Here is a 52684-nt window from a genome sequence, read left to right on the forward strand (position 1 = left end):
TCGTGTCGGGCGCCCGGTCCGGCGCGGCCCACTCGTCCTTAAATTTTATCTTGTCTTTAAAACTTCCGCGGGGGGGGGCGGCGCCCCCCCCCACGGTGCCCCGGCTCGGACACCGCCCAGCTCACCGCATGGACCGGTCCACACGCACGGCCGGCTCGGCCCACGGATCACGGCCGGTGCGGACGGGCCACAGCCCCGGCGCCGCCGTGTAGGGCGCCAGGTCGGCGCGCAGCCGATGCCGTCCCGGCCCGGGCCGGATCGCGCGGTGCACGGCGAACGCGGTGAGCGCCCCGATCAGCACCAGCCCGGCCCAGACGAACCGGTCGGCGCCGGCCGCTCTGGCCGCACCGAAGACAGCTCCCGTCGCCAGGTTCCCCGCCAGGATCGCCACGCCGACGATCGTGTTGTAGAACCCGTAGTGCGTCGCGACGAGCTTGCCGTCGGCCATCGAGACGACGGTGTCCATCTCGAAGGGGAACACCGCGGCGGTCCCGACCGCCAGCACGGCGGCCGCGAGCAGCAGGGCTGTCGCGCCGAAGGCGCCGGGGCCCGGCACCAGCACCAGCGGAACGAACGCCGCCGCGAGCACACCGACCCCGTTCACCAGGCCGCGCCCGGTTCCCCAGCGCGCCCGGAACCGGGCGGTGATCCGCACCTGTCCGGCGACGGCGACGACGCCGGACACCACGAACACCAGCGCGGTCAGTGTCTGCGCGCCCGCCGCGGAGATGACCTCCGCCTGCAGCGGCAGCGCCAGGTACACCTGGAACGAGAGCACATACGACCCGCCCATCGCCACCGCGAACGCCACGAACCGCCGGTTTCCCGCGATGGCGCGCCAGTCGCCCAGCACCGACCCCGGCGCGGTGGCGCCTCGCCGTTGCGGCAACGCGCACAGCTGCGCGACCGACAGCACCGCGAACACCACGGCGGCCGCCGCCGCGACCCAGCGGAAGTCCACGCCCAGCAGGGCGATGCCGACCAGCGGCCCGGCCAGGATGCCCGCCTGGTAGAACACGTTGAACACCGCGAAGGCCTCGACCCGCCGCTGCTCACCCGCCTCCGCCGCCAGGTAGGCGCGCACAGCGGGATTGAACAGCGCACCGGCGAATCCCGTTGCCGCCGAAGCGATCACCAGCATCGGTAACGAGGTCGCGAAGATCAGCGCCGCGAATCCCGCGGTGCGCAGCAGGCATCCGGCGACGATGAGCGGCTTGTAGCCGAGCCGATCGGCCAGGGTGCCGCCGAGCAGGAACATCCCCTGCTGGGAGAAGTTGCGCACGCCGAGCACGAGGCCGACGGCCCACGCCGCCAGCCCGAGCGGCCCCGACAGGTAGCCCGCCAGATAGGGCATCAGCATGTAGAAGCCGAGATTGATGCCGAACTGGTTGATCATGAGCAGCCGGGCCGGGGTGTCGAAGCCGGCGAAGACCCGCAGTGTTTTCACACGATCACCGGCCCTGGTGCGACGGACGGCGCCGCCGGATCGACCACCGTCGCGCAGCGGGTCCACGACTCGACCACACGCTCGGCCGGGTGCGCGATGGTCGCGGGTTCGCCGGGCGGCGGACCGGTGAGGAGATCGTGTGCGCGGCAATAGGTGTCGTTGTAGACGGTGTCGAAGTAGCGGTGCGGTCCGTCCGGGAACACCGCCGCGACCGTCGTTCCCGGATCCGTGGTGCGCGCGACCCAACCCGCGACGAGCGCGACCGCGCCGACGCTCCAGCCACCGGTGGCGTAGTGCGTGGCCGCCAGCGCACGGCAGGCCCAGACCGCCTCCGCCGGGGCGACCCAGTGGACCTCGTCGAACGCGTCGTAGTCGACGTTGGCAGGCAGGATGTTCGAGCCGAGCCCCCGCATGAGGCGCGCACCCGCGGGTTGGCCGAAGATCGTCGAGGCCACGGTGTCGACCCCGATCAGGCGCAGTGCGGGATGGTGGCGCCGCAGGGCGCGGGCGACGCCCGCGGAATGCCCGCCGGTGCCGACCGCGCACACCAGCACGTCGACGCGGCCCAGCTGTTCGAGCAGTTCGTCGGCCAGCCCGGCGTAGCCGTCCGACGCGTCGGGATTGCTGTACTGATCCGGGCACCACGCGGTGGGTTCGGCGGCGAGCAGCGCGGCGACCCGATCACGGCGCGCCTGCTGCCAGCCACCGACCGGGTGCGGGCGGTCCACCAGGTCGACCCGCGCCCCGAACGCCGCCAGCATGCGGGCCACGATCGGCTCCAGCCCCGGATCGGTGACCACGGTCACCGGGTGTCCGTGTTCGAGCCCGGCCAGCGCGAGGCCCAGTCCGAAGGTGCCACTGCTGGATTCGACGATCGGAGCGCCGGGACGGAGGTCGCCTCGCTCCTGCGCGCGACGCACCATGTGCAGGGCGGGCCGGTCTTTCATCCCGCCCGGATTGAATCCTTCCAGTTTGGCCCAGAAACCCCGGTCGCCGGTGGCCAGCGGCGCACCCACCCACATCACCGGGGTGTTGCCGACCAGGGCGTGCGGCCGGGCGGCGAGCGCGGGAAGAGTCCTGTCGAGCGCGTATTCCTGCATGTCTGTCGCTTCCTGTGGGCTCCGCCGGGCACGGCGGAGCGGACGAGAACGGGCAGCGGACACCGGCCCACCCACGGCGGGCGGCCTGACGCTGACCGGTCAGCGCCGACAGACGCAGATCTGGCAGAGGATGTCGCGACCCCGGCGACAGGGCGGCGAGGAGCGCGGCGGCCCACGCGGCGCGAGTGCCGGATGACCGAGACTCGCGAACAGGACGAGCACCAGCCCGCCGAACAGACCGAGCGCGGGCAGGACGAGGCCGCTGTCGGACACCGGCGTCTCGGCGAGACAGTGATCGGGCAGCGGATGGTCGGGAACGACGTGATCGGCCGACGCGACGACCGTGCCGACGAGCCCGGCATCGTGGTGCTCGTCGTGATGCCCGGTGGTGCAATCGATCCCGAGCGCGCACAGGACGGCGACCACGAACAGCAGCGCGCGCAGGGCTGCCGCGGGCGCGACGGAACGGCCGGTCGACTGACCCACCGCACCTCCCTTCCGCGCGCCGACGACGAACTCCGCCGACCAAGCTACTACGTCGATGCGTAGACGCTGGTCAGCGCGCTGCCAGGGCGCGGGGAGCGCACCTCAGCCGTTCCGCCACCGCGCGATCGCCCGGCCGAGATCGGTGCGCGGCGGCTCGTCGTAGAGCCATTCTCGGGCCAGGTGATGCCAATTGGCACTGGCCCGGAGCTGGCCGAGGGTCGCGAAGGTGAACAGGTCGGCGCGACGGGAGAAGACGTGTTCGGGTGGAAGCAGCTGGCGGTGCATGCCCTGGAATTCCACCGCGCGGGGGTCGACGGCGAGCAGCACCGCGCTGGTGGCCAGTTCCGGGGTGATCATCACTTCCTCGTCGAGCAGGTGCCACCCGCAGGCGGCCCACACATAGGCCAGGCACTCCTCTACCGTGACGCCGGCGTCCGGGTCGATGATGCCGCGCCCGACCCACGCCGCGTAGAGGTCGTCGGGGCGGTTCTCGCCCGCCGCGCGCAGACAGGATCGCTCGAACTCGACGTGCTCGGGCGCCATCCGGTTGTAGAGCCCGAAGTCGACGAAGGCGAGCTTGCCGTCGTCGGCGAGCAGGACGTTGCCCGGATGTGGATCGCCGCAGAACTCGTTGTCGGTGAACAGGGCGCCGAGGTAGAAGCGGTAGATGAGCTCGCCGTAATGGTCACGCTCGGCGGCACCCAGTGCCTGCAGATGCGAGAAGGTCTGGCCGACGACGTATTCGGTCACCAGCACGTTGCGCGAGCAGTACTCCTCGACGGCATCGGGCACGGTGATGAAGGGATGCCCGCGGTAGCGTCGCGCGACCCGGTGCTGGGTCCGGGCTTCCCGCAGGTAGTCGAGTTCGCTGCGCAGATTGTCGGCGATCTCCTCCAGCACGCCGGTGTCGGCCATCGACGGCAACACGGATCTGGCCATCTTGCTGAGGAATTCGAGGTTGCCGATATCGGCGTTGATGGCGCGTTCCACGCCGGGATATTTGACCTTCACTGCCACGACCCGCCCGTCGCGCAGCCGCGCGCGGTGCACCTGGCCGATCGAGGCGGCCGCGATCGCGGTCTCGTCGAACTCGGCGAACACGCTCGACAGCGGACCCAGATCGTTCTCGATCACGCGCCGCATCATCGAGAACTCCACGGCCGGAGCGCGATCGCGCAGGGCGGCGAGCTGGCGTGCGAACTGTTCGCGATGCGATTCGGGCACGAAATCGAGGTCGAGCACCGACAGCATCTGCCCCAGCTTCATCGCCGAGCCCTTCATGCTGCCCAGCACCGCCACGATCTGCTGGGCGGTCTGCATCGCCGACCGTTCCGCCAGCACCTGCCGGGCTTCCTCGGTGCGCCCGAGCATCGACAGCCGCGTGCCGAGGCCGCGCACGGTCTGTTCCGCGGCCAGCTGCCCGAGTTTCGCGCCACGTACCGCGCGCCCCGCTGGCACTCCGCCGGCCGTCATCGCCACCCCCGTCGAGCCGTCCAGCGTCTATCGCGCGTCACCCTACCCCGGGAATCGATCAAGCGCCCAGTTGACGAACGAAGACCCCGGTGGATGCCGGGGTCTTCGTCGCTGTCGCGGTGGTTACACGCGTTCCTTCGAGCGGGTGCGCACCCGCAGGGCGATGGGCTTGGAGGTCTCGGCGAAGAAGTCGTTGCCCTTGTCGTCGACGACGATGAACGCCGGGAAGTCCTCGACGTCGATCTTCCAGACCGCTTCCATACCGAGCTCGGGGTACTCCAGGACCTCGACGTTCTTGATGCAGTCGAGCGCGAGGCGGGCGGCGGGGCCGCCGATGGAGCCCAGGTAGAAGCCGCCGTGCTCGTTGCACGCCTTGGTGACCTGCGCGGAGCGATTGCCCTTGGCCAGCATGACCATCGAGCCGCCCGCGGCCTGGAACTGGTCGACGTAGGAGTCCATCCGGCCCGCCGTGGTGGGACCGAACGAGCCGGAGGCGTAGCCCTCGGGGGTCTTGGCCGGACCGGCGTAGTAGACGGCCATGTCGCGCAGGTACTGCGGCATCGGCTCGCCCGCGTCGAGACGTTCCTTGATCTTGGCGTGCGCGATGTCGCGGGCCACGACCAGCGGGCCGGTCAGCGAAAGGCGGGTCTTCACCGGGTATTTCGACAGCTCGGCGCGGATCTCGTCCATCGGCCGGTTCAGGTCGATCTTCACCACGTCGCCACCGAGGATCTCCTCGGTCTGCTCCGGGAGGTACTGGGCCGGTTCGGTTTCCAGCTGCTCCAGGAAGATGCCGTCCTTGGTGATCTTGGCCAGCGCCTGGCGGTCGGCCGAGCAGGACACCGCGATGGCGACCGGGCAGGAGGCGCCGTGGCGGGGCAGCCGGACCACGCGCACGTCGTGGCAGAAGTACTTGCCGCCGAACTGCGCGCCGATGCCGAACTCGCGGGTGAGCTGGAAGACCTCTTCCTCGAGCTCCAGATCACGGAAGGCGTGGCCGGTGATCGAACCCTCGGTGGGCAGGTTGTCCAGGTAGTGCGCCGAGGCGTACTTGGCTGTCTTCAGGGCGAATTCGGCGCTGGTGCCGCCGATGACCACGGCGAGGTGGTACGGCGGGCAGGCCGCGGTGCCCAGCGACCGGATCTTCTCGTCGAGGAACTCGAGCATGCGCTCGGGGTTCAGGACGGCCTTGGTCTCCTGGTAGAGGAACGACTTGTTGGCCGAACCGCCGCCCTTGGCCATGAACAGGAACTTGTAGACCGGATTGTCGGCGTCACCCTCGGTCGAGTACAGCTCGATCTGGGCGGGCAGGTTGGAGCCGGTGTTCTTCTCGTCCCACATGGTGATCGGGGCGAGCTGGGAGTAGCGCAGGTTCAGCGTGGAGTACGCGTCGAACACCCCGCGGCTGATCCATTCCGCGTCGTCGACGCCGGTCAGCACGCCCTCGCTCTTCTTGCCCATCACGATCGCGGTGCCGGTGTCCTGACACATGGGCAGCACGCCGCCCGCGGAGATGTTGAGGTTCTTGAGCAGGTCCAGCGCCACGAAGCGGTCGTTACCCGAGGACTCCGGGTCGTCGATGATCTTGCGCAGCTGACGCAGGTGCGCGGGGCGCAGGTAGTGGCTGATGTCGTGGATCGCCGTCTCGGTGAGCAGCCGCAGCGCCTCGGGCTCGACCTGCAGGAAGGTGCGACCGTTGTGCTCGAAGGTGCTGACCCCCTCGGTGGTGAGCAAGCGGTACGGCGTGTCGTCGGCGCCGATCGGCAGCAGATCGGAATAGCGGAACTCCGGCGCGGTCACGAATCGCACTCCTCGGGTGGCTGGTCACAAAGCACTCGGAGCCTATCGAGCACCGCCGCCCACCCGCTGGTTAGGCAACCCTATGTGACGCGAACGACCACACCTGAACCAACATCGAGGTTGCACGTTCAACACAAACGGTGCTACCCATTCTCCGGACGGTGGCGGGGTGTGCACCGTTCCAATCCGAAGCCTGCACCTTCAGACTGGAGCTCGATCGTGACCGATCCACAGTGGCTCGATGATGTCGAAATGCGTGCCTGGCTGGGCTATGTCCGGACCCGCGACCTGATCGCCGCGGCGATCGGGCGCGACGCGGTCCGGGCCGCCGACCTCAGCTGGGTGGAGTACTCGGTCCTCGTGTACCTCGCCGACGCGCCGGGTCAACGACTGACCTTCGCCGATCTCGCCGGCGCGCTCGAATGGTCGCAGAGCAGGCTCTCGCACCAGATCACCCGCATGCAGAAGCGCGGACTGGTGACCAGGGAGACGATGCCGCACGACCAGCGCCGCACCGTGGCCAGGCTGACGCCGGCGGGCGGGCAGTTGCTCACCACGGCGGCGCCCGCGCACGTGCGCAGCGTGCGCAGGCACATGATCGACGTGCTCGATCGCGGCCAGCTCGCCGCGCTCGCCGAGATCTACGACGTGCTGATCAACCACCACCGCAGTGCGGCAGGAGGATTCGGGCCCACCGGGCGGGGTCAGGACGCGGCCGAGGCGGCGCAGGAGCCCGCCGCCGACATGGCGGGCGGCTAGCTCCCCGCGCTGCCACCTCCGCCGGTGCCGCCGCCCCCGCCGCCGCTGCTGTCCGGACGTTGACCGAGACCACCGCGCAGCACCTTGCCACCCGCGACGGGAACACCGCGGTCGTACACACCGCTGCCCGACGGACGGACGAAAGTGCCCGCGGCCAGCAGGACGGCGGCGCCGACGGCCGGGTACAGGAAGGTGTCGGTGTGCCGATACCAGAACGTCTTGTAGCGGTTGTCGGAGGTGTCGCACTTCTCGTCGGCCACCCGGGTGTTGGTGCTGGTGTCGACGCACACCCCCACCGCGGTCGGCTGCGCGGCGCCGCTGGTGGTCGTCGGCCCGGCCGTACCGGTGGTCCTGGTCGAGGTCACCGCGGGTTTGGTGGTCGTGGTCGCGCGGTGCGAGGTGGACTCGACCCCGCTGCCGCACCCGGTCGACACCAGCGCGACCGCCACCACGGCGGGCAGCGTGCAGGTGACGCTGCGCGACTTCATCATCCGGACGCGACGGTGCCCGCCGCTGGTTCCCCCACTCACGATTCCCCCTCGGACACTGCGATTTTCGATCGAACGCGATCGGTCACCGATGGTATCGGTATGCCCCGGCCCGCGGACACGAAAACACCCGCGGCTCCGGGAGGCCCGGGCCGCGGGTGTTCGTCGACATCGGCTAGCGCGCGAGATCCGCCGTGGTGAGCGGACGTTCGTAGCCCGCCGGGACGCCGAGCGCGCGCTCGAACCCGTCGGGCACGATGACGTCGCCCCGATCGAGATCGGCGATCGAGGTCTTACGCAGGCCGAGCAGCGCGGAATCGATGCCGCCACGCAGGATGTCGAGTACGTTCTCCACGCCCGCTTGGCCGTTGGCGGCCAGACCCCACAGGTAGGCGCGGCCGATGAGCACCGCGCGGGCGCCCAGCGCCACGGCCTTGACGACATCGCTACCGCGCCGGATGCCCCCGTCGAGGACCACCTCGATCTGGCCGCCGACCGCGTCGGCGAGCACCGGCAGGGCCCGGATCGCGGCGGGGGTGCCGTCGAGGTTGTTGCCGCCGTGATTGGACACCGAGATACCCGCCACGCCCGCGTCGACCGCGCGCAGCGCGTCGTCGACCCGCATCACGCCCTTGAGCAGCACCGGACCGTCCCACTGGGAGCAGATCCAGGCGACGTCGTCCCAATCGGGGGCCGGGGTCTGCATCCACTCGCCGTAGGCACCGAAGAAGCCGGGCGCCGCGCCGCCGCCGACCGCCATGTTCGGGGCGGTGAGGTCGGGGATGGAACCCGAGCGCAGGTAGGTGGCCAGCCAGCGCGGCCGGGCGAGGGTCTGCGGCGCGAACTTCATCATGGTGCGCAGGTTCAGCGATTCGGGGATGACCGGGCTGCCCCAGTCCCGGCCGTGCGAGAACGACCAGTCCAGGGTGAGGATGAGCCCGACCGCGCCCGCCGCCTTCGCCCGCGCCATCCGCTCCAGGATCTGGTCCCGGTCGCCGCACCAGTACAGCTGGAACAGTGTCGACGGATTGGCCGCGATCACCTCTTCGATCGACTTGCTCGCGAAGGAACTCAGGCCCATGGCGATCCCGCGCGCGGCCGCGGCCCTGGCGACGGCGACCTCGCCGTCGGGGTGCACGGCCTGCACGCCGGTGGGCGAGATCAGCACCGGCATCGAGACCTGCTGGCCGAGCACGGTGGTCGACTGGTCACGCTCGCCGATCGGGCCCGCGCAGTGCGGGGCGAAGCCGAGCTCGGTGAACGCGGCCTGGTTGTCCTCGATGGTCTGGCCGCGTTCCGAGCCCGCGATGAGCGCGCCGTACACCGACTTCGGCAGGCGCTTGCGGGCACGGCGCTGCGCCTCGGCGACGGTCTCGAACCAGGGGTTCATCGATGTGTTCCTTCCTCACGATCCTGCGGCCACCAGTGGCCCAGGTCTGTCAGTAACGCGGTGGTCGCCGCGCGCAGCAGCGCGGCGCCTTCGTCGGCATTCGCCCCGGTGGGGTCGCCGAGAATTCCATTGGGGCTGACCGCGCGCACGCCGCCGGCGCGCAGCAGCGGCAGCAGTTCGGTCAGCGGGCGACGGTCGCCTGGTTCGGCCAGGTCGGCGCGCACCCGGTCGGGGGTGAGCGCGAGCTGGATCGCGGTCTCGGTGCGGCCAGCGTGCGGATCGCCGCCGTAGCCAGGGGTGAACAACCGGACATCGCGCGATTCGGCGCGCAGCAGCGCCACCGCGCGCCGCAGCGCCTCGACATTGCCGCCGTGCCCGTTGACCAGCACGATCCGTGAGAACGTGTCGGTGGCCGAGCGGCACAGTTCCACGACGAGCAGTTCCAGCGCCGCCTGCCCGATCGACAGCGTGCCAGCGAACCCGGCGTGCTCGCCGCTGGCGCCGTAGGGCACCGGCGGTGCGACCAGCACGCCCGCGCGCTCAGCGGCCGCGCGCGCACACACCGCCGCGGCGATGTCGGTGTCGGTCGACAGCGGCAGATGCGGGCCGTGCTGCTCGGTGGCGCCGAGCGGGATGAGCAGGATCACTCCCGTGGCGGCACATGCGCCCGCCTCGGGCCATGTGAGATGAGCCACGAACATGGTCCGAGATTAACGTCAGTCACTGACATAATCAAGAGCTCGGCGCGCCCTACTCTGTATCCATGTCCGCCCCGACACCGCGCGCGCACCGCGGTCGCCCGCCGCGCACCACGCGCCGCGAACTCGAAGTCATCGCCATGAAGTTGTTCGCCGAGCACGGCTTCGACGAGGTCACCGTCGAACGGATCGCGGCCGCCGCCGGGGTCAGCGAACGGACCTTCTTCCGGTACTTCCCGAGCAAGACCGAGGTGCTGTGGCACCAGTTCGACAACGAGGTCGCCGACCTGCGGGCGGCCTTCGCCGCGGTGCCCGACGACGAGCCGATGATGGCCGCGGTGCGCCGGATCGTGGTGACGGCCAATCGTTATCGCGCCGAGGACATCCCCGAGCTGCGCACCAGGATGCGCCTGGTCTCCGGCGTTCCCGCGCTCTCGGCGGGCGCGGGCGCGCACTACGACGCCTGGGAACGGGCGGTCGGCGAGTTCGCCGCCCGCAGGCTCGGGACCAGCGCTGACGACCTCATCCCGCTCGCCGTCGGGCGCACCACCCTGGCCGCGGCGCGGGCCGCCTTCGACGCCTGGCTGGCCCGCGGCGACACCGACCTGACCGAGTACCTGGATCGCGCGCTGCGGGCACTCGAGCGCGGGTTCGCCCCCCGGTAGCGGGAGTGCGCTGGGTAACCCGCACGTTTGCGCGGCATCCGGGGTGGGGTATGAGTAGGCTCGAGTCGATGCGCGCCGCGCGTCAGAACCGATGTCCGTCGAAAGGGGCAGGAGTTTCCATGTCCGAGGTGTCCACGAGTCTTTCGACGGATTCGGTGCCAGCGCGCCCTGTCGACAACCTCCTGCCTCAGCTGGTCGAGCACCTCAGGCAGAACCGCACCGCGCTGCGCGAGGAATGGGCCCGCCGCATCACCGAGGCCCAGCTGCTCACCGCGATGACCCCGGAGGAGATCTTCTCCGAAGCGACCTCGATCTTCGACAACTACGTCGAGGTGCTCGAGACCGGTAGCGTCGAGGCCCTCCAGGCCTACGCCCGCGATCTGTCCGAGCGCATCATTCCGCGAGGCGTCGAGACCGACGAGGTCCTCGGCATCGTGCTGCTGCTGCGCGACGTGCTGGCCCGCTCGCTGTTCTCGAAGTACCAGTCGAACTTCGAGATGCTCAACCAGGTCCTCGACGCCTACGAGCCGGCCGCCAACCGCATCGCCAACACCGTGGGCGTTTCCTTCGTGCAGGAACGCGAGCGCGTGATCAGCCGCCAGCAGGAGGCCATCCGCGAGCTGTCCACCCCGGTGCTGCAGGTGCGCGAGCAGCTGCTCATCCTGCCGATCATCGGTGTGCTCGACTCCCAGCGCGCCCGCCAGCTCACCGAGCAGCTGCTGCGCGCCATCCGCGCCAACCGCGCCAAAGTCGTCGTCATCGACATCACCGGTGTGCCCGCGATCGACTCGGTCGTGGCCAACCACCTGGTGCAGACCGTCGACGCCTCCGGTCTGATGGGCGCCAATGTCATCATCACCGGCCTGTCCTCGGAGATCGCGCTCACCCTGGTGACCATCGGCCTCGACCTGTCGAAGATGAACGCCGTCGGTGACCTGCAGGGCGGCATCGAAGAGGCCGAGCGCCTGCTCGGGTACGAGGTCTCTCGGGTCACCGAGCGCCTGGTCGAGCGAGACGGGCGCTGATCAGGCCCACCATGCCGGTACCTATTCTCAAACAAGGCACGTTCCTGATCGCCTCGGTGCAGTCGGCGCTGACCGACGCCGACACCGAGCGATTGCAGGACGACCTGATGAAGCAGGTCAGTCGCTATCGCGCGACCGGCATCATCGTCGATGTCACCGCCATCGACGTCATGGACTCCTTCGCCGCGCGCTCGCTGCGCACGATCGCGCACATGACCCAGCTACGCGGGGCCGAGACCGTCATCGTCGGCTTGCAGCCCGAGGTCGCCTTCGCCATGGTGCAGCTCGGGCTGACCTTCGAGGACATGCACACCGCGCTGGATCTGGAGGAGGGCTTGGCCTGGCTCAACCGGCACCCGCGCAGCCGAAGAGACGGTCGTGACAGTGGCCGCTGAGCAGGTTGCGATCGCGGTCAAGGTGTCCGAGGACATCGTGACCGCACGTCAGGCTGGGCACGAACTGGGGGCACAACTCGGCTTCACCCTCACCGACCGCACCATGATCTCCACCGCCATCTCCGAAATCGCCCGCAACATCACCAGTTACGCGGGCAGCGGGGAGATCCGGCTGCTCGTCGACCTCAGGGAGGGCAGGCGGGCGCTCGTCGTCCAGGCCGAGGATCAGGGACCCGGTATCCGGGACATCCCGCGCGCCCTGGAGGACGGCTACTCCACCGGCCGTGGACTCGGTCTCGGTCTGCCCGGAGCGCGCCGGCTGATGGATGGGCTCACCATCGATTCCGCGCCGGGCCGTGGGACGTTGATCGAGATGTGGAAGTGGGTACCCGACGGTGCATGAAGACGGGATCATCGGCCGCACGGAATGGTCGACGGCCGGTCGGGCACTGCCCGGGCAGGACGTCTCCGGAGACCGTGCGGTCGTCCTCGACACCGGCGACGGCGGGGCGCTGTTCGGCGTGCTCGACGGCCTCGGGCACGGTGCGGCCGCGGCCGACGCCGCCGACCGCGCGATGGTCATCCTGTCGGACAACCGCGGCGAACCGCTGGACGTGCTGATGGTGCTCTGCCATCGCGCGATGGTCGAAACCCGCGGCGCCGCAGTCTCCTTGGCGCTGATCGGCCCCGGCGAGACGCTGCAGTGGCTCGGCGTCGGCAATGTCGAATCGCGCCTGCTCACCCGCGGACCGGCCGGTCCGGAACTGCGCGCGACGATGCTGCTCACCGGGGGCATCGTCGGCTACCGGCTCCCCTCGCACCTGCAACCGCAGACGCTGCCGATCCGGCCCGGCGATCTGCTGCTGATGGCCACCGACGGCATCGTCGCGGTCGGCCCCGAATCCATCGATCTGGCACGCCCCGCCGCCGCGATCGCGAGCGACCTGCTCGCGCGCGATGCCAAGGACACCGATGACGCCCTGGTGCTCGCGGCCCGCTACCGCGGAGCCTGCCCATGAGAGGTTGCCGATGAGCGCTGTCCTGGCCGCATTCCTCGACGACTATGCGGCGGCGTTACGCCGTCACGTCGCCGCGCCCGGCCAGGCGGGCCTCACCGAGGGGTACGACCTCGGCAGGCGAGCCCTCGTGGAGGACATCAGCCTGCTCGATCTCACCGAGCACCACTACCGGACCGTCGCCGATTTCGCCGGTCCGCCCGCCGACCCGCGCGGCGCGGAGGTGGCGCTGGAATTCCTGCTGCAGACGATGGCGGCGCTCGACATCGCCACCCGCGGCTACCTCGACGGGACCCGCCGCTACGAGCAGCAGCGCTCGCGCGCGGAGGATCTGGCCGGGCGCGACGCGTTCCGCACCGCGCTGGTCGAATCGCTGCAGGACGGCTTCTTCGTCGCCGACTCGCACGGCACCATCGTCGAGGTGAACTCCGCGTTCGGGGTGCTCACCGGCTACGACGCCGACCAGGTGCCCTACCCCCTGCCGCATCCGTGGACCCTCTCCGAGCGCGCCGGATATCCCCAGATCGGTACGGACGCTTCACGTTTCGTGATGCCCATCCGGCACCGCGACGGGCGCGAGCGCTGGCTGGCGGTGAGCGCGAGTTCGCTGGTGAAGCAGGAGAACAACGAGCAGATCTTCGTCGGCACCGTGCGCGACGTGACCGCCGAGCACGACGCGCAGGCCAGGGATCAGGCGGCCTCGCGGCTGGCCACCGCGGTGGGCGCGGCGACGAGCATGGTGGAGGTGCTCGCCGTCGGGCTCGACGAGCTGCGCCGCACCATGGGTGCGCGCACCGCGCTGGTGGCGGTGTGGCCGAGCCGCACCGGGCAGCCGGATGTGTACTCGTGCGGCGAGCCGCCTACGGGCGAACCCGAGATCGTCGAGAACTCCGAGGGCACAACGGCATTCACCGCTACCCCGGTGGCCGACCCGTCCGGCCGGGTCACCCTCGACGACGAGACGCGGGCGCTGCTCGACCGGGCGCGCAGGCAGCCCGCCCGCGGCCTGTCGGCCATCACCGGCGAGGACAGCGGGGTCGACGCGGTGGTGGCGCCGCTGGGTGAGACCGGTGACGCCGCACTGTGGGTGCGCTTCGGGGCGCCGCGCGTGATCAGCGCGGCCGACTGGGCGCTGTATTCGCTGCTGGTCGGCCATCTCAGTGTCGCGTTGCAGCGTGCCCGCAACTTCGACCAGGCCCGCGCCACCTCGCTGACGCTGCAGCGCGCGATGCTCGGCCCGATCGAACTGCCGCCCCGGTTCTCGGTGCACTACGAACCGGCGCTGCCGCCGCTCGAGATCGGTGGCGACTGGTACGACGTCGTGCCGCTGCGCGACGGCACCATCGGCGTCGTGGTGGGCGACTGCGTCGGCCGTGGCCTGTCGGCGGCCGTGGTGATGGGCCAATTGCGCACGGCGGCACGGGCTCTGCTGCTGCGCGGGGCCGGTCCGGCCCAGCTGCTCAGCGAGCTCGACGCCGTGGCCGCGCGGATTCCGGGGGCCATGTGCACCACCGTGTGCGCGGCCGTGCTCGATCCCGAACGCGGCATGGTGCGCTACTCCAACGCGGGCCACATGCCGCCGATCCTGGCACCACCCGGCGGACCGGGGCGCATCCTCGAGGGCGGCCGCGCGGTGCCGCTGGCCACGTTCGAGACGCCGCGCAGGCCGGAGGCCACCACGGCGCTGCCGCCGGGGGCCACCCTGGTGCTGTTCACCGACGGCCTCGTCGAACAGCGCGGCTACGACATCGACGAGGGTTTCGTGAAGATCGCGGGCGTGCTCAGCGAGACCGGCGGCGCGCTCCCCCGCGATGTCGCCGACGCGGTGCTCTCGCGCCTGTGCCCGCCGGCCGGTTACGACGACGACGTCGCCATGGTGGTCTACCGCCAGCCGCCCGAGCCGTTGCACCTCGACATCCCCGCCGCCGCGGCGGAACTGACCGGCCTGCGCCGGGACCTGTACCGCTGGTTCGCGACCGCCGCCGTCCCGCACGACCTGGCCGCCGACCTGGTCGCGGCCGCGAACGAGGCCTGCAGCAACAGCGTCGAGCACGCCTACCGGGACGCCGAGCCGGGCCGGGTCACCCTCACCGCGACGTGCGAGGGCGACCGGGTGGTCATCGAGGTCGCCGACTCCGGCCGCTGGATTCCCACGCCCACCGATCCCGGCTTCCGCGGCCGCGGGCTGGAGATGATGCGGGTGCTCACCGAGGATCTGGAGTTCGGCCACGACGAGAACGGCACCCGCGTCCGCATGTGGGTGACGTTGCCGTCGATCACCTTCCCGACCGCCAATCCCCTGCGCGGCTCCTCCCGCCCGTCAGCGCTGCACGCCCGCGCCTGAAGGCCGGTTCGGTCAGGAACCGGTCGTCTCGTAGGCGTCGAGGTCGAAGGTGCGGACCTGGCGGCGGTAGCGGAAGCTGAAGTCGGGCCACAGGGCCGAGTTGTGGCCGTGCTTGTCGATGAACCAGCTGTCGCAGCCGCCGGTGACCCACACGGTGCGGGCCATCTTCGGCTCCAGCTCGCGGTTGTACGCGCGCTGCACGTCGAGCTTCACCTCGAAGGTGCGCAGGTCGCGGGCGGCCATGGTGGTGATCGCGTCGAGGAGGTAGGCGATCTGCGACTCGATGATGTAGATCAGCGAGGTGTAGTTCAGGCCGGAGTTGGCGCCGAGCATCAGGAACATGTTGGGGAACCCGGCGACCGTGACGCCCTTGTAGAGCTGGTAGCCCTCCTCGTCGGCGGCCTCGGCCATGGTCCGGCCGTCGCGACCGGTGTAGAGGTTGTAGGTCGGGGAATCGGCCACGTGGAAACCGGTGGCCAGGACGATGGCGTCGACCTCGCGTTCGGTGCCGTCCTCGGCGACGATCGAACCGGCCCGCACCTCGGCGATGCCGTCGGTGACCAGGTCGACGTTGTCCCGATCGATCGCGCGGTAGAACTTGTTGGACACCAGCATCCGCTTGCAGCCGATCGGATGGCCGGGCACCACCTTCGCGCGCTTGGCCGGATCGCGGATCTCGAGCCACATCTTGGCCCGCCCGACCAGTTCCAGCGGCTTTCCGGTCCACGGCGCCTTCACCTGCGTGACGACGAAGATCTCGCGCATCAGGTAGATCAGCCCCCGGATCAGCCGCTGCAGCCCGGGCACCCGCCGGAACGCGAAGCGCTCCACCGCCAGGTACGGCCGGTTCAGCTGCGGCATCACCCAGGTGGCCGTGCGCTGGTACAGGTCGAGGCGGGCGACCTCAGGGGCGATCGAGGGGACGATCTGCACCGAGGAGGACCCGGTGCCGATGACGGCCACCTTCTTGCCCGCCAGGCTCGCCTCGTGATCCCAGCGCGCCGAATGGAAGATCTGGCCCTCGAAACTCGACAGCCCTTTGATATCGGGCAATTTCGGCTCGGCGAGCACGCCGGCGGCGGAGACCACGAAGTCGGCGGTGAACGCGCCACGCGAGGTGTCGACCTCCCAGTGCCCGGCGGCCTCGTTCCAGCGGGCCGCGGTCATGGCGCAGTCGAACAGGTGCTTGTCGCGCACGCCGTAGCGATCGGCCAGGCCGCGCAGATACTGTTCGATCTCGGCCTGCGGGGAGAACGAGCGCGACCAGTCCGGGTTCAGCGCGAACGAATACGAGTACAGGTGCGAGGGCACATCGCACCCCGCCCCGGGATAGGTGTTGTCACGCCAGGTCCCGCCCACGTCGGGGCCGCGTTCGACCACGACGTAGTCGGTCAGGCCGCGCTGACTCAGCCGGATCGCCGTGCCGAGGCCCGACAGTCCGCTGCCGACGATCAGCACGCGCACGTGCCGCCGGGTCGGCTCACCGGATGTGTTGCTACTGCTCATGGCGCGTCCTCAGCGGGCTTCGTAGATGCGTTTGTGGCCGGACACCGCGGCGAGCCGGAACGGGCGGCGGGTCTCCTCGGGCATGGCGTGGTAGGCGCCGTCGCTGGGCGAGCCGGCCTCGTGCAGCGCGCGATAGTGCTCGTAGCCGATCAGTTCGCGCGAATCGATGGCGGCCCGGTTGGCCTCGGTCCGCAGGTGTTCGCGATAGCCGGGAACGACCGTGCCACTGAAGAACTCGGCCACGCTGCCGGACCCGTAGCTGATCATGGCCAGCGCCCGATCGGTGAGGTCGCCGGCATGGTCGAGCAGGGCGGCCAAGCCGAGGTAGAGCGAGGCGGTGTAGCTGTTGCCGACCGTGCGGTTGTAGTGCGTGGTCGCGCCGATCGCGGCCTCGATCGCGGCGGAATCCGCGGTGTGGCCCTGGCTTTCGAGCAGATGCCGATGCGCCTTGTAGGCCATCTTGGTGAAGGGCTGGTGGTAGCAGAACGCGGCGAACTCCGCGAGGTCGCGCCCGCCCTGGCGCCGGTAGTCGCTCCAGGCCTCCTGGGCGGCCTTCTGGTAGGCGTTCACCGAGGTCTTGCCGTCGACGATGGCCTCGGAGCGGTAGTTGGGGCGCCAGAAGTCCATGATGTCGGCGCTGTAGAGCCCGGAGTGCGGATCCAGTGCCAGGATGGCGGGATTCGCGGTCACCAGCAGCGCGACCGCGGCGGCGCCCTGGGTGGGCTCGCCGGGGGTGTCGAGTTCGTACTTGGCGATGTCGGCGGCGATGACAAGGACCCGCTGGGCCGGGTCGCGCGCGATCAGGCCTGCGGCGAACTGCAGTCCCGCGGTGCCGCCGTAGCAGGCCTGCTTGAGCTCCACCACGCGCGCGGCGTTGGGCAGCCCGATCAGCGAATGCAGATACAGCGCGGCGGCTTTGGACTGGTCGACGCCGGTCTCGGTGGCCAGCAGCACGGTACGGATGTTCTCGGTGCCGTGCCGTTCGATGATCGGCGCCGCGGCCGCCGCGGCGATGGTGACGATGTCCTCGTCGGCCGCGGCGACGCTCATCTTCTCCTGGCCGATGCCGAGGTAGAACTTGTCGCGGTCCACCCCGAGTCGCTCGGCGAGGACGGCGTGATCGAGGGCGTAGTGGGTGGTGGCGAACGACAGGTCGTGGATGCCTACGGCGAGAGTGTTCATCGTTGTGTTCCGTTGCTCGTGGTTGACCGCTCGAACTGGGTGTGGGCGCGCATCAGTTCACCGCGGTTGGTCTGGGCGGCCATCAGCGACAGCTCGCCGCACAGCACGGTGGCCGCGGCGATGACGGCGAGACGGCGCGCGTTGGCGCCGGGCTCGCGGTCGGCGCGGCAGCCGAGGCGCTCGAGGTTCTCGTCCACGAAGCTGGCGTGCTTGCCGTTGCCGACGGTGCCGACGATGAGATTGGGCAGCGTGCACGAGAAGTACAGGTCACCGTCGCGGTCCTCGGCGTGGGTGACGCCCTGGGAGCCCTCGACGATATTGGCCGCGTCCTGCCCGGTGGCCAGGTAGAACGCGAGCAGCATGTTGGCGTAATGCGCGTTGGCGGAACGGATTCCGCCCGCGAGCAGGGTGCCGATCAGGTTCTTGCGGATATTGAGTTCCACCACCTGACGGGCGGTGGTGTGCAGGCGCTGCTCGACCACCTCGCGCGGCACCAGCAGTTCGGTGACGACGTTCTTGCCGCGTCCGAGGATGCCGTTGACGGCGGTGGCCTTCTTGTCGGTGCAGTAGTTGCCCGAGATGGAGCCGTAGCGCACGCCGGACACGGTGGTCAGGATGTGGTCCATCAGGTGGTCGCTGGCCAGGGTGGCCATGTTGTGGCCCGAGGCGTCGCCGGTGCTGAACTCGAAGCGCAGGAACAGCAGGTTGCCGTTGATCTGGTGGTGCAGGTCGATCAGACGGGCGAAGCGGCTGCTGCCCGCGACCACGTCCTGCAGCTCGGCGAAGCGGTCCTTCAGCTGCCGGACCGCGGTGAGCGCGGTGTAGGCGTCATCGGCTTCGAGCAGGATCGAGCGGGTCATCCGCTCGTCGATCAGCGTCGCGACGATGCCGCGCTCGGACAGCGTCGAGATCCGGGCGCCGCGGCCGACCGAGGGCCACAGCGGTGTCTCGTAGGTGGCGAGTGGGACGTCGACGGCGTCGTCGACGATCGTGCCCGTGATGCGTACCGGGCCCACCCACTGCAGCGGGACCGCCGCGTACGACATGTCATTCACCGATGACTCCTCCTCGGTCTCTCGATTCGCGCCACCAGGGACTCCGGTGGGCAAGGGCGGCCGCGTCGATGCCGCGCAGTGCGCAGAAACTCGCCACCTCCCCGGTGATCAGCAGGTCGCACCCGGCCAGCTCCGCGGGAGTGCGGGCGCCGAGCACGGTCAGGATCTGGCGCAACTGGTCGAGCCAGGTGCGGATCTGGGCGATCAGCGCGTCGGTGTCGGCGCGCACGACGGTGTCCAGGAAGGCGCCGGCGACACCGGTGGCGGTCGCGCCGAGGGCCAGCGCCCTGGCGACGTCGAGCGGCGAGCGGATGCCGCCCGAGGCCGCGATGTCGATGCCGTCCAGTCCGGCGCAGTCGAGCAGGCAGGTGGGGGTGGACTGGCCCCAGCTCTCGATGAACGCGAAGTCGCCCGCGGGGCGGCGCGAGTTCTCGATGCGGGCGAAGTTGGTGCCGCCCCGGCCGCCGACATCGGCCACCGACACCCCGGCATCGCGCAGCCACGCGACGGTCTGCCTGCTCAGGCCGAACCCGACCTCTTTGACGATCACCGGGATCGGGACGTGCGCGGCGAGGTGCTCGATCTGGCGGGGCCAGGAGCCGAAGGAACGGTCCCCCTCGGGCATCACCACTTCCTGCACCGCGTTGAGATGGATCTGCAGCGCGTCGGCCTCGAGCAGTTCGATCGCGCGCAGCACCTGCTCCAGCGAGGCGGTGGCGTTGACGTTGGCCATCACGAAGCCGTGCGGATTCTCCCGGCGCAGCACGCGATAGGTGTCGGCCACGGCGGGGTCGCGGAAGAACGCGCTCATCGATCCGGTGGCGATGGGGATGCCGGTTTCGCGGGCGGCCACGGCGAGCTTCCGGTTGATCTCGCCGGTCTTGGCGCTGCCGCCGGTCATCGCGTTGACGTAGAGCGGTGTGTCCCACTGCTTTCCAGCGACATCCACGGCGAGCGAGACGTCGCCGCTGTCGATCCCGGCCAGGGCGTGGTGCACGAAGGTGACGCAGTCGAAGTCGTTGGCGGCCGGGTCGGCGCGGCGCTGGTCCACGGCGTGGCGGACGTGGTCGTCCTTGCGGTCGGCGATCATGAGTCCTCCCCTTCGCGCGGGTGGGTCCGCAGTGGGAGCGGCCGGATCCCGGCCGCGACCCAGCGGTCGGTGAGCTCGGCGAGGGCGGTGGTGCGGGTGCGCTCGATGACGGCGATCCCACAGTCCCCACCGCCGGCGCCGGAGGGTTTGGCCGCCGCGCCCACGGCGGCGCCCGCCGCGCACAGGGCCCGCAGCCGAGGGGTCATGATGCCGAGCCGGGCGGTGTCGTCGAGGCCGAGCAGAAGCTCACGCGCACAGTCGATTTCCGCGCGGACGGCCGCGGCGTCGTCGGCCTCGATCGCGGTCGACAGGCGCCGCACGCAGTCGTTGCTGCGCGCGTGGAACACGGTCCGATCGCCGCGCGCCCAGGTGGCGGCACCGACGAGGGCCGGGGTGGACGCGGGGTTCCCGGTCCAGCCGACGCGAAGGGTGAGTCCGGCCGGCGTGGGCAGCGGGTGGACCGACAGGCCCGGCCACGGTGCGCGCAGCGCGGCATCGATCCCGTCCCGGGCGGCGATCTCGGCGACCGCCCCGCGATCCGGCGACCCGTAGGCCAGCCAGCCGCCCCAGGTGCTCGCCGCCACGTCACCGCCGGAGGCCCGCGGATTGACCGTGATCGTGGCGAGTACGGCCAGCCGGTAGCGTTGCATCGCGGTCAGCTCGAGGCCGTGGAACCGGCCCAGCGCCGCGACGGTCGCCACGGTGACCGCCGCGCTGGAGCCGAGACCGTACTTGCGGCCGTCGGCGTCACCGAGGTCCGTGGAGATCGCCACGTCACAAGGGCGAGCGGGGATCTCACGGGCGACCCGGAGTTGCTCGACCACCGACACAGCGGCGAACACGTACGCGAACGCGGCGGGGACCGCGCCGTCGGGTGTCGCCGGGACGAGCCGGTCGCCCGCGCGATCGCATGCCAGCGACACTCCGCCGTCGAGATCGGAGCGCAGCGTGATACCGGACGACGCGGCGACGCTGTCACCGCCGGTCGGCACCACCGCGTGGCGGGCGCCATCGGCGCGGGATGTGATCGCCGCGTGGCTGTCGTCGTCGCGGCCGGTCGATCGCGCCGCGTCGCGACGGCCGTCGCTGTCCGTCGTCGGCGCGGAGCCGCCGGTGCGGTGGCGCCACACGGTCGGGGCGGCATCGGCGGAGGTGTCGGTCACCGTGGCGGTCGCGTAGCGGTCCACGGCGGTGAGCACCGCGAGATTGCCCGGCTCGACGACGGCGTACTCGCCCGCGATGAAGAGCTTGCCCGGTGCGCGACAGGTGACCGACCGGCGTGACCCAGCGAACGCCGGATCCACCTGCCGCCCATCATGACCCGCGGACGTCGGCCGATCGAGAGCGCCCACCGGGCCGGTTGCCCCCGCGGACCCGCTCACCGGTCGCCGGTCGTCGCGGCGTGCCGGCGACGGCCGGTCGTGCGCGGGCGCCGGGACTGTTCGGGCTTCGTGCCGGCTCACCGGTCGCCGCCTGTCGTGCACCGCACGCCCGGACCGATGTGCGCCGTGCGGGTGGTGACGAACTCGCCCAGCGCCTCGATCCGGGCGGCGACGACGGGGGCGTCGGCCCTGGCGCACAGCACTTTCACGTTCGGACCCGCGTCGATGGTGGCGTAGGCGGCGATGCCGTCGGCACGCAGGGCGAGCACCTCGTCGAGGACCGCGAGCGAGTGCGGCGACAGGTAGCGGACGCCGGGGCGCGCGGTGAGCATGGTGGCGTGCATGCCGAGGGCGTTGCGTTCGGCGATCTCGCCGATGGCGGGAAGGTCTTGGCGGGCAACCGCTTCGCGCATCTCGGCGAGGTCGAGGGCCGAGGATTCGGCCCAGGCCCGGTAGAGCGGCGAGGTCGCGGTGGTGCGGCGCATGGCCTCGCGGCTCGACACCGCTTTGGCGCCGGCCGCCACGATCCCGAGGACCAGCGCGGGGTCGAGTTCCGCGCCGCCGATCGGTTCGGCGAAGGAACTCAGGTCGCCCTCCTCGGCGTCGCCCTCGCCCGCGTGCCACACCACGAACCCACCGAAGATCGAGCGCGCGGCCGAGCCGGAGCCGCGGCGGGCCAAACGCGAGAGCGCGCGACCGTCGAGGTCGAGGCCGTAGGCGGCGGCCGCCGCGGTCGCCAGCGCGGCGAATCCGCTGGCCGAGGAGGCCAGTCCGGCACCCGTGGGTCCGGCGTTGGCGGTGACCACCTCGGCGCGTTCGGTGCGCCCCGCCACCGCGCGGACCAGGTCGAGGAACTTCTCGACTCGGGTGAGCGCGGCGCCGGTGGCCGGGGCGTCGTTGAACTCGACGAGGTCGGCGGGACCGTCGGCGAGCCGCACCGAGGTGGTCGTCGGGAAGACATCGAGGGTCATCGACAGACTCCCCGTGACGGGGAGGAACAAGGTCTCATCGCGCTTTCCCCAGTACTTCACCAGGGCGATGTTCGGGTAGGCGACCGCGGTGGCGGCTCCATCCCGCGCGGACGCGACGGGGAATGCGGCGGGGGAAGTCATGGGTGGGTCTCGCGTTCCGGTGTCGAGGCGGTGGAAGACGGTGCGGGCGAACGCAGGCTGTGCGCGGTGACGGTCCAGGTCCGCACGGCGCCCGCGCGGCGCAGCGCGGCACTGACGGTCGGTGCGCTGCCGGAGGCGGTGAGCGCGAGCACGCAGCCGCCGAGCCCCGCGCCGGTGAGCTTGGCGCCGAACGCGCCCGCGTCCCGCGCGGCGGTGACCAGCGCGTCGATCCGCGGGGTGCTGACGCCGAGTTCGGCGAGCAAGGCCTGGAAATCGAGCATCGCGGCGCCGAGTTCCGCGGCGCGCCCCTCGGTGAGGTCGGTGGTGGCAGAACCGATCAGTGCGGTGGCGCGGTGCAGGACGCGACGCGCGGACCCGGGATCGCTGTCGAGCGTGCGGCGGACCCCGGCGACGGCCTGCTGGGTCGATCCCGGCACGCCGGTATCGGCGATCACCAGATCGGCGTCCACCGTGATCTCGATGGGCTGGGCGGTGCCCTGGTGGAACAGGATCGGTCCGTTCGCCAGCACGGCACTGGCATCGATCCCACTGGCCCTGCCGTGGGCGACCTGTTCGCCGCACTGCACGAATTCATAGAGGGTGGCGGTGTCGAGGGCACGCCCGTGCAGGTCGGCGACCGCGCGGACCGCGGCCCCGGCGCAGGCCGCGCTCGAGCCGAGGCCCCTGGCCAGCGGGATGTCGCACTCGACGACCACGTCGACCAGCGCGCCGCTCATCCCCCATCGGCGCAGCGCCTCCTCGACCGCGACCCGGGGGCCGGACACCGGACCGCCCACACCCGGATCCCCGGCGAGGAAGCGGAAGTGCCCCTCGGCGGAGACATCGGCCCGAGGCCCGGACGCGCCGGGACGGGCGATGGCCCGAACCGGCAGCGCGGGCAACGGGACGGCGATGGCAGGCGTGCCGTGGACCACGGTGTGTTCGCCGAGCAGAATGGCCTTCGCGTGCGAACGGCCTACGCCCATCACCGATTCCGGCGCTGTGGCGCTGTCGCTGACGCGCTCTCGAACGGGATGACCGTTCACGTCGATTCCTCTCCCGAACGCGGGCACTGCCGCCCAGCGTGCCGACCGGAGGCCGGAACACCTGGGCGGCAAGCCCTTACGGTTGCCGAGTCGATCGGCCGAAGCCGCGGAGCACGGACGGGAAGAACGCGGGGACCCGCGCGGCGTAGGCGCGGTAGGACGCGCCGAAGCGCGCGATCAGGTCACGTTCCTCGAGATAGGTGCCCAGCAGGATGTAGCCGGTCAACCCCAGTGCCCACACCAGGTGCCCGACGGTGAACGTACTGGCGAACCAGAACGAGACCAGCAGGCCGGTCATCAGCGGATGCCGCACGAGGCGATAGACGCCGTTGACCTGCAACCGGTCGACGGTGGCGTCGGGCACCTGGATCACGTACTCGCGATAGGCCTGGCTGATGCCGAGCAGATGGAAGTGGTTGAGCAGCAACGTGGCCGCGTAGACGAGCACGAAACCCAACCAGAACCCGGCGTCGAGCACCAGTCCGGCCGCGCCGTCCGCCGACCAGAGTTCGGCCGGGATGGGCTGCCACGCCAGCATGATCACCCACATGACCAGGCACACCATCAGGATGTAGACGGTCCGCTCCAGGGCCTCGGGCACCCAGCGGGTGACGAAGGCCTTGAAGGCGGGCCTGGCCATGCCCGAGTGCTGCAGGCCGAACAGCGCCAGCAGCAGCACGTCGACGAGCAGCGCGGGCACGGTCGACAGGTGCGGGCCCTTGTCGATCGTCTTGGGCAGGAACCAGCCACCGGCGAACAACAGCATCAGCGGCACGGTGATGCCGGCGACGCCGTAGACGGCGAAGGCGAACAGGAACGGGACGAGCCGGGTGCGGCTGGTCACGACCGCCCGCGCCTGGGTGGGCGTGATCAGATCCATGCGAACCACGGCAGGTACCGCGAACGCACGGTGCCCTCCTCGATACGCTTCTCCAGCTTGGCCTTCCACTTGTTGCCGTAGCGCTCGTTGAGGAAGCCGCCCGGCCAGAACAGGCGCCACCCCGACTGCGCGACCATCCAGTACGGGACGATGACGCCGGGGTTGACGTCGCGCATGTAGTCGAGCTTGTCCGGGATCTGGCTCCAGTGGATACCCGGGTAGCGGTGGTGCACGCTGTGGTAGCCCTGGTTGAAGATCAGAAAGTTCAGCACGTTGCCCGCGTTGTTCAGCGAGGTGCTCGGGTCGTCCTCGAACTCCTTGGCGGGCGCGTGGCTCAGCCAGGCGAAGTAGCCGGCGTTGACCTGCGTGATCAGGAACGGCACCCAGTAGAACAACACGAAGCGGTCGAAATCGACCAGGTACCAAACGGTTCCGATGACGATCGCGTACAGCGCCATGTCGAGCAGGAACTGGTGGCGGGTCCGCTTGCGGCGCGGAGCCGGGTCGGGCGCGAAGACCATGCGCATCGTATGGATCTTGACGATGACGCCGTAGCGGACCCAGTACCAGATGGCGCCGAGCCCCTTCTCCATGCCGGTGGTCGAGGTGACATCACCGGGGCCGTCGTTGAAGCGGTGATGGTTGAGGACGTGCACCTCGCGCATCTCGGCGGCGGTGAGGTTGCCGGGCAGGCAGCACAGGAAGTCGACGACCCGGTTGGGGAACTTCGACACGAACAGCGGCCGGTGGGTGTGCATGTGCATCACGCCGATGGTGAGCGAGAGGTTCAGCAGCGACAGCACGATGATCAGTGGCACCGCCAGGTACCAATTCGTGGCGGCGGGCACGAACAGGCCGAGGGACAACATGCCGATCCACAGCGCGATGTGCAGCAGCGGGCCGATGTTGGACGCGTGCTCGAGCTTGAGCACGCGTTTGCTGAACGGGGCCTGTTCGGGCGCGACGGGCGTTCCGGTGCTCATGGGAGAGCTCCTTCGCTAGTGGTGTCGGGGACGATGAGCGCGGATCTGGCGCGAGTGCTCATGGGCGGCTCCCTGGGGTGCTGGTGTCGAGGGCAGCGAGTTGAAGTCTCGTGGCGAGGGCCCGCAGGGCCGCGGGTTCGTGTGGCGGCACCCGCTCCATCGCGCCGAAGGCGAGGTGATCGGCGATCATCATGGTGCGCACCGCGGCATCGGGCAGTTCGCCGGTCAGCGGGCCCTCGGGCAGGGTCCGCACGAGCGTGAAGGTGGTGTCGACGATCAGCGGAACCAGCGAGGTCGGCATCGTGGCCGGGTCGCCCGCGCCGAGCACCTCGGTGGTCCGGTCGGCGTCGTCGGCGGCATCCGGTGCGGCGTCGAGCATGCGGTGGATCGCCAGGTCGGCGCTGCGGCGCACCCGGTCCAGCATCCTGTTCCACGACGTCGCGGAGGACGCCGCGAGCAGAGCCGCGCCGACTTTGCGCCGGTAGGGCGCGGGCGCGTCGACGACCGAGCACAGGAACGCGGTCGTGGTGATGGTCATGTACGCCATCGCCGCCCGCGCGCCCAGGCTCGGGGTGCCCGGTCCGAGCCTGCCGAGCAGGGCGAAACCACCGAGCGCGGGGGCGAGCAGTTGCAGCATCACCCGCCGCTTCAATTCCTCGCGGTCGGCCACGCCGTAGATCTCGAGCTCGCCGTCGCGTAGGTCGTTGGCGGACTGGGCGATCACGGCGACGCAGCCGGTGAGCTCGCGCAGGTCGGCGTCGGACAGCACGCCGTCGGCGACCAGGGCACAGGCGTAGTGGGTGACCCGGCCGAGCACGCCCTCGCTGTAGGCCACGCGCGAGAGCGGGGTCTCGATATTGCGCGCCATCACCGCGGCGACGTCGGTGATCACGGCGGCGACCCGCTGCCTGCCCGCCGGGGACAGGGCGGCCACCAGGGCGCGGATGTCGTCGATGCGCGCCGCCAGCAGCCGGTCGACCGCCTCGCTGTCGCGGGCCTCGCTGGTCACCGCGGGCAGGGCGGGCGGGGCGGTGTCGCTGGTCCCGTCGAGGTAGCGCGCGGCGGTGAGCACCGCGGTGCCCGCGACGGCGCGGTCGCTGAGGTCCTCGAACGCGTCGAGGACCCGGCAGGCCAGCAGTGCAGCGGTCGCCTCGGCCCGCTGGTGCGCGGGCAGGAAGCTCACCGAGATGCCCAGGTTGCGCCCGGCCGGGATCAGGGCGAGCCGGGCCAGCTCCTCGGGCGAGGACGCCGCCCGCAGCGCCGCCAGGTCCGGTGCCCGGCGCAGCGTGCGCAGGCCGCGGGCCAGCGCGCCGATTCTGGTCTGTCTCATCGGTTGATCACCTGCCGGAGGAGTTCGTTGAGGTCGTCGCGGGCGGGCGAGGACGGGAAGATCTCCAGCGCGGCAGCGGCTTTGTCGGTGGCACCGAGCGCCACCGCGCGGGCGGCCGCCGTGGCGCCGGATTCGACCAGGTCGGTTTGCAGTGCGGCGCTGGAGGTTTCGGCCGACAGCCACATCTCGGTGGCGCCGGGGCGGCTGGCCAGCCATTCGATCACCGGCCAGGTCGGCACCCGGCGTTCCAGGTCGCCGCCCGCGTCCTTGCCCAGCTCGGGGCCGCCCTCGATGTCGCGGACGTCGTCCATGATCTGGAAGGCCAGCGCGAGCTGGTCGGCGTACTCCATCAGCGCGTGCAACCGGTCGTGGTCGGCGCCGCCCGCCGTGCCGCCGTAGGAGCACGACAGCCGGAACAGGGTGCCCGTCTTGGCACCTGCCACCAGTTCGTAGTGGCGGCGCAGCGCCGCCGCCTCGACCGCGGGCGGCAGGGTCTCGATGAGCTGCCCGAACGACAGGTCCGAGAGCCGGTCGGCATAGGTGATGCCGGGCGCCTCCCCCAGACCGGCGAACACCGCGGGATGCTCGGCCAGCACCTGGGCCACCACCTGCATCGCGGCGCCGGCCAGGTGGAACCCGGCCCTGGCGGCGACGCGCACGCCGAAGGCGGCGGGTACCGAGGGGGCGCCGCGGCGCAGCAGCGAGCCGTCGCAGATGTCGTCGTGCAGCAGCGAGGATTCGTGCAGCATCTCCATCGCGCAAGCCAGATCGATCGCCGCCGACCGGGGCGCCGCGACGACGTCGGGCAGCAGGCCGGCGCAGGCCAATACCAGCCTGGCCCTGACCCGCTTACCGGGCGCGGCCAGCACGTGCCGATAGATGTCGTCGAATTCGCCACCGGTGCACAGAATTTCGCGCAGCCGCTCGGTGACCAGCGGAATCAGCTCGATCGGAGCGGCGGACGGTCTTGGCATGACCGCCACCTGGTCGCCCTGCTGCTCCGCCGAGTCCCGGCGGTGGGTCGAAGGTAGCGCGAGATCATCCATGGCGCTGGTCTCCTTTGATGTGGTCACGGTGGCAGTGCGGTTCACCCCGACTGGTGCGCAGAGGTTCACGGGCATCAGGCGGCGGTCTGTCGTGGTGACGTCTCACAACTACCGGGCCCGAGCATCCCGATCGCTGGCTACCGACCGGTAGTGTTGTAGACCTGTCACGGAATTGTCAAGCGCAACAACATGTTTCAGTTCCGGTTCGTGAATCATGTTGTGCGCTAAGCACACTCGAGGCGCACATCAACTCGTCGTCGCGCGGACAGCACTGGGCGCGGAGTCGGCAGAAGCGCGAAACTGCCTGTGTTTCAAGCACTTTTGCGATGCGACGGCGCATCAGGGGCCAGGTGGGTGCACGAGGGAATCGATAAGGGCGGCTGGGACCACCACGATGTGGACCACTCGAACGACCACGCCTACTGGCGAGTACGACGTGACTCTACGTCCACGACCGGGCACGCGCGAATCGAGCGTCTCGCTTGGTGAGATCCCCACGGATCCGGTCCCACGATTTCGGCGAAGTTCCCAAATCGCGGTTTCCTGCGCGCGAGTACCCTACTCCCGGTTGACAATTCATCGGACGATGTCACACGAGCACCTGCTTCTGACCAGATCGAGGGCCGCGCGGGGAGCCGTGTTCAGCGTGCCGCGGAGCCGCCGAGGACGAGCAGTTCGGGCAGCGGCCGGTCGAGAACGGGGATCGAGGGACGCGGCGCGGGGCCGCGCCGGACCACGGTGCGGTGGCGGGCCACGACCACGCCACAGGCCCGCACCGTCGTCGAGATCAGCGCCTCGGCCAACGGCAGATCGTCCTCGCGACAGGCGTAGACCGAGAAGCGCACCGTCCCCGCGTCCGCCGGGCCGTCCTGCGCGATCGCCTCGGCGGGGCAGCTGGACAAGAGCATGACCGCGGCGGCGAAATCCCGGCACGGCTCACCCGTGGCGGGATCCTCGCCCGCCGCCATCATCGCGAAGATCCTTCGCAAGCAGGGCCTTTCGGGGATTTCCCGCCCCTGTTCGAAGCGGGACCAGCGGCGCAGAGCTGGGTGATCGGCGATGTCGGATCGATCGGCCCAGCGGCGCGTGCCCGCGGCGAGCAACCGGTCGGCGATCGCGCGCCAGCGGGCGGGATCGTCGATCCTGGCGACGACGCGCAGGCGACGGCAATCGTCGACGCCGGGCGCGAGGAACGGTTCGATCGTGGGGACGGCGGGGCCGATCGCCGGGCGTTGCGTCTGCATGGGAACCCCTCAGCGCGTAGCGGATCCGGGTGACGGCGGCGCGGCGGCGGCGCCCCGTCGCCAGGCCAACCGGAAGGCCACGATCGCGGCCAGCACGGCGCCGATCACCACGACCGTGACGGCCGTCAGGACCACCACCCCGGAGGCGCCCACGCCCGCGTAGCGGGCGATCAACGCCGACGCCATGATGGGGCCCGCGGTGACGAGAACGGGAATCAGCAGAATCAGCCCGATGGTGACCAGCGTGGCCGGCGCCATTGTCGATTTCATGACGGAAAAGCCCTGCCGGGAAGTCAGCATCTGCGGCCCCGACTGCCGCGTGACTGTAGCCATTTCCGCCCTCTCCGTTACCTGAAGGGAACCCAGCGAACCATGGGCTATTCAAAGTACATCGCGCGGCACGCCATTCCCCTGATTCGTCACGAAACGGTGATAACCCGAGATCAGCATGGTTCCCGCTATGCGGGAGATATCGAGGTCAGAGCTGTAATCGTGATTAACTACAAATTTGCCATACGCGCGGCGAATACAGCTTGGATAACGATTTTCGCGGCGTGGGCGTGGCGAGAACAAACACCGGCCGGTGTATGCACCGGCCGGAACACCTGCGGCCTTATTCGTCGCCGGCGGAACCGGAACCGAAACTACCTTCGAGACGATTACGTGATCCGGGATGAATCAGCCGGGCGGCACTCACCAAACCGCCCGAGGACCAGGTCCGGCGCCGGATCAGCAAGCACGGCTCATCCGCCTCTATACGCAACAGCTCGCATTCCTCGCGCGTGGCGCGCACCGCCTCCACGACGTGCTCGCCACGGATGAGCGGCGCCACCTCACTGAGGTAGGTATTGGGGGTGACGACGGTGAAGTCCTGGGCCAGATACTCCGGCGCCTGCGCCGGATCGACATAACGATCCTCCACCTGGATCGGCACCTCGTCCTCGATGTGCACCAGCAGCGAGTGGAACACCCTGCCGCTCATCGCGTTTCCGAGCACCGGATGGCGCGCGTCGGCCTCTTCCGCGCGGACGAAGACCACCTCGGTGCGATGCCGGTGACCGCGCCGGGAGATCTCGTCGGCGATGTTCCTGACCTCGAACAGCGGGGAGGCGGCCTTGGTCGGCGCGACGAAGGTCCCCACTCCCATCACGCGATTGAGCGCGCCGTCGGCGGTGAGATCGCGCAGGGCGCGGTTGATCGTCATGCGAGACAGGCCCAGCGCGGTGACCAGCTGGTTCTCCGAGGGGATCTGTTCACCCTCGACCCAGCGCCCGGCCTTGATCTGCGCCATGATCAGCTGCTTGACGCGTTCGTACGCCGCGAATTCGGTCCCCAGTTCGCTGTACAGCGCGGCCAGGTCCGCATCGACCACTTCGATCGCCACCACCGGTATCCGTTCCCTCAGTTTCCCCAGAGAATACGTTGCCTCCTAGCGAGGCAGCGCGCTTGACAATCCACTTGTATATACAGGACTATACCACTAGTCTGGATTTCAGTGACCCAGGACACAGCCGTCTTCTCGAGGAGTGAACCGATGACCGACGCCCCCATCCAGCCCGCATCCGGACCACGGCCCGTGTCCGCCCCGCGCGGTTCCCAGCTGCGCACCCTGGGCTGGCAGCAGGAGGGCGCCCTGCGGATGCTGATGAACAACCTCGATCCCGAGGTCGCCGAGCGGCCGGACGATCTCGTCGTCTACGGCGGCACCGGCCGGGCGGTGCGCAGCTGGGCGGCGTTCGACGCGATCGTGCGCACCCTCGAGACCCTGGCCGACGACGAGACCCTGCTGGTGCAGTCGGGCAAGCCGGTCGGTGTGTTCCGCACCAACGAGTGGGCACCGCGCGTCCTGCTCGCGAACTCGAATCTGGTGGGCGACTGGGCGAACTGGGCCGATTTCCGCAAGCTCGAACAGGCCGGGCTGATGATGTACGGCCAGATGACCGCGGGCTCGTGGATCTACATCGGCAGCCAGGGCATCCTGCAGGGCACCTACGAGACCTTCGGCGCGGTGGCGCGCAAGCGGTTCGGCGGCACGCTGGCCGGCACCATCACACTCACCGCGGGCGTGGGCGGCATGGGTGGGGCGCAGCCGCTGGCGGTGACCATGAACGAGGGCGTCGCGCTGTGTGTCGACTGCGATCCCGCGCGCATCGATCGCCGGATCGCGCACGGCTACCTCGACACCAGGGCCGAATCCCTGGAGCAGGCACTGGAACTGGCGATCGCCGCGCGCGACGAGCGCAGGCCGCTCTCGATCGGCCTGGTCGGCAATGCCGCCGAGGTGTTCCCGCGGTTGCTGGCGATGGACGCGCCCATCGACGTCGTCACCGACCAGACCTCGGCCCATGATCCGCTGTCCTACCTGCCGATCGGCGTCGCGCTCGAGGACTGGCACACCCTCGCCGAGAAGGATCCGGCCTGGTTCACCACCGAGGCACAGGCCTCGATGGCCAAGCACGTCGAGGCCATGGTCGGGTTCATGGACAAGGGCGCCGAGGTGTTCGACTACGGCAACTCGATCCGCGACGAGGCCCGCAAGGGCGGCTACGACCGGGCTTTCGCGTTCCCCGGCTTCGTCCCCGCCTACATCCGCCCGCTGTTCGAGGAGGGCCTCGGTCCCTTCCGCTGGGCCGCGCTCTCGGGTGACCCGAAGGACATCGCCGCCACCGACCGCGCGATCATGGAGTTGTTCCCGGAGAACGAGCACCTGAAGCGCTGGATCACCATGGCCGGTGAGAAGGTGCAGTTCGAGGGCCTGCCCGCGCGGATCTGCTGGCTCGGTTACGGCGAACGTCACCGGGCGGGCCTGAAGTTCAACGAGATGGTCGCCTCGGGTGAGCTGTCGGCTCCCCTGGCCATCGGCCGCGACCACCTCGACTCCGGCTCGGTGGCTTCCCCCTACCGCGAGACCGAGGCCATGGCCGACGGTTCCGACGCCGTCGCCGACTGGCCGCTGCTCAACGCCCTGCTCAACACCGCCTCCGGCGCCTCGTGGGTCTCGATCCACCACGGCGGCGGCGTCGGCATGGGCCGGTCCATCCACGCCGGTCAGGTGTGCATCGCCGACGGCACCGAGCTGGCCGCCCGGAAACTCGAGCGGGTGCTGACCAACGACCCCGGCATGGGCGTCATCCGCCATGTCGACGCGGGCTACGAGCACGCGGCCGACGTGGCGCGTGCGCGCGGGGTGCGAATCCCCATGCAGGAGAACTGATCCCGCGCCGCTGTCCGCATCGTCGCCGGTGCGGGCAGCGGTTTTCCCGCGCGAACGTCCTCGCGGTTTCCGCCGCACTCTTTACAATGACTGACCGGTCAGCCATTATCGACCCATGCCGAAAGCCATCGATCGTGCCGCACGCCAGGAGGAGATCCTGCTCGCTGCGGCCGCGGTGTTCGCCCGCAAGGGCTTCGCCGCCACCCGGGTAGAGGATGTCGCCGCCGAAGCGGGAATCGCCAAAGGCAGTGTGTACCTGTACTTCCCGAGCCGGGATTCGCTCCTGGCCGGCGTGTTCGACAGCTACGCGCGGCGATCCGCGCAGGTGCTCGCGGAGGTGGGCGACGGCCCGGCACTCGACCGCCTCGAGCGGCTGATCCGCGCCACGCTCGCGATGCTGGCCGCGCACCCCGATCACGCGCGGGTGCTGCTGGATGTGTGGGCGGCGAAGCCACCCATCGACATGGTCGCGGTCTATCGCGAATATCGCGCGGCCGTCGCCGCATTGCTCCGCGCGGCCGTCGCCGAGGGCACGGTGCGCGACGGGGTCGACGAACGGCACGCCGCGGTGGTCGTCGGCGCCATCGAGGGCTGCCTGATCCAGACACTGGTGGACCCGGCGTTGTCTCTGACGGAGCTCACCGAACCGGTCCTGGATGTCTGCGTGACGGGAATCCGGCGATGACGGCGCTCACCGATCGGCTCATCGCACCGGGCGCGACGCGGGCCGAGATCGCCCTCGGGTTCGGCGTCGCCGCGTGCGGTGCGGCCGGTGCGGCGGCACTCGCGGCGGGCGCGCAGTACTCGTGGCTCGCCGTCACGGTGATCGCGGTGCTGGCGTTCGATCTGTTCGGTGGATCCGTCGTCAACGCCATGGGCTCGGCCAAACGCTGGTATCACCGTCCGGGGCGAACCGCGGTGCATCATCTGGGTTTCGTGGCAATCCATGTCCAGCCGTTCCTGCTGGCCTGGGTGGTGCCCGGGTTCAGCTGGGCGGCCGCCGCGACCGTGTACGCCCTCACCCTGACCGGCGCGGTCGTCGTGACCGCGACATCTCACCCGATCCGCCGACCGGTCGCCTTCGCCGTCACCACCCTCGGCCTGCTGGTGGTCACCGGATCGTTCACCGTCCCCCCGGAGGTGGGCTGGTTCGCGCCTGTGCTCATGATCAAACTGCTACTCGCACATCTGCTTCCGGAAGAATCGGCGTAGCGAGCTCGCCGAAAACGGCGCGGGCCGCCCGCCCGTTGCCGGCGCGGGCGACCTCCGGTCAATTGTCCTGATGCTCGCGGAACCTCGCCTCCATCTCCGCCGCGAGGCGCGGACGCTCGGCCTCCATCTTCTGCACATAGGCGACCGCGTCACCGACCGTCCGCAGACTGGCCAGATCCTCGTCGGGAATCTTCACGTCGTACTTGTCCTCGAGCTGGACGGCGATCTCGACGAGCGAGAGGGAGTCGATCTCCAGTTCCTCGACGAAGGACTTCTCCATCGTCACCTCCTCGGCCTCGATTCCGGTCACCTCCTCGATGATCTCGGCGATGCCTGCGACGATTGCTTCCTGGGTGGTAGCCACGAATCTCCTTGTCCGGTGGGCAGTACCGGTACGGTAAAAGCTCCACCGGGGTGGAGGTTCAAGGGATTGTGACGGACAACACACGCGCGGCCGCGGTGATCAGCATCGGAGAGTTGGCGCGCGACACCGGATTCGCCGTGCGGACGATCCGGTTCTATTGCGACGAGGGTCTTCTGGAGGCCCGCCGCAGTGCGGGTGGGCATCGGGTGTTCGACGCGGACTGCGCTACCGAACGGCTCGGGCTGATCCGGCGGATGCGGGCGCTGGGGCTCGGGCTGGATGCCATCGGCGAGGTGGTGCGTGGGGAGCGGTCGCTGGCGGAGGTCGTCGCCGCCGAGAGCGCGCGGGTGGACCTGGAATTCCGCGCACTGGCCTGGCGGCGGGCGTCGCTGCGGGCACTGGATTCGGTGGGTCCGGCAGGACGGGACGAACGGCTGGCCCTGCTCGCCGCAGCCCAGGACGGTCGTGCGGTCCACGACGAACTGGTGCGGTTCTGGCGGCAGGTCCTCGGGCCTGTCCCGCGCCACGACGTCGAGACCTACGTGGGCTGGAATGTGCCTGAGCCACCGGCGGATCCGTCGGTCGACGAGGTCGTCGCCTATGCCGAGCTGGCCGCGCTCGCCACCGATCCCGCGGTGCGCCGCGTGGTCCGGCATCAGCTGTGGCGGAGCCGGCCCGAACTCGTGCGCGATCCCTCGGCGCTCTACACCGACATCGACGCGGCCCTGGTGGAGGTGGTGGCGCTGGTCGCCGCGGGCGCGCCGCCCCGGCCGGGCCGTGCGCTCGACCGGTTCGTCGCCACGCACGCGGCCGCACGCGGGGAGCACGACTCCCCGCACTTCCGCGCACAGCTCCTGCGGGACGCGGCCGACACCGATCCGCGGGTACGTCGCTACTGGGACCGCACCGCAGTGCTTCTCGGCGAACGCATCACCGTCGGGCGGGCACTGCGCTGGGTACACGGCGCGCTGACGCACCCACGGGAGTAGGACACCGCGAGCCCAGTTCGATCACAGAACTCCGTGTCCAGGCGTGCCGGGGGAAATCCGCGTCGCGGGCGATGTGTGAGGTCACGGCACTGGAGACGTCGCCGACAGGGCAGGTCCCTGTGGCGTCCACCAGGATTCGACCGCGCAGACCGCCTGCCGCACCGAGTTCGCAGCTGGTTCTGGCGGCGGGGGCAGCGGTCGAGACGGAATGGTTGCGCCCACGCCGCCGGAACAGCCGCGCCGGACGGCTAGCGGCTGCCCGTGGTGATCGGGGTCAGATCCAGGTCCCAGTTCTGGCCGCGCACCTCGTGGCCGAAGCTGTGCCGAGGCTCTTCGCTGGTTCGGGTGAATCCCGCCGCCGCGTAGATCCGGTGCGCGGAGGACTGGGCGTCGGTGGTCCACAACGTGATCCGGGTGTAGCCGGCGGCGCGGGCGAAGGCCAGGACCCGCGCGACAAGTGCGGTCCCGACCCCGAGGCCGCGGGCCGCGGGAGTGACCAGCAGGGTGCGCAACTGGGCGGCACCGGACTCGGCACCGTGCACGCAGAGCACACAGCCCGCGCGCGCACCGTCGACCTCGGCGATCCAGGCGGCATCGGTGGCCGGGTCACGCCGAGTCGCGTAGTCGCCGACGATCCCGGCGACCAGCGCCTCGAACTCGGTGTTCCAGCCGAACTGTTCGGCGTAGATCTCCCCGTGAGCCTGCACGATCCAGCCCAGATCGCCGGGGCGGTCGGCCACGCGGATCACCACTCTCGCCTCGTCGCGCATGAGCCACCTCGCTACCGGATGAACCGAATCACTGAAACGAGTGTTTCAGTAGCTGTAGGCTACCGGCATGGCGCTCGAGTCGACAACCCCCTCCGCGCGACAGACCGAACTCCTGGAGGCGGCCTACCGGTACGCGCTCGAGCACGGCCTCGCCGATCTCTCGCTGCGCCCACTCGCGTCCGCCATCGGCTCCAGCCCGCGGGTGCTGATGTTCCTGTTCGGCAACAAGGACGGCCTGGTCCGGGCACTGCTCGCCCGGGCACGGACCGACGAACTCGCCTTCCTCGGCGAGCTGACCGACCGGCCCGCGCCCGCCGACCTCGCAGCCGCTGTCGACCGGGTCTGGCGCTGGCTCGCCGCGCCGGACCATCGCCCCCTGCTCCGCCTGTGGACCGAGGCCTATGCCCGCTCACTGGTGGAACCCGACGGACCCTGGTCGGGATTCGCCCGCGCCACCGTCGACGACTGGCTGACGCTGCTCGCCCGATTCCAGCCCACCGGCAACACCGGCGCCGTCACCGACCGCACCCTGGCCCTGGCCGTCCTCCGCGGGTGCCTGCTCGATCTCCTCGCCACCGGCGACGAATCCCGCGTCACCGCCGCCGTGCACCACTACCGCGCCACCCTGTCCGGCAGTGCGGTGTCCTGATCAGGTGCCCTGTGCGCTACCGGTGGTAGTGCAGGGAGATCGCGCCGGATTCGGGAAACGTGGTGGCGGTGGCCAGACGCCATGGTCCGTGGATCAAAGGAAGAGACGGATTCCCGCTGTCGAACTCATCGACGAAGCCCCCGACGACGAGGTCGTCGGGGGCTCGGTCGGCGTCCGGACTCAGCCCAGGGGGCCGGTGATCGATTCGGCCGCGGCGAGCAGCGTGCCGGCCGCGGCCAGCTCGACGGCGGCCTCGATCTCGGGCGCGAGGTAGCGGTCGGTGCCGGGGCCGGGGACCCGGGTGCGCAGGGCGTCGCGCACCGCCGCGGTGGCCGGTGCCGGGGTGAGCGGCGCGCGCAGGTCCAGTGCGCGGGCCGCGGTCAGTGCCTCGATGGCCAGCACCCGGGTCAGGCCGTCGATCGCGCGGCGCAGCTTGCGGGCCGCCGACCAGCCCATGGAGACGTGATCCTCCTGCATCGCCGAGGACGGGATGGAGTCGACCGAAGCGGGCGCGGCCAGCCGCTTGAGCTCGGAGACGATCGCGGCCTGGGTGTACTGGGCGATCATGTGGCCGCTGTCGACACCGGGATCGTCGGCCAGGAACGGCGGCAGGCCGTGGTTGCGGGCCTTGTCCAGGAAACGGTCGGTGCGCCGCTCGCTGATACTGGCGACATCGGCGACGACGATGGCGAGGAAGTCGAGGACATAGGCCACCGGGGCACCGTGGAAGTTGCCGTTGGACTCGACGCGGCCGTCCAGGGTGACCACGGGATTGTCCACGGCACTGGCCAATTCGAAGCCGGCGACGCGTTCGGCGTGCGCGAGGGTGTCGCGGGCGCCGCCGGCCACCTGCGGTGCGCAGCGCAGCGAATAGGCGTCCTGCACGACGGTGCAGTCCGGCGTCGCGTGGCTGGCCACGATCGCCGAATCGGCGAGCAGGCGGGTCATGTTCGCGGCGGCGACGGCCTGGCCGGGCTGCGGGCGCAGCGCCTGCAGGTCGGCGGCGAAGACCTTGTCGGTACCCAGCAGGCCCTCCACGCTCATCGCCGCGGTGATGTCGGCCAGGCGCAGCAGCGCGCGCAGGTCGTGGCAGGCGAGCACGAGCATGCCGAGCATGCCGTCGGTGCCGTTGATCAGCGCGAGGCCTTCCTTCTCCTCGAGCTCGACGGGCGCGATGCCCGCGGCGGCCAGCGCCCGCGCGGCCGGCATCAGCTCGCCGTCGGCGTCACGCACCGTGCCCTCGCCGAGCACGGCCAGCGCGACGTGCGCCAGCGGCGCGAGATCACCGGAGCAGCCGAGGCTGCCGTACTCGTAGACCACCGGGGTGATCCCGGCCGAGAGCAGCGCCGCGTAGGTCTCCGCGACCACGGGGCGCACGCCGGTGCGGCCGGTGGCCAGCGTCGACAGCCGCAGCAGCATGAGCGCGCGGACCACCTCACGCTCCACCTCCGCGCCCGAACCGGCCGCGTGCGAGCGGACCAGACTGCGCTGCAACTGCTTGCGCAGCTCGAGCGGGATGTGGCGCACGGCCAGCGCGCCGAAACCCGTGGACACGCCGTACACCGGCTTGGGGTCGGCCGCGAGCGCCTCGATCCGGCGACGGCTCTCCCCGATGGCGGCGACGGCCTCCGCCGACAGCGACACCGCGGCGCCGTCCCTGGCCACCCGCACCACATCCCCCGGCGTCACCGCGCCGGTGCCGACGACGACCGGCGCCAACGCGGTCAGATCCGAATCGATGCTCACTGTGCTTCTCCATTCCGAACAACACTGGGGGACAGAACTTTTCCGGCGTCCGCCGGGACGGGTACCGGTTCGGGCGCGGCCGCGACCGGGCGCACCCACAGGCGATAGGCCAGGCACAGCAGCGCCAGCCACACCGCGCCGACGACGAGGGCGACCCGGCTGTCGGCGTCGACGGCGATCACCGCGATCACGAAGATCAGGAACGCGATGGTGATCAGCTGCCCGTAGGGCCACAGCGGCACCGGGAACTTCAGCGCCGCGACCTGCTCGGCCGACATCGCGCGCCGCGAGCGGTACTGCGAGAACAGGATCATCAGCCAGACGAAGATGGTCGCGAAGGTGGCGATCGAGGCGATCACCAGGAACACCTTGTCCGGGATCAGGTAGTTGAGCAGCACACCGACCAGCAGGGTGACGGTCATGATCACGACCGTCATCCAGGGCACGCCGTTGCGCGAGACCCGCCGCATCACCGCGGGCGCCTGACCACGCTGGGCCATGCCGTACATCATCCGCCCCGCGCCGAAGATGTCGCTGTTGATGGCCGACAGCGCGGCGGTGATCACGACGACGTTCAGCACGGCCGCCGCCGGTCCGAGGCCGAGGCTCTGGAAGATCTGCACGAAGGGGCTGCCCTCGTCGCCGATGGTCTGCCACGGATTGATCGCCATGATCACCGCGAGGGTGAGCACGTAGAACAGGATGATGCGCACCGGCACCGTATTGATGGCGCGCGGGATGGTGCGCTGCGGGTCCTCCGCCTCGCCCGCGGTGATGCCGATGATCTCGGTGCCGCCGAAGGCGAACATCACGATGGCGAAGCAGGCGACGAAGCCGCCGAAGCCGGTCGGGAAGAAACCGCCGTCCGACCACAGGTTCGTCACGCCGGTCGCGGTGTCGTGGATGCCGAAGCCGAAGATGAGCACGGCGATGCCGCCGGCGATCATCGCGATGATGGCCACGATCTTGACCAGGCTGAACCAGAACTCGACCTCGCCGAAGACCTTCACGCTGAGCAGGTTGATCGCGCCGATGAAGAAGATGATCGACAGCACCCAGATCCAGCGCGGCACGTCCGGGAACCAGAAGCCCATGTAGACGCCGAACGCGGTGACATCGGCCAGGCAGACGATGAGCATCTCGAAGGTGTAGGTCCAGCCGGTCATGAATCCGGCCAGCGGCCCCAGGTGCTTGCTCGCGTATTCGCCGAACGACCCGGCCACCGGATTGCTCACCGCCATCTCCCCCAGCGCGCGCAGCACGAGGTAGATCGCGGCGCCACCGATGAGGTAGGCCAGCAGCACCGAGGGGCCCGCCCGGTGGATCGCCTCCGCGGACCCGTAGAACAGGCCGGTGCCGATGGCGGAGCCGAGCGCGATGAAACGGATGTGGCGCGCGGTGAGTCCCCGCGTCAGCACAGCGACGGGTTTGTTCAAACCATTCTCCCGGGATCGGAAAGGCGCACGGCGGGAGTGATCACTCGACGGATCACCCTGTGGGGCCGGTCACAACGACCGTACATGTATAAACCTGTATATACAGCCTTGTCAACGCGCGCGAAGTCGGGCGGCAGCCTACCGCTTGACGAACCTGTCTATACAGGCATATACATATCGGACGTGACCCAGCGCACATGCCCGGGCACGCGTCACGCAGAAAGACAGGCCGCCATGACCACGACCGGCAGCACCGAGGACCTCCTCGTCCCCGAACGACGCACCATCGACGTCGTGCCCGACAGCGAGCGGCACGGCACGCCGCGCAGCCAGTTCACCCTCTGGTTCGGGGCGAACATGCAGATCACCGCCGTCGTCGACGGTGCGCTCGCGGTCGTCTTCGGCGCCGACGCGCTGTGGGCCATCGTCGGCCTGCTGCTCGGCAACGTCTTCGGTGGCGCGGTGATGGCGCTGCACTCGGCGCAGGGTCCGCGCATGGGCCTGCCGCAGATGATCTCGAGCCGGGCGCAATTCGGCGTCAAGGGCGCGGTCGTACCGCTGGTACTGGTGATCCTGATGTATCTCGGCTTCGCCGCGACCGGCACGGTGCTGGCCGGGCAGGCCGTCAACAACATGCTGCACGTGGACAATCCGGTGATCGGGATCGTGATCTTCGGTGCGCTCACCGCCTTCGTCGCCGTCACCGGATACCGGCTGATCCACGTCGTCGGCCGGGTGGCCACGGTGGTCGGGATCATCGGATTCACCTACCTGACGGTCCGGCTGTTCGCCGAGTATCCGGTGGCCGATTTCGTCGGCGTGATCGGATTCGACGTGACGACGTTCCTGCTGGCGATCTCGCTCGGCGCGGGCTGGCAGCTCACCTTCGGTCCCTACGTCGCCGACTACTCGCGCTACCTGCCGCGCAGCACCAGCGAACGCACCACCTTCTGGTCGACGTTCCTCGGCAGCGTCCTCGGTTCGCAGTGGGCCATGACCTTCGGCGCGCTGGTGGCCGCCGTGGCCGGGAAGACCTTCCTCGCCGACCAGGTGGGCTTCCTCGGCACGCTGGCCGGGCCCGCGGTGCTCGCGTTCGGTGTGTACCTGGTGATCGTGGTGGGCAAGCTGACGGTGAACGTGCTCAACGCCTACGGCGGGTTCATGTCGATCCTCACCACCGTCACCGCCTTCGACGGCCGCTCGCAGATCTCCACCCGCGCCAGGACGCTCTACATCGTGGGCTTCGTCGGGGTGTCGATGGTGATCGCGATCGCCGCGAGCGCGGACTTCCTCGACAACTTCAAGAACTTCGTGCTGGTGCTGCTCATGGTGTTCACGCCGTGGAGCGCGATCAATCTGATCGACTACTACCTGATCTCGAAGGAACGGGTCGACCTGCCCGCGCTCTACGATCCGCACGGGCGCTATGGCGCCTGGAACGTGCCCGCGCTGGTCTGCTACGCGCTGGGTGTGCTGGCGCAGATCCCGTTCCTCGCGCAGAAGCTCTACACCGGTCCGGTCACCGACCTGCTCGGCGGCGCCGACATCTCGTGGATCGTGGGCATCGTGTTCACCGGCGCGATCTACTACCCGGTCGCGCGCCGCACCGCGAACCCGCCCGACCGGATGATCTACCCCGCCCATACCGACATGGTCGACGCCCGCATCTAGGAGGACATCGCAGTGCCAACCACCGCACTGACCGCCATCGGCACCCTGGTCACCAACGATCCCGCGCTGGGCGACGGCCCGCTGGGGGTCCGGCACGACGCCGCCGTCGTCTTCGAGGACGCGACCGTCGTGTGGGTCGGTGACAGCGCCGACGCGCCCGCCGCCGACACCGGCGTCGACCTCGGTGGCCGCGCGCTGCTGCCCGGCTTCGTCGAATCGCACTCGCACCTGGTCTTCGCCGGTGACCGCGCCGAGGAGTTCGCGGCCAGGATGGCGGGGCGGCCCTACGGAGCCGGTGGCATCCGCACCACCATCGCGGCGACCAGGGCGGCCACCGACGACGAGCTCGCCGCGAATGTGCGGCGCCTGCTGGACGAATCGGTGCGGGCGGGCAGCACCACGGTCGAATGCAAGAGCGGCTACGGCCAGACCGTCGAGGACGAGTTGCGCAGCGTGCGGATCGCGGGCCGGTTCACCGACGAGGTGACCCTGCTGGCCGCGCACGTGCCGCCGCCGGAGTACGCCGGTCGCGCCGACGAGTACGTGACGATGGTCGTCGAGGAGATGATCCCGCGGTGCGCGCCGCACGCCCGCTGGATCGATGTGTTCTGCGAGCAGGGCGCCTTCGACCGCGAGCAGGCGCACGCGGTGCTCTCGGCCGGTATCGCGCACGGCCTGGTGCCGCGCGTGCACGGCAATCAGCTGCACCAGGGACCGGGCGTGCGGCTGGCGGTGGAGCTGGGCGCGGCGTCGGTGGATCACGTGGTGCACGTCGAACAGGCCGATATCGATGCCCTCGCGGGCAGTGACACGGTGGCCACCCTGCTCCCCGGGGCCGATTTCTCCACACGCAACAGCTATCCGGGGGCCAGGGCATTGCTCGACGCCGGGGTCACCGTGGCGCTGGGCGCCGACTGCAATCCGGGGACGAGCTACACCACGAGCCTGCCGTTCTGCATCGCGCTCGCGGTGCGGGAGATGCGCATGACGCCCGACGAGGCGGTCTGGGCCGCGACCGCCGGTGGCGCGCGTGCCCTGCGCCGCACCGATGTCGGCGCGCTCACCCCCGGCGCCAGGGCCGACGCGGTCGCGCTCGACGCGCCCTCGTACCTGCACCTCGCCTACCGTCCCGGGGTGCCGCTGATCAGCCAGGTGTGGCGTGGCGGCGCCCTCGTCCACCCGAACTGAGGTGCCGATGACTTCCGAATCCTGGACCGGCCGTGTCGACGGCGACGCCCCCGAGTACCTGCGCTGGCATCAAGCTGTCACCGAATACACGCCGGGCGGCGAGCCGGCCGCGTGCGTGTTCGTCGGCTTCGCCAGTGAGGCGGGGGTACGCCGGAACAAGGGCCGTCCCGGCGCCGCGCAGGGGCCCGACGCGCTGCGGCGGGCGCTGTCACCGATGGCGTTGCGCACGCCGCTGCGGGCGTGCGACGCGGGCACCGTCACCGTGACGGGCGACGAGCTGGAGGACGGCCAGCGGCGCCTCGGCGAGCGGGTGTCGGCGCTGCTCGACGACGGCGCCTTCCCGGTGGTCCTCGGCGGCGGGCACGAGGTCGCCTACGGCACCTACCTCGGCGTCGCCGGGGCGGCACGACGCACGCCGGGCACGACCGTCGGCATCCTCAACCTGGACGCGCACTTCGACCTGCGCCCCGACCCGGTCCCGAGCTCGGGCACACCCTTCCGGCAGATCCTCGAATCCGACGCGGACGTGCGCTACGCCGTCCTCGGCATCAGCCAGCCGAGCAACACCACCGTGCTGTTCGACACCGCCGAGCGTTTCGGCGTGCGATACCTGCTCGACGACGACTGCGACCCCGATCAGGCCCGCGCGTTCGTCGCCGACTTCCTGGCCGGGATCGATCTGCTGTACCTGACCATCGACCTCGATGTGCTGCCCGCCGCGGTCGCGCCCGGCGTGAGCGCGCCCGCCGCCTACGGCGTCGCGCTGCCGACGATCCAGGCGGTCTGCGATCAGGTCACCGCCAGCGGGAAACTGGCGGTGGTCGACGTCGCCGAGCTCAATCCCGACCTCGACATCGATCAGCGCACCGCCAGGACCGCGGCCCGGCTGATCCACCGGATCGTCACCGGGCATCGCCGGGATCAGCGGTAGCGCGGGCCGCCCAGGGCTCCAGGTCATCGTCGTGCTGACAGGGAGGAAGGAAACGGCGTTTCGAACGACCGTGTTGCAGCTTTAGGGTTGGCTACCCTAAAGTTCTGCACGATCCGGTTCGCAACCCTCGCAGCTCGGCGGGTGGTGACGACCGCGCCGTCGTCTCGTATCCGCACGTCGACCGATCCGCATGCCCCACAGCGCTTCTCGCCTGCCCGACGGCCAGGCGCGCCGGGTCGTGCGCGATGAGGAAATCCTGGTGACAACTCTCGCCCCGCGCGCCCCGGTGCTCCGCCGGGCCGCCGTGTTCGCGCTCGGGCTGGCGGCCCTGCTGCTGCTGATCGTGCTGAGTCTCGCGTTCGGGTCACGCTCGGTGCCCGTCGGCACCGTCGTCGAGGCCGTGCTCGGCCAGGACGTGGGCCGTGATGCCTCGGTCGTCACCGGGATGCGCTGGCCGCGCACCCTGGTCGGGCTCGCGGTCGGCGCGGCGCTCGGTCTGGCCGGCGCGATCACGCAGGGCGTGAGCCGCAATCCGCTGGCCGCGCCGACGACCCTGGGCATCAACGCCGGCGCCGCGCTCGCCGTGGTCACCGCCATCTACGCGCTCGGCCTCAGCCAACCGGCGCAGTACGTGTGGTTCGCCTTCGTCGGCGCGGCCGTGGCGGCCGCGTTCACCCTCGCGCTGGGACGCCGCGCCGGTGACCTCGACCCGATCCGCCTGGTCCTCGGCGGCACGGTCGTGCAGCTGGTGCTGGCCTCGTGGACCTCGTCGGTGCTGCTGTTCAGCGAGCGCACCCTCGACGAGGCCCGGTTCTGGCTGGTCGGCTCGATCGCGGGCCGCGATCTGTCGGTGCTGATGCCACTGCTGCCGTTCCTCGGCCTCGGCGCGCTGCTCGGTCTCGCGATCACCGGCGGGCTCAACGCCCTCGCGCTCGGCGACGAGGCGGCCGCGGCGCTCGGTGTGCCGGTCACCCGGATCCGCACGATCGGCATGGTCGCCGTGGTGCTGCTGGCCGGGTCGGCGGTGGCGGTGGCCGGACCGATCGCGTTCATCGGGCTCGCCGCGCCGCATCTGGTGCGACTGGTCGCGGGCAGTGACCACCGGATCCTGCTCCCCGGCTGTCTGCTCGCCGGTCCGCTGCTGCTGTTGGGGGCCGACATCGTCGGCCGGATGATCATGCGACCCACCGAGATCGAGGTCGGGATCATCACCGCGTTCCTCGGCGCGCCGCTGCTCGCGGTGCTCGCCACCAGAAAGGTCCGCCGATGACCACGCTCGCCGTTCCCCTGGTCCGGTCGACGTCCGCGCGGGTGCGCGGGCTGGCCCTGCTGCTCGTCCTCGCCCTGGTCGTCATCGTGCTCGCCTCCCTGGCCACCGGCGAGGTCCCGATGAGCGCGCTCACCGCGGCGCGCGCCGTGTTCGGGCTCGGCGACCGCGGCGAGGTGTACATCGTGCAGGAATTCCGCGCGCCCCGCGTCGCCGCGGGCGTGGTCGCCGGCGCCGGACTCGCCGTCGGCGGCGCGGTGCTGCAGCGGCTGTTCCGCAATCCGCTCGCCTCGCCCGATGTCATCGGGGTGACCGGCGGCGCCTCGCTCGGCGCGGTGGTCGTGCTGGCGGCGGGGGTGAGCCTGCAGGCGATTCCGCTGGCCGCGCTGGCGGGCGGGCTGGTCGCGGCCGTGGCGCTGGGTGCCATCGGGTGGCGGACCCAGGTGTCGACCGCGCGGCTCGTGCTGGTCGGGCTCGCCATCCAGGCCGGTCTGGCCGCGGCCGTGAACCTGGTGATCGTGCGGTTCCCGCGCGAACTGGCCGGCTCGGCGATGCACTGGACCGCAGGCTCGCTCTACGGGCGGACCTGGCCGGAGGTGACCGGTGCCGCGCTCTGCTCGCTGGTGGTGCTCGCGGTGCTGTGCACCCAGTACCGCACGCTGGCCGTGCTCGATCTCGGCGACGAATCCGCGGGCGGTCTCGGCGTCGGTGTCTCGGGCGCGCGGCTGCGGCTGCTGCTCACCGCGGTGGCGCTGGCGGCGCTGGCGGTGGCGATCTCGGGCCCGATCGTGTTCGTCGCGTTGGCCGTCCCGCAGCTGGTGCGCCTGCTGTGCGGACCGCCGACGGCCGGGTCGCTGGCCGTCACCGGGCTGGCCGGGGCGACGCTGCTCACCGGCTGCGACTACATCGCGCAGCACCTGCTTCCGGTGGAGGGGCTGCCCGTCGGCCTCGTCACCACGACCGTCGGCGCGCCGTGGCTGCTGTGGCTACTCGTGCGCGACAGCGACCCCGCGAAACGGAGAAACGCATGACCGGGCAACCGAGGAACGAACTCGCCACCCGCGAACTGGCCCTGCGCTACGGCGAACGCACCATCATCGACGGGCTCGACCTGGTCCTTCCTGGCGACGCGGTGACCGCCATCGTCGGGCCCAACGCGTGCGGCAAGTCGACCCTGCTGCGCGGGCTGACCCGGCTGCTGCGGCCGGCGGGCGGCACCGTCACCCTCGACGGCGCCGACATCCACCGGATGACCGCGAGAGCACTGGCCCTGCGGCTCGGGCTGCTCCCCCAGCAACCGATCACCCCCGAGGCCATCACCGTCGAGGCGCTCGTGCGGCTCGGGCGCTACCCGCATCAGAAGATGCTGCGGCCCTGGTCGGCGGCCGACCAGGCCGCGGTGGAGGACGCGATGGCGCGCACCGGCACCACGGCGCTGCGCGAACAGCCGGTCGACCAGCTCTCCGGCGGGCAACGGCAGCGCGCCTGGATCGCGCTGGCCCTGGCCCAGGACACCGACCTGCTCCTGCTGGACGAGCCGACCACCTTCCTCGACCTGCGCCACCAGCTCGACGTCCTCGACCTGGTCGCCGACCTCAACACCGAGGCGCGCCGCACCGTCGTGATGGTCCTGCACGATCTCGGGCAGGCCGCCCGCTACGCCGACCACCTGGTGGTGCTGCGCGACGGCGAGCTGGCCGCGGCCGGTCCCCCGGCCGAGGTGCTCGACGCCGAACTGGTGCGCACCGTCTTCGACGTCGAGTGCCACGTGATCCCCGATCCCGAAACCGGGACACCGCTGGTGATCCCGCTCGGCCGCGCCGCCCGCGCTGTGCGCGCCTGACCTCCCAGACCCCTTTCTCCCCGACAAGAAAGCGAATCCCATGTCCCTGTCACGACTCCGCGGCCGCGGCTTCGGCGCCGCCGCGGGCGCCCTCATCGCGCTCACCGCGCTCGTCGGGTGCGGCACCGATTCCGCCCCGGCCGAATCGGCCAACCCCGCCGCCGACTCGGCGAGCTTCCCGCGCACCCTCGACACCGTGATGGGTCAGGTGACCATCCCGAAGGCGCCCCAGCGCGTGGTCGTCCTCGACACCGCCGAACTCGACTCGACCACCCTGCTCGGGGTCACCCCCGTGGGCGCGGTCGTGCCGCACACCAAGACCCAGGGCGGCTTCCCCGACTACCTGAAGGCCGGGCTGGGTGAGGTCGTCGACGTCGGCCCGCTGCTGGAGCCGAACCTCGAGCGGATCGCCTCGCTGAAGCCGGATCTGATCCTGTCCTCGAAGATCCGCCACGAGAAGGTCTACGACAAGCTCAGCGGCATCGCCCCGACGGTGTTCACCGAGACCACCGGCGGTCCGTGGAAGGCCAACCTGGCCGTGCACGCGAAGGCCCTCGGTCTCGATCAGCAGGCGGCGGACGCGCTGCGCAAGTACGAGGACCGCGCGCGGGCGCTCGGTGAACTGATCAAGGCCAAGGGCAACGGCACCGTGCCCAGCGCCTCGGTGGTGCGCTTCCTGGCAGGCCCCACCCGGCTCTACACCAATCAGTCCTTCAGCGGTGTCGTGCTGGCCGATGTCGGCCTGCGCCGCCCGGAGGCCCAGTCGAGCACCGACCCCAAGAAGATCATGATCGAGGTGAGCCCGGAGCAGATCGACCGCGCCGAGGCGGACATTATCTTCGTGGCCACCATCGACGATCCGGGCAAGACGCCGAAGAACGCGGTCACCAGCGGCCCGGTCTGGCGTGATCTCGCCGCCGTCAAGAGCGGCAAGGTGTACGAGGTGCCGGACGAGACCTGGATGTCGGGCATCGGTGTGCAGGCGGCGCAGCGGATGCTGGCCGACATCGCCCAGGCGACCGGGGTGGCCCTGCCCGCCGAGTGATCAGCGCACACGAAAGGCCCCGCCGGTGACAACCGACGGGGCCTTTCGGCCGTCTACTCCGCGACCGGGACCTCACGCACCCGCGTCCGGCGGCCGCTGATCCCCCGCATGACCGGTTCGACGATCCGCGCCGCGATCGGCCCGATGATCGCCATGAGCAGCACGTACGTGGTGGCCAGCGCGGCGAAGCCGTCGGGCACCGCGCCGGCGGCCACCGCCAGACCGGCGATGACGATGGAGAACTCACCGCGCGCGACCAGCGCCGTACCCGCCCTGGCCCGGCCGAGCTGCGACGCGCCCGCGCGTTTGGCCGCCCACCAGCCGGTGGCGATCTTGGTCGCGGTGGTGACCACCGCCAGCAGCACCGCCCAGCCCAGCACCGGCGGGATCGTCCGCGGATCGGTGCTCAGACCGAACAGCACGAAGAACATGGCCGCGAACAGATCGCGCAGCGGCTCGAGGATCTTGGTCGCGTCGTGCGCGGTGGAATCGGAGATCGCGATGCCGAGCAGGAACGCCCCGACCGCCGCCGACACCTGCACCGCCGATGCCACGCCGGCGACCAGCAGCGCCGAGCCGAGCAGCTTGAGCAGGAAGATCTCGCGATCCTCGCTCGCCACGATCGCCGAGACGTACTTGCCGTAGCGCAGCGCGACCACCAGCACCACGGTCACCGCGACGAGCGCGATGCCGACCGTGGTCATCCCGGCCACGAAGCCCACCCCGGCCAGCACCGCGGTGAGCACCGGCAGATACACCGCCATCGCCAGGTCCTCGAACACCAGGATCGACAGCACCACCGGGGTCTCCCGGTTACCGAGGCGACCCAGGTCGTTGAGCACCTTCGCGACGATGCCCGAGGACGAGATGTAGGTGACGCCCGCCATCGCGATCGCCCCCGTCGGGCCGAGCCCGAGCATGAGCGCCACGATCACCCCCGGCGTCGCGTTGAGCACCAGGTCGAGCAGGCCGGCCGTCCACGATTTACGCATGCCGGTGACCAATTCCCCGGCCGTGTACTCGAGCCCGAGCAACAACAGCAGCAGGATCACACCGATCTCGCTGGCGAGGTGGATGAACTCGTCCACCGCGTGCAACTCGACCAGCCCGCCCGTACCGAACACCAGACCGCCGAGCAGATACAGCGGGATCGGCGACAGGCCGACGCGGGCCGCGATGCGCCCGAGCACCCCCAAACCGAAGAACACAGCCCCCAGCTGGATCAGAGCCAGCGCGGAATCACTGATATGCACGCGCTCAGCCGTCGGAGAGGATCACGGCCGCGGCATCGAGCCCCGCCTGCGTTCCGACCACGACCACCATGTCACCGCCGAGGAACTCGAACTCGGGCCCCGGGGAGGCGTGCACCTGGCCCGCGCGCAGGACCGCGACGATCGAGGCGCGGGTCCTGGTGCGCATCTCGGTCTCGCCGAGGCGCCTGCCCGCGTAGGCCGAATTCGCGGGCACGGGCATCGAACGGGTGCTCACCCCCTCGAGATCGCGGTGTTCCTCGCGCAGCTGGGCGACGAGCTGCGGTGCACCGAGCAATCCGGCCAGTGTGCGGGCCTCCGCGCTCGACAGCGGGATCTGCACGGTGGTGTCCGGGTCGCCGACCTTGGTGAAGATCAGATCGGTGCCGCCGTCCTTGTGATCGACCACGCCGATGCGGCGGTCCACCTTGGTCAGCGAAAACTCTTTCCTGACACCGATTCCGGGCAGGGAGGTCACATCTACATTCATTGTTGGATCACCTAACGTCAGCTAGGCGATACCTTACCTGCCCTTTACTATTCGCAGGCTCCGGTCAGCCCTGGTCGAGCAGTCGTCCCGCGGCTTCCAGACCCTCGTCGGTGCCGACGACGACCACGAGATCTCCGGCGATGAAGGTGAAATCCGTTCCGGGCGAGGGGGTCACATCGCCCGCGCGGACCACGGCGACGACCGAGGCCTTGGTCCTGGTGCGCATCGCGGTGTCGCGCAGCGGACGCCCGTCGAACGGGCTGCCGCGATCGATCGCGAACTGCCTGGTCGTGAGCTCGCCGACGCCGTGCACCTCGGGGGTCTTCTGCACCACCTGCGGGGCACCCAGCAGGCCGGCGAGCACGCCGATCTCGGTGCCCGACAGCGGAATCGACGTGGTCGTGTCGTAGTCCCCGGCCCGCGAGACCACCAGATCCACCGAGCCGTCGCGGTGTTCGACGACACCGATCCGGCGCCGGGCCTGCGCCAGCGGGAAGTCCTTGCACACGCCGATCCCCGGGAGTGGCGTCACATCGATGTTCACGCCCTCACAGTACGACGACTTCGGAATAACGCCAGCCCCACCCTGTTCGGCCGCTCCGGGGAGGCAACGGTCATATTCGCTTGCCGCGCCGGTGCCGTCCTGGCTACCGTCGATGGCATGTGTGGACACACCGCGATGACGAAGCCCTGGTCGCGCCGCTGACGGCGGCGACAGGGATTCTTCTGCTCTTCCGAGGCCGCCGTCCGAGCTGTCATGCCGGGCGGTCGTTCGCGTCGTCCCGGCTCCCTCCTCGTGGCACGGAGCCTCACTCATGTCTGTACCCCCTCTCGCGCGCCCGGCCTCGCTCGACGAGTTGCCCGCGGGCGCGCACGCCCATGTCCGGGCGAGCGGCGTCCACCATCGCCTCGGTGACCGGCCGGTGCTCACCGATGTCTCCGTCACCGTCTCGGCCCGGTCGCGGCTGGCCGTCGTCGGCGAGAACGGGCGCGGCAAGACCACGCTGCTGCACGTCCTCGCGGGGGTGATCCGGCCCGACTCGGGCACCGTCACCCGGGCGGGCACGCTCGGAATCGCCCAGCAGGCCATCCCCTTTCGCGCCGGTGAGACCGTCGGCACGCTCGTCGCCGAGTCGATCGGACCCGCCCTGCGCGCGCTCGGTGCGCTCGACGACGCGACCGAGGCCCTCGCGGCGGGCGCACCCGGTGCCGACGACGCCTACGCCGCCGCACTCGACACCGCGACCCGGCTCGACGCCTGGGACGCCGAACGGCGCGTCGACATCGCGCTGGCGGCCCTGGGCGCCTGCCCGGACCGGGACCGCACGCTGGACACGCTCTCGGTCGGCCAGCGCTACCGGGTTCGCCTGGCCTGCCTACTCGGGGCACGCCCCGATCTCATGCTGCTCGACGAACCGACCAATCACCTCGATCGCGCGGGTCTGGATTTCCTCACCCGACGCTTGCGCGAGCACGCGGGCGGGGTGGCCGTGGTCAGCCACGACCGGGCGCTGCTGCGCGACATCGGGACCGAATTCCTGGATCTGGACCCGAGTCCCGACGGCAGGCCACAGTGGTTCGCCGGTGGCTACGCGGGCTGGCAGGACGGTCGGCGCCGGGCGCGGGCGCAGTGGGAGCAGGAGTACGCCGATCAGGTGGCCGAGCGCGACCGGCTGCGCCAGTCGGTGGCCGAGGCCCGTGATCGGTTGAACACGGGCTGGCGGCCCGACAGGGGGCATGGCAGACATCAGCGCCAATCCCGGGCGCCCGGCGTGGTCCAGGCCCTGCACCGCCGCGAGTCGGCGCTGGAAGCACACCGGGTGACGGTGCCGGAACCGCCGCTGCGCCTGCGCTTTCCGGAGCCCGAGGTCCGGGCGGGGACACCGCTGCTGCGCGCCGCCGACCTGACCGTGGCGGGGCGGCTCGACGGGCCGGTCACGCTGACGATCGACGCGGGCGACCGGCTCCTGGTGACCGGCGTCAACGGCGCGGGCAAGTCGACACTGCTCGATGTCCTCGGCGGCGCGCTGACACCCACCACGGGCTCGGTCGACCGGCGCCCCACCGCCCGGATCGCGCTGATCGGCCAGGAGGTGCCCCCGTGGGAGCCGGAGCAGACCGCGCAGCAGGTCTACGACCGGCACGTCAGACGCCTCGGCCCGCGTGCGGGCACCGACCCGGTCTCCCTCGCCGCGACCGGCCTGCTGGAACGCCAGGCCAGGCACACCGCGGTCGGCAGGCTCTCGCAGGGCCAGCAGCGCAGGCTGCACCTGGCGTTGCGGCTGGCGGACCGTCCGGGACTGCTGCTGTGTGACGAGCCGACCAATCATCTCTCGGTCGCCCTCGTCGACGAGCTCACCGAGGCGCTCACCGGCACCGGTGCCGCGGTCGTGCTGGCCACGCACGACCGGCAGCTGCTGCGCGACCTGGCGGACTGGCCGCGCCTGGAACTCACCCCGGCGGCGGGTTAGTGCGCGAACTTCCAGCGGGTCGCGCCGTGCGGATCGGTCAGCGCGACGCCGACCGCGAAGTGCGGCACGAACCGGTACAGCCACCAGGGGGCAGGCCCGGCGCTCTGGGCACTGAACGGCGCGGTCACGGCGTCGCCGTCGCGTTCGGCGGGCCAGCCGCTCGCCCGATAGCTCTCGGTGACCCGGTCGAGTTCCCCGTGGTCGGTGGTGCGCGTCGCCACACCTTCGAAGACGACATCGACATCGTCGACGAACCGGAACGACAGCGTGCACGCCGGGTTCCCCGCCAGATAGCGGGACTTGTGGCTGTCCGGCCCGCTGGTGAAGTAGAAGTGCTCGCCGACCAGGCAGGCGCCGATCCCGGCCGAATGCGGCCGCCCGTCGGGGCCGACGGTGCCGAGGAACTGGGTGGTCTCGAGCGCGGTGAGACCGGTCTCGACGGCGGTGCGCACCCGGCTCCACGGGAGCGTGTCGTCGTTGTAGATGTTCAGGTCGGTGGCCTCGACCGGATCGGGCAGCATCGGCACTCCTCTACATCGAACAGCCAGGCAGCGACGCCGGGCCCGAGGGTCAACGGAGGACTCACAGTGCCTCCCGAGTATAGGTGCGCACCGGCGGGTGAGGCCGTTGGCTTGCGTATTCGGGCGAAGTTGTGTGTTGTTGAGTCGTGACCAACTCATCCGGAGACGCGTATCCACTCACGGACACGATGACCACCACGACGGCGGTACACGACGGCGTCACGGTGCTGACGGTGACCGGCGAGGTCGATCTGGCGACCGCGCCCGCGCTCGACGCCGCGATCGAGGCCATCCTGGCCGACAAACCTGCGACGCTGGTGATCGACCTGACCGCGGTCGGGTTCCTGGCCTCGGCGGGCATGGCGACGCTGGTCGCCGCGCATCAGCGCGCCGGCGACACCACCAAGATCGCGGTCGTCGCCGACGGCCCCGCCACCAGTCGTCAGCTGAAGATGACGAGCCTGGACCAGGTGTTCGCGATGCACACCACGCTGGCGGCCGCCCTGGCGTCGTTCACGTCCTGACCTGAGAAGAGCCGCCCCCCCCCCCGGGGGGGCCCGGGGGGCTGTGCCGGGTCGGTAAAAGCCCCGCGCCGCAGGGGTATACGTTCGGTTCGGGCAGTCATGTCACGCCTCCGTGGATCGATGTCCGCTCAGCGTCGCGCCCGATCGACGGGGAGGTCGAC

General features: G+C 70.5%; 51 protein-coding genes. 21 read left to right on the plus strand and 30 right to left on the minus strand.

The window, feature by feature from the left end; genetic code table 11:
* Positions 1-121 precede the first annotated feature (121 nt).
* The 5 genes from QH270_RS18665 to QH270_RS18685 form a co-directional block, all read right to left on the minus strand.
* The gene (locus tag QH270_RS18665; protein ID WP_280344162.1) at positions 122-1396 is read right to left on the minus strand and encodes an MFS transporter; all 1275 of its coding nucleotides are present in this window, start codon (positions 1394-1396) and stop codon (positions 122-124) included.
* Positions 1397-1443: 47 nt separating this feature from the next.
* Positions 1444-2547 (minus strand): PLP-dependent cysteine synthase family protein, encoded by a 1104-nt coding sequence (locus QH270_RS18670; protein ID WP_280344035.1) that lies wholly within the window; start codon positions 2545-2547, stop codon positions 1444-1446.
* 99 nt (positions 2548-2646) lie between these two features.
* Positions 2647-3033 carry a hypothetical protein gene (locus tag QH270_RS18675; protein ID WP_280344037.1) on the minus strand — a complete coding sequence of 129 codons (387 nt, stop codon included), beginning with the start codon at positions 3031-3033 and terminating at the stop codon, positions 2647-2649.
* 102 nt (positions 3034-3135) lie between these two features.
* Positions 3136-4506 (minus strand): ABC1 kinase family protein, encoded by a 1371-nt coding sequence (locus QH270_RS18680; protein WP_280344040.1) that lies wholly within the window; start codon positions 4504-4506, stop codon positions 3136-3138.
* A 123-nt stretch (positions 4507-4629) separates the two neighbouring features.
* Positions 4630-6306 (minus strand): fumarate hydratase, encoded by a 1677-nt coding sequence (locus QH270_RS18685; RefSeq protein ID WP_167456474.1) that lies wholly within the window; start codon positions 6304-6306, stop codon positions 4630-4632.
* A gap of 219 nt (positions 6307-6525) precedes the next feature.
* Between QH270_RS18685 and QH270_RS18690 the strand changes: the two genes are divergently transcribed.
* A complete protein-coding gene (locus tag QH270_RS18690) occupies positions 6526-7065 on the plus strand; it encodes a MarR family winged helix-turn-helix transcriptional regulator (RefSeq protein ID WP_280344043.1) in 540 nt (179 codons plus the stop codon).
* Here the strand turns inward: QH270_RS18690 and QH270_RS18695 are convergent.
* The 3 genes from QH270_RS18695 to mftE all read right to left on the minus strand — a co-directional run bounded on the left by QH270_RS18695 (position 7062) and on the right by mftE (position 9644).
* Positions 7062-7595 carry a hypothetical protein gene (locus tag QH270_RS18695; protein WP_280344045.1) on the minus strand — a complete coding sequence of 178 codons (534 nt, stop codon included), beginning with the start codon at positions 7593-7595 and terminating at the stop codon, positions 7062-7064. The genes QH270_RS18690 and QH270_RS18695 overlap by 4 nt on opposite strands.
* Before the next feature lie 133 nt (positions 7596-7728).
* A complete protein-coding gene (gene mftD, locus QH270_RS18700) occupies positions 7729-8943 on the minus strand; it encodes a pre-mycofactocin synthase MftD (RefSeq protein ID WP_280344048.1) in 1215 nt (404 codons plus the stop codon).
* Positions 8940-9644, minus strand: a complete 705-nt coding sequence (gene mftE, locus QH270_RS18705; RefSeq protein WP_280344051.1) for a mycofactocin biosynthesis peptidyl-dipeptidase MftE — start codon at positions 9642-9644, stop codon at positions 8940-8942. Before mftE ends, mftD begins: the two co-directional genes overlap by 4 nt.
* Before the next feature lie 62 nt (positions 9645-9706).
* Between mftE and mftR the strand changes: the two genes are divergently transcribed.
* The 6 genes from mftR (at position 9707) to QH270_RS18735 (ending at position 15086) form a co-directional block, all read left to right on the plus strand.
* Positions 9707-10306 (plus strand): mycofactocin system transcriptional regulator, encoded by a 600-nt coding sequence (gene mftR, locus QH270_RS18710; RefSeq protein WP_280344054.1) that lies wholly within the window; start codon positions 9707-9709, stop codon positions 10304-10306.
* A gap of 119 nt (positions 10307-10425) precedes the next feature.
* A complete protein-coding gene (locus tag QH270_RS18715) occupies positions 10426-11331 on the plus strand; it encodes an STAS domain-containing protein (RefSeq protein ID WP_110041241.1) in 906 nt (301 codons plus the stop codon).
* A gap of 11 nt (positions 11332-11342) precedes the next feature.
* The gene (locus tag QH270_RS18720) at positions 11343-11726 is read left to right on the plus strand and encodes an STAS domain-containing protein (RefSeq protein ID WP_110041240.1); all 384 of its coding nucleotides are present in this window, start codon (positions 11343-11345) and stop codon (positions 11724-11726) included.
* Positions 11716-12129: an ATP-binding protein gene (locus QH270_RS18725; RefSeq protein ID WP_280344165.1), complete on the plus strand. Its 414-nt coding sequence runs from the start codon at positions 11716-11718 to the stop codon at positions 12127-12129. The genes QH270_RS18720 and QH270_RS18725 overlap by 11 nt, the downstream gene beginning before the upstream one ends.
* Positions 12122-12745: a SpoIIE family protein phosphatase gene (locus QH270_RS18730; RefSeq protein ID WP_110041238.1), complete on the plus strand. Its 624-nt coding sequence runs from the start codon at positions 12122-12124 to the stop codon at positions 12743-12745. The genes QH270_RS18725 and QH270_RS18730 overlap by 8 nt, the downstream gene beginning before the upstream one ends.
* A gap of 10 nt (positions 12746-12755) precedes the next feature.
* Complete coding sequence (locus QH270_RS18735; protein ID WP_280344056.1) at positions 12756-15086, plus strand: SpoIIE family protein phosphatase; 2331 nt, start codon at positions 12756-12758, stop codon at positions 15084-15086.
* Between the two features lie 12 nt (positions 15087-15098).
* On the opposite strand, the gene QH270_RS18740 is transcribed toward QH270_RS18735, so the two are convergent.
* From QH270_RS18740 to hutC, 14 genes are all read right to left on the minus strand, one after another.
* Entirely contained in the window at positions 15099-16592 is a 1494-nt protein-coding gene (locus QH270_RS18740; RefSeq protein ID WP_280344059.1) for a flavin-containing monooxygenase, read from the minus strand.
* A gap of 9 nt (positions 16593-16601) precedes the next feature.
* The gene (locus QH270_RS18745; protein WP_280344062.1) at positions 16602-17774 is read right to left on the minus strand and encodes a hydroxymethylglutaryl-CoA synthase; all 1173 of its coding nucleotides are present in this window, start codon (positions 17772-17774) and stop codon (positions 16602-16604) included.
* On the minus strand, positions 17771-18820 hold the full coding sequence (locus QH270_RS18750) for a hydroxymethylglutaryl-CoA reductase (protein ID WP_280344167.1): 1050 nt from the start codon (positions 18818-18820) through the stop codon (positions 17771-17773). Before QH270_RS18750 ends, QH270_RS18745 begins: the two co-directional genes overlap by 4 nt.
* A 1-nt stretch (position 18821) precedes the next feature.
* The gene (fni, locus tag QH270_RS18755; RefSeq protein WP_280344064.1) at positions 18822-19919 is read right to left on the minus strand and encodes a type 2 isopentenyl-diphosphate Delta-isomerase; all 1098 of its coding nucleotides are present in this window, start codon (positions 19917-19919) and stop codon (positions 18822-18824) included.
* Positions 19916-21223 carry a phosphomevalonate kinase gene (locus tag QH270_RS18760; protein WP_280344067.1) on the minus strand — a complete coding sequence of 436 codons (1308 nt, stop codon included), beginning with the start codon at positions 21221-21223 and terminating at the stop codon, positions 19916-19918. The genes fni and QH270_RS18760 overlap by 4 nt, the downstream gene beginning before the upstream one ends.
* Positions 21224-21378: 155 nt before the next feature.
* Positions 21379-22413 carry a diphosphomevalonate decarboxylase gene (gene mvaD / locus QH270_RS18765; protein WP_280344071.1) on the minus strand — a complete coding sequence of 345 codons (1035 nt, stop codon included), beginning with the start codon at positions 22411-22413 and terminating at the stop codon, positions 21379-21381.
* Positions 22410-23459 carry a mevalonate kinase gene (gene mvk, locus QH270_RS18770; RefSeq protein ID WP_280344074.1) on the minus strand — a complete coding sequence of 350 codons (1050 nt, stop codon included), beginning with the start codon at positions 23457-23459 and terminating at the stop codon, positions 22410-22412. Before mvk ends, mvaD begins: the two co-directional genes overlap by 4 nt.
* Before the next feature lie 76 nt (positions 23460-23535).
* Positions 23536-24339: a methyltransferase family protein gene (locus QH270_RS18775; protein WP_280344077.1), complete on the minus strand. Its 804-nt coding sequence runs from the start codon at positions 24337-24339 to the stop codon at positions 23536-23538.
* On the minus strand, positions 24330-25322 hold the full coding sequence (locus tag QH270_RS18780) for a fatty acid desaturase (RefSeq protein ID WP_280344080.1): 993 nt from the start codon (positions 25320-25322) through the stop codon (positions 24330-24332). Before QH270_RS18780 ends, QH270_RS18775 begins: the two co-directional genes overlap by 10 nt.
* A 58-nt stretch (positions 25323-25380) precedes the next feature.
* Positions 25381-26652, minus strand: a complete 1272-nt coding sequence (locus QH270_RS18785; RefSeq protein WP_280344083.1) for a hypothetical protein — start codon at positions 26650-26652, stop codon at positions 25381-25383.
* Positions 26649-27725, minus strand: a complete 1077-nt coding sequence (locus tag QH270_RS18790; RefSeq protein ID WP_280344085.1) for a polyprenyl synthetase family protein — start codon at positions 27723-27725, stop codon at positions 26649-26651. Before QH270_RS18790 ends, QH270_RS18785 begins: the two co-directional genes overlap by 4 nt.
* A 614-nt stretch (positions 27726-28339) precedes the next feature.
* Positions 28340-28942 carry a hypothetical protein gene (locus QH270_RS18795; protein WP_280344088.1) on the minus strand — a complete coding sequence of 201 codons (603 nt, stop codon included), beginning with the start codon at positions 28940-28942 and terminating at the stop codon, positions 28340-28342.
* A 9-nt stretch (positions 28943-28951) separates the two neighbouring features.
* A complete protein-coding gene (locus QH270_RS18800) occupies positions 28952-29212 on the minus strand; it encodes a hypothetical protein (RefSeq protein ID WP_280344091.1) in 261 nt (86 codons plus the stop codon).
* Between the two features lie 343 nt (positions 29213-29555).
* Positions 29556-30335: a histidine utilization repressor gene (gene hutC, locus QH270_RS18805; protein WP_280344169.1), complete on the minus strand. Its 780-nt coding sequence runs from the start codon at positions 30333-30335 to the stop codon at positions 29556-29558.
* Between the two features lie 141 nt (positions 30336-30476).
* Here hutC and hutU point away from each other — a divergent pair, with 141 nt between their 5' ends.
* The 3 genes from hutU (at position 30477) to QH270_RS18820 (ending at position 33368) form a co-directional block, all read left to right on the plus strand.
* The gene (gene hutU, locus QH270_RS18810; protein ID WP_280344092.1) at positions 30477-32156 is read left to right on the plus strand and encodes a urocanate hydratase; all 1680 of its coding nucleotides are present in this window, start codon (positions 30477-30479) and stop codon (positions 32154-32156) included.
* Positions 32157-32271: 115 nt separating this feature from the next.
* The gene (locus tag QH270_RS18815; RefSeq protein ID WP_280344095.1) at positions 32272-32841 is read left to right on the plus strand and encodes a TetR/AcrR family transcriptional regulator; all 570 of its coding nucleotides are present in this window, start codon (positions 32272-32274) and stop codon (positions 32839-32841) included.
* Positions 32838-33368 carry a hypothetical protein gene (locus tag QH270_RS18820; protein WP_280344098.1) on the plus strand — a complete coding sequence of 177 codons (531 nt, stop codon included), beginning with the start codon at positions 32838-32840 and terminating at the stop codon, positions 33366-33368. The genes QH270_RS18815 and QH270_RS18820 overlap by 4 nt, the downstream gene beginning before the upstream one ends.
* Positions 33369-33426: 58 nt before the next feature.
* Here QH270_RS18820 and acpM read toward each other — a convergent pair whose 3' ends face one another.
* Positions 33427-33732 (minus strand): meromycolate extension acyl carrier protein AcpM, encoded by a 306-nt coding sequence (acpM, locus tag QH270_RS18825; protein WP_280344101.1) that lies wholly within the window; start codon positions 33730-33732, stop codon positions 33427-33429.
* Positions 33733-33800: 68 nt separating this feature from the next.
* Here acpM and QH270_RS18830 point away from each other — a divergent pair, with 68 nt between their 5' ends.
* Positions 33801-34721 carry a MerR family transcriptional regulator gene (locus QH270_RS18830; RefSeq protein ID WP_280344104.1) on the plus strand — a complete coding sequence of 307 codons (921 nt, stop codon included), beginning with the start codon at positions 33801-33803 and terminating at the stop codon, positions 34719-34721.
* A 248-nt stretch (positions 34722-34969) separates the two neighbouring features.
* On the opposite strand, the gene QH270_RS18835 is transcribed toward QH270_RS18830, so the two are convergent.
* The gene (locus QH270_RS18835; protein ID WP_280344106.1) at positions 34970-35491 is read right to left on the minus strand and encodes a GNAT family N-acetyltransferase; all 522 of its coding nucleotides are present in this window, start codon (positions 35489-35491) and stop codon (positions 34970-34972) included.
* Between the two features lie 67 nt (positions 35492-35558).
* Here QH270_RS18835 and QH270_RS18840 point away from each other — a divergent pair, with 67 nt between their 5' ends.
* Positions 35559-36140, plus strand: coding sequence for a TetR/AcrR family transcriptional regulator (locus QH270_RS18840; protein WP_280344131.1), 582 nt, complete (start codon positions 35559-35561; stop codon positions 36138-36140).
* A gap of 180 nt (positions 36141-36320) precedes the next feature.
* On the opposite strand, the gene hutH is transcribed toward QH270_RS18840, so the two are convergent.
* Both hutH and QH270_RS18850 read right to left on the minus strand, forming a co-directional pair.
* Positions 36321-37886 (minus strand): histidine ammonia-lyase, encoded by a 1566-nt coding sequence (gene hutH, locus QH270_RS18845; protein WP_280344134.1) that lies wholly within the window; start codon positions 37884-37886, stop codon positions 36321-36323.
* Positions 37883-39322 carry an amino acid permease gene (locus QH270_RS18850; protein WP_280344137.1) on the minus strand — a complete coding sequence of 480 codons (1440 nt, stop codon included), beginning with the start codon at positions 39320-39322 and terminating at the stop codon, positions 37883-37885. The genes hutH and QH270_RS18850 overlap by 4 nt, the downstream gene beginning before the upstream one ends.
* Before the next feature lie 234 nt (positions 39323-39556).
* Here QH270_RS18850 and QH270_RS18855 point away from each other — a divergent pair, with 234 nt between their 5' ends.
* From QH270_RS18855 to QH270_RS18885, 7 genes are all read left to right on the plus strand, one after another.
* Positions 39557-40993: a purine-cytosine permease family protein gene (locus tag QH270_RS18855; RefSeq protein WP_280344139.1), complete on the plus strand. Its 1437-nt coding sequence runs from the start codon at positions 39557-39559 to the stop codon at positions 40991-40993.
* A gap of 12 nt (positions 40994-41005) precedes the next feature.
* A complete protein-coding gene (gene hutI / locus QH270_RS18860) occupies positions 41006-42181 on the plus strand; it encodes an imidazolonepropionase (RefSeq protein ID WP_280344141.1) in 1176 nt (391 codons plus the stop codon).
* Between the two features lie 7 nt (positions 42182-42188).
* A complete protein-coding gene (gene hutG / locus QH270_RS18865) occupies positions 42189-43112 on the plus strand; it encodes a formimidoylglutamase (RefSeq protein ID WP_280344144.1) in 924 nt (307 codons plus the stop codon).
* Positions 43113-43371: 259 nt separating this feature from the next.
* A complete protein-coding gene (locus tag QH270_RS18870) occupies positions 43372-44382 on the plus strand; it encodes a FecCD family ABC transporter permease (RefSeq protein ID WP_280344145.1) in 1011 nt (336 codons plus the stop codon).
* Positions 44379-45410 carry a FecCD family ABC transporter permease gene (locus QH270_RS18875; protein ID WP_280344147.1) on the plus strand — a complete coding sequence of 344 codons (1032 nt, stop codon included), beginning with the start codon at positions 44379-44381 and terminating at the stop codon, positions 45408-45410. Before QH270_RS18870 ends, QH270_RS18875 begins: the two co-directional genes overlap by 4 nt.
* On the plus strand, positions 45407-46222 hold the full coding sequence (locus tag QH270_RS18880) for an ABC transporter ATP-binding protein (protein ID WP_280344150.1): 816 nt from the start codon (positions 45407-45409) through the stop codon (positions 46220-46222). The genes QH270_RS18875 and QH270_RS18880 overlap by 4 nt, the downstream gene beginning before the upstream one ends.
* 40 nt (positions 46223-46262) lie before the next feature.
* A complete protein-coding gene (locus tag QH270_RS18885; RefSeq protein ID WP_280344152.1) occupies positions 46263-47267 on the plus strand; it encodes an ABC transporter substrate-binding protein in 1005 nt (334 codons plus the stop codon).
* A 53-nt stretch (positions 47268-47320) separates the two neighbouring features.
* Here the strand turns inward: QH270_RS18885 and QH270_RS18890 are convergent, their stop codons facing one another.
* The 3 genes from QH270_RS18890 to QH270_RS18900 all read right to left on the minus strand — a co-directional run bounded on the left by QH270_RS18890 (position 47321) and on the right by QH270_RS18900 (position 49551).
* Positions 47321-48514 carry a cation:proton antiporter gene (locus QH270_RS18890; protein WP_280344171.1) on the minus strand — a complete coding sequence of 398 codons (1194 nt, stop codon included), beginning with the start codon at positions 48512-48514 and terminating at the stop codon, positions 47321-47323.
* A 10-nt stretch (positions 48515-48524) separates the two neighbouring features.
* Positions 48525-49007, minus strand: a complete 483-nt coding sequence (locus QH270_RS18895) for a cation:proton antiporter regulatory subunit (RefSeq protein ID WP_280344154.1) — start codon at positions 49005-49007, stop codon at positions 48525-48527.
* A gap of 64 nt (positions 49008-49071) precedes the next feature.
* Entirely contained in the window at positions 49072-49551 is a 480-nt protein-coding gene (locus QH270_RS18900) for a cation:proton antiporter regulatory subunit (protein WP_167456116.1), read from the minus strand.
* A gap of 271 nt (positions 49552-49822) precedes the next feature.
* Here QH270_RS18900 and QH270_RS18905 point away from each other — a divergent pair, with 271 nt between their 5' ends.
* Entirely contained in the window at positions 49823-51478 is a 1656-nt protein-coding gene (locus QH270_RS18905; RefSeq protein WP_280344156.1) for an ABC-F family ATP-binding cassette domain-containing protein, read from the plus strand.
* Here the strand turns inward: QH270_RS18905 and QH270_RS18910 are convergent.
* Positions 51475-51999 (minus strand): pyridoxamine 5'-phosphate oxidase family protein, encoded by a 525-nt coding sequence (locus QH270_RS18910; protein WP_280344158.1) that lies wholly within the window; start codon positions 51997-51999, stop codon positions 51475-51477. The genes QH270_RS18905 and QH270_RS18910 overlap by 4 nt on opposite strands.
* A gap of 188 nt (positions 52000-52187) precedes the next feature.
* On the opposite strand from QH270_RS18910, the gene QH270_RS18915 reads away from it, so the two are divergent.
* Positions 52188-52523, plus strand: a complete 336-nt coding sequence (locus QH270_RS18915) for an STAS domain-containing protein (protein WP_280344160.1) — start codon at positions 52188-52190, stop codon at positions 52521-52523.
* The last annotated feature ends 161 nt before the right edge of the window (positions 52524-52684 follow it).

It is taken from the genome of Nocardia neocaledoniensis, assembly GCF_029868625.1.
GTDB lineage: Bacteria > Actinomycetota > Actinomycetes > Mycobacteriales > Mycobacteriaceae > Nocardia > Nocardia neocaledoniensis_A.

Bases quoted from the DNA above. Each gene is read 5' to 3' on its own strand.
- QH270_RS18665 (WP_280344162.1), bottom strand. From the start codon at position 1,396: ATGATCAACCAGTTCGGCATCAATCTCGGCTTCTACATGCTGATGCCC.
- QH270_RS18670 (WP_280344035.1), bottom strand. From the start codon at position 2,547: ATGCAGGAATACGCGCTCGACAGGACTCTTCCCGCGCTCGCCGCCCGG.
- QH270_RS18680 (WP_280344040.1), bottom strand. From the start codon at position 4,506: ATGACGGCCGGCGGAGTGCCAGCGGGGCGCGCGGTACGTGGCGCGAAA.
- mftD (WP_280344048.1), bottom strand. From the start codon at position 8,943: ATGAACCCCTGGTTCGAGACCGTCGCCGAGGCGCAGCGCCGTGCCCGC.
- mftE (WP_280344051.1), bottom strand. From the start codon at position 9,644: ATGTTCGTGGCTCATCTCACATGGCCCGAGGCGGGCGCATGTGCCGCC.
- mftR (WP_280344054.1), top strand. From the start codon at position 9,707: ATGTCCGCCCCGACACCGCGCGCGCACCGCGGTCGCCCGCCGCGCACC.
- QH270_RS18715 (WP_110041241.1), top strand. From the start codon at position 10,426: ATGTCCGAGGTGTCCACGAGTCTTTCGACGGATTCGGTGCCAGCGCGC.
- QH270_RS18720 (WP_110041240.1), top strand. From the start codon at position 11,343: ATGCCGGTACCTATTCTCAAACAAGGCACGTTCCTGATCGCCTCGGTG.
- QH270_RS18735 (WP_280344056.1), top strand. From the start codon at position 12,756: ATGAGCGCTGTCCTGGCCGCATTCCTCGACGACTATGCGGCGGCGTTA.
- QH270_RS18740 (WP_280344059.1), bottom strand. From the start codon at position 16,592: ATGAGCAGTAGCAACACATCCGGTGAGCCGACCCGGCGGCACGTGCGC.
- QH270_RS18745 (WP_280344062.1), bottom strand. From the start codon at position 17,774: ATGAACACTCTCGCCGTAGGCATCCACGACCTGTCGTTCGCCACCACC.
- QH270_RS18750 (WP_280344167.1), bottom strand. From the start codon at position 18,820: ATGTCGTACGCGGCGGTCCCGCTGCAGTGGGTGGGCCCGGTACGCATC.
- fni (WP_280344064.1), bottom strand. From the start codon at position 19,919: ATGATCGCCGACCGCAAGGACGACCACGTCCGCCACGCCGTGGACCAG.
- mvaD (WP_280344071.1), bottom strand. From the start codon at position 22,413: ATGACTTCCCCCGCCGCATTCCCCGTCGCGTCCGCGCGGGATGGAGCC.
- QH270_RS18775 (WP_280344077.1), bottom strand. From the start codon at position 24,339: ATGGATCTGATCACGCCCACCCAGGCGCGGGCGGTCGTGACCAGCCGC.
- QH270_RS18780 (WP_280344080.1), bottom strand. From the start codon at position 25,322: ATGAGCACCGGAACGCCCGTCGCGCCCGAACAGGCCCCGTTCAGCAAA.
- QH270_RS18785 (WP_280344083.1), bottom strand. From the start codon at position 26,652: ATGAGACAGACCAGAATCGGCGCGCTGGCCCGCGGCCTGCGCACGCTG.
- QH270_RS18795 (WP_280344088.1), bottom strand. From the start codon at position 28,942: ATGCAGACGCAACGCCCGGCGATCGGCCCCGCCGTCCCCACGATCGAA.
- QH270_RS18800 (WP_280344091.1), bottom strand. From the start codon at position 29,212: ATGAAATCGACAATGGCGCCGGCCACGCTGGTCACCATCGGGCTGATT.
- hutU (WP_280344092.1), top strand. From the start codon at position 30,477: ATGACCGACGCCCCCATCCAGCCCGCATCCGGACCACGGCCCGTGTCC.
- QH270_RS18815 (WP_280344095.1), top strand. From the start codon at position 32,272: ATGCCGAAAGCCATCGATCGTGCCGCACGCCAGGAGGAGATCCTGCTC.
- QH270_RS18820 (WP_280344098.1), top strand. From the start codon at position 32,838: ATGACGGCGCTCACCGATCGGCTCATCGCACCGGGCGCGACGCGGGCC.
- QH270_RS18835 (WP_280344106.1), bottom strand. From the start codon at position 35,491: ATGCGCGACGAGGCGAGAGTGGTGATCCGCGTGGCCGACCGCCCCGGC.
- QH270_RS18840 (WP_280344131.1), top strand. From the start codon at position 35,559: ATGGCGCTCGAGTCGACAACCCCCTCCGCGCGACAGACCGAACTCCTG.
- QH270_RS18855 (WP_280344139.1), top strand. From the start codon at position 39,557: ATGACCACGACCGGCAGCACCGAGGACCTCCTCGTCCCCGAACGACGC.
- hutG (WP_280344144.1), top strand. From the start codon at position 42,189: ATGACTTCCGAATCCTGGACCGGCCGTGTCGACGGCGACGCCCCCGAG.
- QH270_RS18875 (WP_280344147.1), top strand. From the start codon at position 44,379: ATGACCACGCTCGCCGTTCCCCTGGTCCGGTCGACGTCCGCGCGGGTG.
- QH270_RS18880 (WP_280344150.1), top strand. From the start codon at position 45,407: ATGACCGGGCAACCGAGGAACGAACTCGCCACCCGCGAACTGGCCCTG.
- QH270_RS18885 (WP_280344152.1), top strand. From the start codon at position 46,263: ATGTCCCTGTCACGACTCCGCGGCCGCGGCTTCGGCGCCGCCGCGGGC.
- QH270_RS18895 (WP_280344154.1), bottom strand. From the start codon at position 49,007: ATGAATGTAGATGTGACCTCCCTGCCCGGAATCGGTGTCAGGAAAGAG.
- QH270_RS18905 (WP_280344156.1), top strand. From the start codon at position 49,823: ATGTCTGTACCCCCTCTCGCGCGCCCGGCCTCGCTCGACGAGTTGCCC.
- QH270_RS18910 (WP_280344158.1), bottom strand. From the start codon at position 51,999: ATGCTGCCCGATCCGGTCGAGGCCACCGACCTGAACATCTACAACGAC.
- QH270_RS18915 (WP_280344160.1), top strand. From the start codon at position 52,188: ATGACCACCACGACGGCGGTACACGACGGCGTCACGGTGCTGACGGTG.